Raw genomic sequence first — 57,671 nt, forward strand, 5'->3', positions numbered from 1 at the left:
GAAATGATGAAAAAAGCTATGCTTGTACCACAGAAATCGAATCCTAAAATTTCTTTAGGACACATATGAATTCAAAATAAGAATTTCCGATTCCAATTTAATAAATATAGTTCCAAAATACCAAACGGAGGAAAGTGATCCACCCTAAATTAAAGGGTAAACCACTTTCTTCATCAAACTGGTCTAATTCTGATAGATATTGCCTTCAAAAGAAGCATTGTAAAGATCTTTTAGGTCCTGTAAAGTCGGTTTACGCGGATTGAAACCTGTACATGGATCTTCTAAAGCATTTTTGCTGATGAAATCCAGATTTTTCTCCCAGTCTTCACGGGAAATACCGAATGCTTTAAGTGAACCTATGTTGTTGACGGACGCTCTAAGTTTCTCAATTTCCTGAGCCAGCTCCTCTGCTGATGTCCTGCCAACAATTTTGGCCAGATCAGGGTATCTGTTTGTTGCTGTCTGATTGTAACGGATCACATTTGGAAGGAATATCGCGTTGGCTGCACCATGGGGAATACCATAAAGGGCACCAACTTGATGCGATAATGAGTGTACAATACCCAACCATGCATTATTAAAAGCTAAACCTCCCATAAATGAAGCATCGTGCATGTTTTGACGAGCCTTGATATTGCCCGGATTATTCACCGCTTCTTCCAGATTCTGAAAAACAATTTCCAGACCTCCTTTTGCCAGTACATCTGCATAGTTGTCCTCAATATTCGACACATAGGCTTCCACACAATGTGTCAAAGCATCCAGCCCCGTATTTGATGTGATGTGAGCCGGCATTGAAGCACATATTTCTCCATCTACAATTGCAATATCAGGAGTTAGCTCGTAAGAAACGATCGGATACTTCACCCCTTTTTCTCTATCAGTGATAACCGCCAGACCTGTTGTTTCTGTTCCGGTACCACTTGTAGAAGGGATCGCTACAAATTTAGCCTTCTGGCGTAATGTCGGAACAGTGAAAGGTTTTGTCATTGCCTCAAAATCGGCATCGGGATATTCATAGAAGACCCACATCATTTTTGCCGCATCGATTGCAGAACAGCCCCCAAGACCAACAATCCAGTCCGGTTCAAAATCACGCATCACTGCAGCTCCCTTAAGACTTGTTTCCGAAGACGGATCTTCTTCAACACCGTCAAAAACAGCAGTTTCAAGTCCTGCTTCGTTTAAATAGGAAAGTGCTCTATCTAAGGTGCCACTTCTTTTCATTGATTGTCCACCAGTTACAATGATCGCTTTCTTTCCTGAAAGGTTCTTTAATTCTGATAAACTTCCAGCTCCGTGAAATACTTCGCTGGCAACAAATAACTTGCTCATATTTTATTTTAAATTTCTTATACAAAAGTACTGCAATGACAGACGCTGATGTTATACATTGAATATTATATGATATACATTTGCTCCCTTATGAATAAACAACTGAAATTAAAACAAAAAGGCAGACAACAACCATTATTCTATTCAAAATCAAATACTTTACACTGATCACAACATTCATTTTTATACATTTAATCACTGACATACAGCATATAGCGTACTGTATCAAGTATAAAAAGCAGAAGTTTATTACTTCTGCTTTTTATACTCGGAGTAAAACCTATCCTGAATCAGCGCCAGGACTTATATTGATTGATCAACCCATTGGTAGATGAGTCGTGGCCCTGAACCTGGTGATCCTCCTGAAGTTCAGGTAAGATAGCATTAGCTAATTGTTTACCAAGTTCAACACCCCATTGATCAAAGCTGAAAATGTTCCAGATGACCCCTTGCACAAAAATTTTATGTTCATAAAGAGCGATCAGTTTACCCAATGATTTTGGCGTTATCTTTTTCAGCAAAAATGAATTTGTCGGACGGTTTCCCTGAAATACCTTGTATTTACGCTGCTGCTCGATTTCATCAGCCGATTTTCCTGATCCCTGCAATTCGGTTATCACTTCCTCCGCTGACTTTCCGTTCATCAGTGCTTCGGTCTGTGCAAAAAAATTGGACAATAGTATTTTATGATGTTCTCCCAGCGGATTTAAACTCTGAGCAGGCGCGATGAAATCCGAAGGTATCAGCTTAGTCCCCTGATGAAGTAACTGATAAAACGCATGTTGTCCATTGGTACCGGGTTCGCCCCAGACTATAGGTCCTGTCTGATAATCAACTACATGACCGTTACGGTCGATATATTTACCATTGCTCTCCATATCCCCCTGTTGAAAATAGGCCGCAAAACGGTGCAGGTATTGATCATACGCAAAAATACCCAAGGTCTCAGCACCATAAAAATTGATATACCAGATCCCCAAAAGAGCCATGATTACCGGAATGTTCTTTTCAAAGGGAACATGCTGAAAATGCTCGTCGGCCTCATGGGCACCCTCCAATAACGCCTGGAAATTATCATATCCTATTCCAAGACTGATGGATAGTCCTATTGAGGACCATAATGAATATCTGCCCCCTACCCAGTCCCAGAACACAAACATATTACGCGTATTGATTCCGAACTTTTCCACCTCAGCTTCATTCGTACTCAGCGCAACAAAATGTTTTTCGATATCTTTTATTTTAGCCCCCGCCTCAAGCAGCCAAGAACGCGCACTATGGGCATTGGCCATCGTTTCCTGGGTGGTAAATGTTTTGGAAGCAATAAGAAAAAGTGTAGTTTCAGGATTAACATGCTTAAAGACCTCAGAAATGTGCGTACCATCGACATTCGATACAAAATGCAGATTCAGAGGCGTTTTATATGCTTTTAAAGCCTCCGTTACCATGACGGGGCCGAGATCTGACCCACCGATCCCGATATTGACAACATCAGTTATCGCCTTTCCCGTATATCCGGTCCAGCTTCCCGAAAGTACATCCTGTGTGAAATTTTTCATCTGGTCCAGTACTTCATGAACCTGGGGTATGATATTCACTCCATCAACAGTAACTACCGCATTTTTTGGCTGGCGCAGTGCTGTATGCAGAACAGGCCTACCCTCCGTTGCATTGATCTTGTCTCCAGCGAACATTTTATCAATCGCCTGGTCTAGTTTCACCTCTTTTGCCAGCTCCAGCAAAAGGTTCAGCGTCTCTCCAGTAATTCTGTTTTTTGAATAATCAAACAGTACATCGCCCCATTGCACTGAAAACGTGGAGAAGCGATGGGGATCTTCTATAAACAAATTGCGGATCTGCACATCTTTTATCATCTGGAAATGTGCCGTAAGCTTCTGAAAAGCCGCTGTATCTTTTAAATTAACCGTTGGTAACATATGTTTAAGATTTATGTTACAAACCTCGTTCAATTCTCCGGCGGTCACGCAACCAACTTATACCTATGTCTTATACATTTGCGCCAATTGCTGCTGCAGGTCCGTGGGTGTTTCATCAAGCTTAGCCTTAACAAACTTATTAAGTGCAGCGGGTGAGTTGAAGCCAAGTTCGAAAGCAATTTCTTTATGGGAATAGCTGGAGAGCAGCAACAGCTGCTTGATCTCATTCATGATCCTTGCGTGGATGGTTTCGATCGAGGTCAGCCCCGCGGTTTTCTTGGTGATCTCATTTAATTTTTTGGGTGAAATCAGCAATTTTTCCGCATACCAGCTTACTGTACGTTCTGTCTTGTAATACCGCTCCAGTAATTCTAAAAATTTCCCATAGAGTTTTGTATTTTCATTGGTCAGTTTATTCTTGTCCCACTTCGTGTGGACAAACTCGACCAGCTTAAGTAACGTTATCTTGATGTAGAACCGTGCCTGTTCTTTCTTTACCGATGTTAGGTCGTGGTATAGTTTTTCTATCTGATCCAACAGCAACTCTACTTCCTTGGTCTCCGCTACGGGCAGTTCAATATGATTGAGTTTGACAGAAATGTTGTGATTGTAAATACTCAGCTCATTTTTAAGGATATCCGAACAGAACAGCACTTCATCAAACAGGATCATCTTGCCCTCAAAGTTGCTGCTGATCTGTTCTTTTGATGATAGCTGTCCAGGAAATATAACACAGATGTTATTTTCCGTCACATCGTACCGACGGTCCTCTACCTGCATTTTCATTTTGCCTTTTTTAACAAATAATAGACAAAAATGGTCTTTTGTATGCGGTTCCCTATATTCCTCCAGTGCATTCCTGTCCAATTCAAAAATATGAAAGGGCGTGATTGCCCTTTCAGAATTATGCTGAATATCTTTCAGATGATGTGTGATCATATTTATTTTTTATATTAAATAGTGCCGTGCAAATATTTTGCTGCTTTTTTGTCTACCAAAAATAATAATTCTCCCTGAGATGGCGCAAGCAATTGTGCCGGGTATATTCTGGGGTTATAAGGTCCCTCGATAACCTCTTTGAGAGCTTCCGCCTTCGTTTCTCCAAAAGAGATCACGAGTAGTTTTCGTGCCCTGTTAAGAAAAGGTGCCGTCAGTGTAATCCTGTACATCTGCTGCTGTTCCAGATAATACGCAGTGACCCAATTTTCTGTTTCATCTAGCGCCTCGGTTCCCGGAAACAACGAGGCAGTATGCCCATCTTGTCCCATTCCAAGAAGGATGAGATCCATTCTGCCATCACTTCCCAGCATTTCTTTTAATAATACATTATATACAGCAGCAAAATCCTCTGCTGTTATACCGTCCCGGTACATGGGAAAGACATTGACCGGCCGAACAGGCACTCTGTCCAAGAGCTGCTCATAGGACATCCTGGCATTGCTCAGGTCATTGTCAAGTGGCACCCACCTTTCATCTCCCCAGAAGATCAGTACTTTGGTCCAGTCGATCTGGTTTTTATACTGATCTTCCGATAATAACCTATACAGGCCTTCCGGTGAAGATCCGCCCGTCAGTGCAACAGCAAAATATCCTTTCTGCCTAATCGCTTCATTTGCAGAACTGATAAAAACCGCTGCAGCTTCTTTGAAAATTTCTTCTGTGGTCGCAAATATATTAAGCATCTTGTTCCTTTTTAAATTTTTCGGCAGAAGTAGATAACCAGTGATGCCCCTGTCTCTTCAATAAATCATCCGCAGCTGCAGGCCCCGCACTTCCAGCAGCATACGTGTCCATCTTTGACGAATTTCCGCTTTCCCAGGCGGCCTGAATATTAGAGATAACATCCCAGGCCTCCTCCACCTGATCCGAACGCATAAAAAGAGTAGAATCCCCGTCAAGAGCATCCAAGAGTAAGGTTTCATAAGCTTCAGGAGTTTCCGATGAACATTCAAAATAGTCGAATACCATTTCAGCCGGTTTCAGCTTCATGTCCAGACCTGGTTTTTTGGTCATGAACGACAGCCTGACGTCCATTTCTGGCTGGATATTGATCACCAGTTTATTGGGGAACAGAATATTCAGATCATCTCGAAATGTCGTGCACGGGACGTCTTTGAAACTGATCACGATGGAAGATTTTTTTTCCTGCATGCGCTTGCCCGTCCGCATATAGAACGGTACCCCGCGCCAGCGTTCATTGTCAATGTAAAACTTCATCGCAACATATGTTTCGGTATTTGAGTTTGGATTCACTCCGGGTTCTTCCAAATAGCCAGGTTTCTTTTTACCGTCAATCTCTCCCTCGATATACTGTGCTCTTACCGTATAATGTCCGATATCCTCAAGATTCATCCTTCTGACACTTTTGAGCACATCTACTTTACGGTCCCTGATCTCTGACGATTCAAATGCAGCGGGAGCTTCCATGGCAATCATGCAGAGAATCTGCATCAAATGGTTCTGGATCATATCACGGAGAGCACCCGACCCATCATAGTATCCGCCCCGGTCTTCAACGCCGACAGTCTCCGCAACGGTAATCTGTACAGAATCGATATAATTATTATTCCACAATGGTTCAAAAATGGTATTTCCAAAACGGAAAGCCAGGATATTCTGTACATTCTCCTTTCCAAGGTAATGATCGATTCGGTAGATCTGCACTTCCTTAAAAGTCTGCGAAAGGAGCTTATTGAGTGCTACGGCCGAAGCCTTATCATAGCCAAAAGGTTTTTCAATGATCATCCTGTCCTGATCAACATTCTCGGTCAGACCTGCATTTTTTAAGCTATTCGATACCGTTTCAATAAAACTGGGTGCTACCGAAAGGTAAAACAGACGGTTGGATCTGATCCCCAAGTTTACATCAATGGTATCAAGTTCATTTTTCAACCGGATAAAAGATTCCTCCTGTGTTATATCAAATCTGATAAATTTAATTTTCTCACTGAAATTATTCCATTGTTCCTGGGAGAATTTTTGGATTCTTGAAAATGTCCTGATATTTTCAAGGATATAATTCCTGAATTCTTCCTGTGTCTGTTCCGTTCTTCCCAGTGAAAGAACTTCAAATTCCTCGGGAAACCAACCCTCCAGGAACAGATTGAAAAATGCAGGAAATAATTTTCTTTTCGCCAAATCTCCTGTTGCCCCAAAAACTACGATAGAGGTTGGCTTTTTATCATTATTTTTCATTTTATTTAATTTTAAGATTCCCAATGGGTATGGTATACGCCTTCCTTATCAGTTCTTTCATAAGTATGCGCTCCAAAAAAATCCCGTTGTGCCTGAATAAGGTTCGTAGGCAAATTTTCTGCACGGTAAGCATCGAAATATGACAGTGCATTCATCCATGCCGAAACAGGTGTACCATTCTGAATGGCATCCCGAATGATGGACCGGATACCTGCCTGTGATGCATTTAACTTGGCAGCAATCTCCCTGTCAAGCAGAATATTTGCAAGATCCGGCTGTAAAGCGAACGCCTTTCGGAAGTCTTCCAGAAGTGTCGCACGGATGATACAGCCCCCGCGCCAGATTTTACACACGGTCTCCAGATTCAGTCCATAACCATAGGTATCAGATGCCATCCTAAGCTGGGCAAGCCCCTGTGCGTATGTGCTAATAATGGCGAAATAAAGACCGGCCTTCAGATGTTCTAGATCAACAGGATCAACTTTTGACGCATTTTGCCAGGTCAGCAGTTTCGATGCCTTAATCCTTTCCAATTTATATTTAGACATGTCCCGCATATTGACAGCAGCGTCGATCACAGGCACGGGTACCTGAAGATCCATTGCATTTTGAGATGTCCATTTACCTGTCCCTTTGGATTTAGCCCAGTCTGAAATCAGATCCACCAGGAAAGTATTCTCTTCTTTTCGCTTTAGAATAGCTCCGGTAATTTCAATGAGAAAGGAATTCAGTTCTTCCCTATTCCACTGTTCAAATGATTCCTGTATCACTTCATGCTCCAGATGATAGACATTCTTCATTATATCATAGGTCTCTGCAATAAGCTGCATAATTCCATATTCTATACCGTTATGAACCATCTTCACATAGTTGCCCGCTGAGCCGTTACCCAAAAATTCAACGCATGGTGCATCATCAACTTTTGCAGCAATTGCTTCAAAAATGGGGCGTAATCGCTCATAAGCTACCTTATCACCTCCGGGCATCATACTCGGCCCCCTTCTGGCCCCGCTCTCACCACCTGAGATTCCCATACCAAAAAAGTGGATTCCCTTTGACGAAAGCTCCTGATACCTCCTGTCGGTATCAGAAAAATAGGTATTGCCCCCATCGATTATTATATCGCCCTCATCCAGCAAGGGAAGTAAAGTTCCTATTGCCCCGTCAACAGAAGAACCCGCAGGAACAAGGAGCATTATTGCTCTCGGGCTTTCCAGAGATTTAACAAAGGATTCCGGATCAACGGTTGCAAAAATCTGATGGTCTTTCTGTGCTTCATTCTGCAATGAACCGGCCTTCTCCTGATCCATATCCAGCCCGGCCACAGCAAATCCATGATCCGCCATATTGAGCAATAAATTTCGGCCCATCACACCCAGGCCTACTATACCAAAATTATATGTCTTCATTTTCTAAATCTTTAAATATTCTATTTATATCATTCTTCACTACAGTTAAAAATTGAGCAGATTAGATTTGCAGTATAAAGTCTTCCCTGTTAGTACAGAGAAGACTTCGAAGGATAGTCCGACTTTCTGATTTATGCTGTGATGGCTTCTTTCAGGGCTTTAGCTGCTGCAGCTGGATCCTGGGCACCATAGATGGCTCCTCCGGCAACAGCTACTGCTGCACCAGCAGCCACGACATCTTTAATCGTGTCAAGATTTACACCACCGGCAATCGAAAAAGGAACCTGTGCCTCACGGCCCTCACCGATAAGTTTTTGCACATTATAACCCGGCTGAGCCTGTTCATCAAGGCCGGCATGCAACTCAACAAATGCCACACCAAAGGCTGTAACTTCTTTGGCACGTTGTACACGGTCTTTTACGCCGATCGTATCAACTACTACTTGTTTACCGGCTTTTTTTGCAGCTTCTACTGCACCTTTGATCGTGGAATCATCAACAGCACCCATTACGGTTACCAGATCCGCACCTGCATTGAATGCCATTTCTGCTTCTAATGCACCTGTATCAGCTGTTTTCAGATCCGCAAAGACCAATTTATCAGGATGCGCGGATTTCATTGCGGTGATCACTTTTAGACCTTCAGCTTTGATTAAAGGTGTTCCCAGCTCGATGATATCCACATAAGGTGATACTTTTGCAGCCAAATCAAGGGCTGCTTCTGTAGTCAATAAGTCAATCGCTACTTGTAACTTAGTCATAATATAAAATTTTAATATTTATTTAATTGTATTTCTCGTTATTCAAGATTGGCATGTTTCGGCCAGAGCTCCTCTTTTGTCAGGCCTGAATCTCTCCACAGTGTCATAAATACAGCATCAAGGACCCAAAGGACAGACTGTTCAAAGAGACTTCCAGCATACTGACGGGACGCTGATTCTCCAAAGTCCGTCTTCACCGCCGCATTAACAAGCACCACATGGTCTGAAAGGCTAGCAATTTTGCTATTCGAATCCGCTGTAATGCCTATTACAGTTGCATGTTGTTTTTTTGCCTTTTCAGCGGCGATTACAAGTGTCGGCGTGCTTCCAGAACCGGAGCCTACCAGCAGAAGATCGTTCTCTAAGATTGCGGGCGTAGTTGTTTCACCCACAACATATACATTTAAGCCTAGATGCATAAATCTCATGGCAGCCATCTTCAGTGCTAAGCCTGTACGTCCGGCACCTGCAAAAAATATACGGTCCGCTTTCTTTAAATTGTCCTCCAGTGTCTGTAGCGATACCGGATTCAGCACTGATGAAATCGCTTTAATTTCATCCAGGATTATATTTAAATTATTTATTGAACTATTCTCTTCCATTTTCTGTAGTAAGGATATTTTATCATCAGATCTTCTGATTTGATAATACAAAGGTATGTTGCCTGAGACGCATGATATTATACATATAACATTATATAATATACATTTGCGACCTTCTTGACCACTGTAAAAGAGCGGGTTATATTTTAATAATACTGTATTGTATAGGGAGTGGTGTCGCTGAACTCAGAAAAAAGATAACTGTGCCTGATCAATAACAGTCCGACGCACATTATGGTCTTACCAAACTATTTTATGTCTAGTAGTCAAACATTAAATTCCAGAGCTTTAGTTTACGGATCAATGAAACATTGATTTTCCCGGAACACCGGCAAACCGTGAATCAGTTTTTTAATTATATTTGTGTTACAACCAACTAACAGGAAACTTATGTCAAAAGGCCTTTTTATATTACACTCATAGTATATTCCCGCAGGAGACCAGCCGGATGCTATCGCAAGACTTGTTTCGGGAATTGAATCTGGAGCTACCCACCAGACACTCAAAGGTATCACAGGTTCAAGAAAGACCTTTACAATGGCAAACATTATCCACCAGCTAAAGCGTCCGACCTTGATTCTTGCACCTAACAAGACCTTGACTGCTCAGCTATATGATGAAATGAAGCAATTTTTTCCAGAGAATGCTGTTGAGTTTTTCGTCTCATATTATGATTATTTTCAGCCTGAGATGTATCTGCCCGGCAGTGACCGTTTCGTTGAAAAAGATTCTTCCATTAACGAACATTTGGAAATACTCCGCCTTTCCACCACAAAATCCCTTATTGAACGCAGGGATACTATTGTTGTCGCATCGGTTTCGTCCATTTATGGATTTGGAGCATCATAATCAAGTCCCTTCCCCAGTTCATTGACAAAGGTAATTTCGCCGCCGAGACTTTCAATACGGGAAACCGTATTTGCCAGACCTTTTCGATACGATAAATACCGCTTTAAAACTTAACGTCATCGACATACTGAAAGAGGATTTTTTAAGAAATTTTGATACCTTTTAGAAAAATTACAACCAGCAATTTATTAATCTATATGAGTGCAAATGTTCCTATTGTAAGGTCAGTGTCCTGGCCAGCTGTTTTAATCCTTATTGTGTTCTGGATGGTCCTGATGGTAGCTTCCTTATTCTTATTCCAACTTGAGGGCATGATCGTCGCCTCAGTTCTTTTTTTCATTTTAATAACAGCATTGCAACAGCTCATTCCAAAGAGCCACAAAAAGGGAATGAAAGCAGTCAAACAAAATGAGTTTAACGGTGCGATTGAATATTTTAAACAGAGTGTCGATTTCTTTACAAAAAAGAAATGGTTAGATAAATATCGGGCAGTTACCATGTTTAGCGCTTCAAAAATGAGCTATCGGGAAATGGCGCTCTGTAATATTGCATTCTGTTATTCGCAGACCGGGCAAGCCGAAAAAGCAAAAGCGCTATACGAAGAAATTTTGGAAGAATATCCGGATAATGGAATCGCTTACTATGCGCTAAACACAATCAATACGTTTTCCAATAAGGCTGATTAAATGATCGCGCATTTAGCTGGATCTCTCATAAGTCGGCTGTTACAAATGATCATAAAAACAAATAAGGGCTATCGGTGGATAGCCCTTTCTCATCATCTTATTGGTTAAAATATGGCACTAAATATCTTGAATGCATCAGATATCGTATTTTCGGCAAGTAACCCAACCTCGTTATTTACCTTGCTTTCACAAAAGTAGCACGATACCCCCAAGATTCTTTACGGAAAACCGTAATCCGATATCAAAGATTATTTATATAAAACCTAATTCCTTGCAGTGTGCAACAAGCTGTTCATTTTTGATAAAACCTAGTACATCTTTCATGAGGTTGAGCCTTTTCTCGATACTACTCAGACTCGACGGGCGGATATCACGCTGCTGGAGATATTCGGGCATTTCTTTTTGGGACACGCCTTCATACAGGAGTTTAATGATATGCAGGTCAAACTGCGTAAACTCGTGCGAGTTCTGCTCCTGAATAAATTTTTTACTGTCGGGTGATTGGTACGTGCGGTTCTGATCAACAGCTTGCAATGCCTCGCGCAGATGTTGGCCATCGCGGCGCGCTTTGCGAACAAGGCCATCAATCTCGTTATTCTTGAACATATCATTGATCAGGGACGAACGGTCCTTGGCCGTCAGGACAATAACCTTAATGTCTGGTTGTACAATCTTGACAGCTTTGATCAGTGAAAGCCCATCTTTTATCTCCTGCGGACTATCATCATCTTCAAATTCGATATCCGTAATCAGCAGATCATATGGTTCGCCATCGCGGATCGCATTTTTAATCCAGGTCAGTGCATGGTCGCAATAATAAACGTATTTGGTATTGTGAATACCGAGATCGTGCAGGGTTTTCTGCACAGAAATGTTGGCTATCTCGTGGTCTTCGGCAATGAGTACTTTCTTAAACATACATTATTGTCTTTTTATAATGGGATAGTGGTCGTGATATTGAGCCCTTTTCCCGGTTCATTCACAAAGGTAATTTCACCACCGAAGCTTTCAATACGGGAAACCGTATTTGCTAAACCTTTTCCATTCGATTTTTCTTGTGGGATTCCGACACCATTATCCTTGTAGAATATGTTGAGTTTTTGGTCCGATTTTTCAAAACGAACGACGACCTGTTCGGCCTGACTATGTTTCTTCATGTTGACCATCAGCTCCTGAAGCACATGCTTCACTTCATCCTTAATACGTTTGCTAATATCGTCCCATTGTTCGGCATCATTACCTGCGATTAATACCTTCCGATGGTCAGCGGCAAAGGATTTGAGTAAGCTGGCCAGTTGCTCGTTATAAGGTATCTCTGTGATCGTTTCCTGTTCGACATCGTGCGAGATATCGCGCGACTGGTGGTACATATTTTCCAGTTTATCGAGTACGTCATCGCGATTCACTTCATCGCCATGTTCGATTTCCGACATCACCCGGTAGATGCCATTGGCCACGACATCGTGGATCTTTTTAGAAAGATGCAACTGCGTCTCTTTGACGCGGTTCTGTGCTTCGAGTTCTAGACGTTGCTTGCGTCGTTTGTACCAAAGCGTTCCTCCACCAACAGCTAATAGGAGTAAAAAAATACTTGCACCTGTAATCGCGCGTTGTCGTATAAGACGGTTCTGCTTTTCGGCATTTTCTTTTTCCAGCCGCAGGTTATCGGCTTTATTTTTTTCAACTTCGTAGCGGATTAGGGCGAACTGGTTTTTGGCGGCGGCGCGGGCTTGCTGGATGCTGTCGCTTATTGTCTCAAATTGATTAAAATAAAAGGTAATTGAGTCTGACGAGCCTACCTTTATCATTCGTGAGAGGCCTTTCATCTGATCATCTCCACTCTTAAGTCGTCTCGCCATGGCTAGCTGTTTTCGAGCATAGAATAAGGAAGAGTCTGGATTAATCCTTTCATAATAGTCTGCTAAATGAGCTAGACTTGCATTCAGGCCCCATAAATCTTTTTTTTCCTCTCTAATCTTCAGGGCTGTTAAAAGACCTGAAACTGCTGAATAATTTGAATTTCTACGCCATCGGACGTAGCTTATATTCGACAAAGATCTTGCATACTCAGTTGGCAAAGCATGCACTTCATTTAATACACTATCTAAAATATCAATTGCTTTATCATATTCTTTAACATTCATATAGCTCATTGCTAAATTATTTTTATAAACTGATGTTGTCAATGAGTCGTCTGAAAAGTGAATAGCTTTTTTATAGAATAGAATTGCTTTCCTATAGTCACCAAGTTTATTAGTGCTGGCTCCCAAATTATTATAATCGGAACTTAAATATATACGATGTTTGGGGTTTTCGAAATTCAAAAAATTCAAGGCCTGTAAGGCGGTCTCCTGTGCTCCAAAATAATCTCCTAGATCCTTTTGCAAAATTGCCATGATAATTAAACAATTGCCTGTATTTATACTGTCTTTAGATTCAAGGAAAATATCTTTAGCCCGACTAAAATTTAAAAACGCACTATCGGAAACACCTTGTTCGAGATAATTGTATGCAATATCATAAAATGGATTTTCCGCTGAAGGTTGTTTATCTATTTCTTTCTTATAACAAGAGGAAAAAAATAACAGGGAGAGGAATATATAAAGAGGCTTCAAGATGGTTCATTTTTCTCGAAAATAATTAAAATTAGCCATCAAAGCAATATATAAATTTAAAACGGGAGGTAACTAGATGCTACCTCCCGTTTGTGTATTTGTTATGGTTTTGGTGGCCGAGGTGGAATTGGCGTGCTCGTTTCCCCCCCGTTATCCCCCGGATCCATAGGAGGTGCATCTGCCGTTTGTACTGTTGACGTTCCTGCGCCAGGTTGTGAATTAGACGGTTGACCGATTCCAAATAGAAAATATAATATTAAACTCCACATGATTCAAAAAATTTAAAAAGTTGAAAAAATGAGTAGTCCCCGTGCACCATGCACGGGATTGCTACAAATGTTTTCAGAAGGCCTTCTGAATTTTTTGGGAAGTAAGAGTGTCAATCGCGGGAGGCAGAAGCTGCTTCCCAAACCGGCTAAAGACTACCGCGAGATCTTCTCATTGTGAAATCAGATTAGTATCTTTGTTTATATTTTAATCGATCCATCATCTGACTTCGAGAACAAAGTTATAGCCGTTAAAACCCTTTTTATCAAATGATTCCGATAGGTCCGAAAGGTCCGATAAAATGCTAAAGATTCTATGAATTCCGATGTATAAAGAATGTATTGACTTACGGGATTCCGTAAATTCCGGTGTAGAATTAGCTTAATTTTGATGCCATGCCAACGACATTTGCCAAATTTAAAGAAGAGGTTCTTGCCCTATATGAGGCAAAGAAAAACAACCATGAGCTGGATGATTTATTAGTTAATCCTTCGCTCGCCAAGCTAAGAGATTATTGCTTAGTTAGATTATCCGAAGGTTTGCCTCCCGAGGATATCGAAATTTTACAAAAGTTCTTTGATCCATATAAAAAAGAAAAGAACTTGGAAGAAGCAATAGCGAAATACAATACTGGGTCATTAAAGGCATTGCAGAAATTTGCCCTTAACATTACGCAAGACCCTGAAGACCGAGTTGTGAAACTACTCGCAATACTAGTGGACTACCGGCCGAGGCCATTTCGATACAGTTATGATACCTCAACATCAGATGGGGCGAAGGATCCATCACCAATAGATGAAGGAAAAAGCTCATCGCTGACTGATAAACCAGATGCCCCTTTAATCCCTACCGACGATAAAGAGCCAACATCGGAGGGTTCACCAATGATTTCCACATTGACGGGTGAAAACAAAGAACTTAAGGATAAACCGGAAGAAGAAAAAGCTGAAGAATTAATTGACGATCTGAACATTCAAAATGACTCAAATGAGCGGAGGCAAAACAAGGATGATATTGACAGATTTAAATATCCGCAACCATTTTTCAAAAAAAACAAACTTGTATTGAGGTTTTCAGGTGTAGCACTTTTGGTATTGGCAATATTGACTACCGTACATTTTCTGACGCCTGAAGAGTGCATGTGCTGGAATGGAGAAAAATATATTGAGGTAGATTGTCAGAGTAAGACACAGCCTTATCAAGTGATAGGCTTAGATAAAAACAAACTCGAGGGATTTGTGAAAATAACGAGACCAGATACCCTGGGTCCCAAGGATGTAGGAAGAGTATGGTATTCAAAAATCAATCATGAGGTGGAATTTTTTACTGGACCAGGTTATCATCCCACGGAATTCGGTCGTTCCCTAAAAGCGGCCACCATGCGGATTTTAGATAGCTACGCAGGAACAAACGCCAAAGATGATCAAAACAAGAAATATGGTATTATGCAAAAACAATAATCTTTTGTTGCTCAAATGCAAATTTCCAAACTAAAAAAGCCACATCTTCCGACGTGGCTTATTAAACTAAACTTAAACATATGATTCACTAGTGGTTTGTCATTTATTTGCCGCAAACCACCAGTTGTAAAATTCTATTTATACGAATTGATTGATTTGGATACTTTCCAATTATTGCCCACACGCTCCAAGGTAACTAGGTCAGTCTTGGTGAAGTTCTCAAATTTCAACCTCACTTTGGCTACCATATAGTCAGCTGATTCTTCTAAGATGTCGGTGCTTACTATACAGTTAAGCTTTTCTCCTTTTTGTTTTTTCAAGGAATTAATCACTTCACTACGGCTATTAGATTGCGCATTGGTAGCTTGGATCTTTTGATTGAAATCTTCTGCGAATAACTGCTCTACGCCTGCTGATTCGCCCTCCGTAGTTATCGCAACATAGTGAGCAAGTGCCAAGTCTGCTGTAGAAAGGTTAACGTTTGCTTTTGTTGCTTTTGCTCCAGGTCCTTCAGCTGCCATAGCGAAAGTTGATACTGCGATTAGGGCTGCTGCTGCGAATGTTTTTACTAATGCTTTCATAATGTCTTTACTTTATATTGTTAGTTTTTTGTTCTTATTTGTTGACTCAAAACTACAACACAATAGGCCCCTAGCCTATGGACTTTAGACCAGCGCTCAGGAAAACTCGGTGAATGGCTGGAATGGGGAGGTGAAAGTTATCATTCGAATTAACGATTCAATGAAGCTATAGATTCGGGGAGAGATAATTTATTTCAAAATTTCATTATCTTAGTGCATGTGGCCACCGATATCAATTGACAAAATAGAACTTCTTATTTTGCAAGCAGAACTGACAATGGATTATAAAGCTTTAAACCTTTGGAATCTCATCAAAGTAACTCCTCATAAGTGGCAAGAAAAATCGTTTGGAGATGAGAGTGGGGGCTTTTGGGTGGTTGCCTTATTTGGAAATCAAATAATTTACTATAATGACATTGAAGAAGGCTTTAATATATCATCGTTTGAAATCTACGGCGTTATTGATCAATACGATTGTAACCAATCTGAATTGACCGCCCCCATTAATTATTTAGTTTCACAGTTGAGTCAAATCCCTGACGAGATTATTTAGGATAATAAACCGAACTAAAAAAATAGATAAATCATAAAAAAGCCACATCTCTCGACGTGGCCATAAATAAACATATGATTCACTAGTGGTTTGTCTTTTATTACTGGCAAACCACTAATTATTTAAATTCTATTTATACGAATTGATCGATCTGGATACTTTCCAGTCATTGCCCACACGTTCCAAGGTAACCAGATCAGTCTTGATGAAGTTTTCAAATTTCAAGGTCACTTTAGCCACCATATAGTCTGCCGATTCCTCAATGATGTCTGTGCTTACTGTGCAGTTCAGCTTTTCCCCTTTTTGCTTTTTCAAGGATTTAACCACTTCGCTACGGCTGTTAGACTGCGCATTGGTAGCTTGAATCTTTTGATTGAAATCAGCTGCAAACAACTGCTCTACTCCTGCTGATTCTCCCTCCGTAGTGACCGCAACATAGTGATCAAGTGCCAAGTCTGCTGTAGAAAGGTTAACGTTTGCTTTTGTTGCTTTTGCTCCAGGTCCCTCAGCTGCCATAGCGAAAGTTGATACTGCGATTAGAGCTGCTGCTGCGAATGTTTTTACTAGCGTGTTCATAATGTCTTTATTTATAGTGTTAGTTTTTAGTTCTTATTTGTTGACTCAAAACTACAACACAATAGACCCCTAGCCTATGGCCTTTAGACCAACGATCAGGAAAACTCGGTGAATGGCGGTAATGGGGAGAGGAAAGGGTTTAGAATAAAGCATTGAATTTTCGATAATCAGACTATAACAGCTATCTTTAATAGCAAAAGCTTCCACAAGTTAACCCCAGTCAAACATATTTCGCACAGATTCAGCAGCACGCCCAGGAATTTCTAAATACAAATGGTCAGAATTTAAAAGAATGGCTGGCCTTAAGATTAAATATTCAACTCGAAAATGGACTGTTTTTATTTCCCACAGGAGGTATAATGATAGAAGATAGTGAGGAATTGCCAGAAGAACCTAAAAGAATCCACCTAGCGGGAGTTGACACTAAAATAATTGAGGATTTTATTACCGAAAATCCTACAACAGCCTTTGTAGAATATCCTTGGGAAGCAATATCAATTGAGAAAAAATTAGCTTTCGAAGATATGCTGTATAAAGAAATCGATTCATCAGGATCTATAGTCGATTATTTACGGAGCCATTCTACGAACACTATTTTAAAAGGAGCCACAGTTTCAGCCTTTTGCATAAATGTTAATTCATCTCAGGTTTTATTTGAAATACAAAGTAAAAAGATCGATCAACGCTTTGCATTAATAGCATTCAAGCAATCCGATCGAGATGGAACTCGTTTGTTAAAAGGTATTAAATTATTTAATGATTTTGACGAATTCAAAGATCTCAAGATGTATCCAGACAGAAACGAATGGGAGAAATAAATTGAAATGAAAAAGGAAGGCAAGATCTTCATACAGTATAAATAAGCCAATACAATTTATCAAAAAAATTTACTCCAATAAAACTATTTTCAAATAGCCGTTGTTCTTATAATACAAAACGGCTACAAGCTTCCTTTCGAAAGAAAGGTTCAACATAAAAATTGGCGTCGTACAGTGAAAATCCAATAGTCTTTAAAAACTTTGGATGACGAAACAAAAAAGAGGAAACGATAGGAAACATAAAAATTACTGTACAAATAAACGCTAAGAGAAAGGGTCTGATGAGAATCAGGCCCTTTTGACGTAAAAATCCAGATTTCAGGATCTGGCTTCTAAACTAAAACGTACTACCCCTAGTTTTCGGGATCCTTTATTTGCTCCAATAAGCATATCATCCGCTAATAATCAGCCTTTGTTATAAGCATCCATCTCATTATATTGAAAATGAAAAATAATGCAAGCCAAGCAAAAGAAAACATATCCGGGTATTGTAGGACAGCATGTAGGCTATAAAGACCTGCTATCCCTATAACTATCGAAAATATCCTATCTAATGTAGTTCCCAGTCTTCTTTTTATGATATATAACGAATGCAGTAAAACTGTTGTACAGATTAGAATATAAATAGTCGCCAGTAGAGCTTGAACAACTAAGTCCCACATGTTGATGAAATCAACATAATTCAGGCAAGTAAAAAATTGAAATAGAGCAAGAAATAACACCATAAAAAAAAGGAGCGTAAACTTTTCACCCGGTAGAGGTAAAAGCAACAAAAGCAATATTGTAATGATGTTAATAAACGCTTTATATCTTACTAGTCTTTCCATTAAGAAACTATGCTTTTTCATAATTGATTTATTTAATATCCCAAAGCTACCCTTCTTTTAAGATCAAAAATTTGATAAAAGGCAAAAAAAAGACATATCTCTTTACCATGGATGTTGTCTATACGCCAAAACAAAAAAGCCACATCTTCCGATATGGCTCTACAACATATATATTTATTTGAGATGGCTTCTACTTATACGAATTGATTGATTTGGAAACTTTCCAGTCATTGCCTACACGCTCCAAGGTAACTAGATCTGTTTTAGTGAAATTCTCAAATTTCAACGTCACTTTAGCCACCATATAGTCTGCGGATTCTTCTAAGATGTCTGTGCTTACTGTACAGTTCAGCTTCTCTCCTTTTTGCTTTTTCAAGGATTTAATCACTTCGCTACGGCTGTTAGACTGCGCATTGGTAGCTTGAATCTTTTGATTGAAATCAGCTGCAAACAACTGCTCTACTCCTGCTGATTCTCCCTCTGTCGTTACCGCAACGTAGTGATCTAAAGCCAAGTCCGCTGTGGAAAGGTTAACGTTTGCTTTTGCCGATTTTGTTCCCGGTCCTTCAGCTGCCATAGCGAAAGTTGATACTGTGATTAAGGCTGCCGCTGCGAATGTTTTTACTAATGAGTTCATAATGTCTTTATTTTATATTGTTAGTTTATCTGTTCTTATTTGTTGACTCAAAACTACAACACAATAGGCCCCAAGCTTATGATCTTTAGACCAACGCTCAGAAAAACTCGGTGAATGGCAGGAATGGGGAGGTGAATTTTAATTTTGTGATGTAGGTCACGGTAAATTACCATACAAAATCAAGAAATTTGTTCCAACAAGAAGAAAATCAAAGCAATATGAAAGCAAAACAACTCTTTAGGCAAATAGGAATATTTTCGGCTTTATTAATCTTAATAGTAACGCATTGCTATGCAACAAACCGAAAACCAAAAATTCTATTCGTAGTGACTAGTCACGATACAAAAGGCAATACAGGCGAAAAAACAGGTTATTATCTCGGGGAAGTCTCGCATCCATGGGAGGTTTTAACAGCTGCCGGATATGAGATTGATTTTGTTAGCCCACAGGGCGGAAATCCACCTGTGGATGGATTTGACCTAAATGATCCCGTTAACAAAAAATTCTGGGAGGATAAATACTACCACAATAAAATCACCCATTCACTCAAACCTTCTCAGGTAAAACCTGAAGAATACAAAGCCATCTTTTACGCCGGAGGACATGGTGCGATGTGGGATCTGCCTTTCGACCCATCAATCGCAAAGATTGCCACCAAGATATATGAGGCAAATGGGGTCATTGCAGCTGTATGTCATGGACCTGCAGGCTTAACCAACATCAAACTGAGCACCGGCGAATATTTGATAAAAGGGAAAAAAGTTAATGGCTTTAGCAACGAAGAAGAAGAGCTTGTCAAGCTCAGCAATGTTGTTCCCTTTTTACTAGAAGATAGACTAAAAGCAATAGGTGGGATTTATGAAAAATCCGAACCTTGGCAGTCCCATGTCACTATTGACGGCAGATTGATCACTGGGCAAAACCCGCAATCAGCCAAAGCTGTAGGCATAGCCATCGTCAAAGCATTAGCTGAATAAGGTACACCCCAAAAATAAAAACATTGCCTTTTGAAAATCATAGGGTCTGTCCAATATTTACTGTACAATTAAACGCTAACAGAAAGGGTCTGATGAGAATCAGGCCCTTTTTTTGGCTTCTAAGGGGTTTACAAATACGTCCCTGCTTCTGCAAACTGACACGATTAGATGTCTGCGTATTTCTGAAAGTCAGCGATTACTCCCGGAGTAGTAGTGGAAAGCTGGTGAAGATTTACGGACTATTTTCTAGAATCGCCTCTACTTTACGCCCGATTATTTTAAGCATCCTTTCAAATCCCACATCTGTAGGGTGGGTGCCATCCACTGTTCCTTCCGAATCATCACCTATCAAATGGTCTGTAGGTATGTAATACAAATTTTTGTAACCTGCCTGTAGCAGTCTTTCATACTGTAGCTTAAAATTCTTATTCTGCTCGGTCAATTGCGCGCTCCATTTTAAATTATAATTGCCGACCTGACGGGTAATACTCTCTATCAGCAATATGGGTTCCTGAGGATGGGATTTACGAATCCGTTTCACAAAATTAAACGTTCGTTCTTTGACTTCTTCGGGACTACTATTTGGCACACAATCCATGATGAGTAGACCCATAGAATCAATATCACATAGCATATCAGCCACGGCAGGCTCCATCCGGGCATTGCCACTCACGCCCATGTTGATCACATTGGCGTTCAACCGCCGCCCTAATTGCGCTGGATAAGCTAATCCCGGGCGGCTTGCGGAAGCACCATGGACGATGCTGGAACCATAAATCACGACCTTTTTGTTAAAAGACTGTCTGGTACCAACAAAGGTGGCTTTGTCATCAATAATCAGGTCAAAATCCAATAGCTCTTTATACAAGGGAAAGTAAACAAGAAATTCTTTTTCTGTTTTCGCCATATCTTCAACAAGCGTAGCTTTACTTTCCGCCATGTTCAGATCGGGACGAGCTACCCCTGCAAAGCGCCACCCACTGGGCTCTTTTACATATACATCAAAACCCCGTGACATAATCGGCGTGGAATTATTGCCTAGCGCCGCATCCGCCGTCTTCCATCGTAAAGATAATTTGCTCGTATTGCTCTTAAACGTAATAAACATTCCTGCAGCATGGGTATATAATTTCTTTACCGCAGCAGGAAGTTGCCTGTACTTCGCTGTATCTATCCGATGAAATTTTGGTGCGTTTTCAAAAGCTCTTCCCTGCAGCTCAAATTTGGCCGACGAAATAACCTGCTGGGCGTATAAAGATACTGAGCCACAAACAAGAAGGAGGAAAAATAGGATACTTGTCTTTTTTCTCATGATGTTTCAATTAATAGCAATAGAAATGATTCTAATTGAATAGTGGCCATCTCATATTATCCATAAGATGGCCATCTACTTATAAAGGTATCGAATTTATTTCACTGTAAATACCGTAGCTACAGCGCGTTCACCTTCATGGTCAAACTTTCCATTATCTGAAGGATAGTTAACCACGCCTTCGCCCTTCACCCAAGCTGTGGAGGAACCGCCACCATCATAGTTTAACGCGGAAGTGCAGCCCAAGGCAGCCATTAACTCGCCCAGCTGGGGTATCGTCAGTCCCTGTGATTGTGATGAGCGGCCATCAATAACAGCTACAATAAGTTTATTGTCCTTGGTAAGCCCCACTGCTGTACGGGGATGTCTGCTGGTATTGAAATCTACATTCAACTGCTCCAGCACCTGACCATTCTGCATCAATAACGGGCCGCCAGCCAGTGCAGCGGTGGCGCTCAGCGTCCCCCAGCCTCCTGCGGGTTTCGGCACAATCTGATAGCTTTGCCCCGTAAAGGTAAATGCACCATTTTCACGGTAGCTATTAAATCCATTCACAGTCTGATTGATTACCTGGCCATCGTATTTGAAAAATACGGTTGATCCGCCTGTACTGGTATTAAAGTAACTGCCGTTAAATGCCACCAAAGCGCCCTTAGCCGTCGCGGCAGCACTTGTTTTTAGAAATCCGGTCTTCACATAGGGAATTTCCAGCTGCATGCCTTTCTTCAGATCGATCTCAAATACATTGACATATTGTTTGGTTTCAAATATCCGTGGAAATTGGTAATATTTCCACAGCACACCGTCAGCAACCGTTTTTGTATTCCAAGCTGCCGTATTGATAATCTCCGCCAAGTTTTCTTCCTGGGGAATACTGTAGTCATAGGGCAGCTGCGTTCCGCCCTCATTTTTCTTGCATGAAATAACAAGAAAAAGCAGCAATAAGCTATATATAAAATTTCTTTTCATCTGTTTTACTTTATTTCGCCGATCCACTTTAATTTTAATGGAACCACTTTTTCAATTGTTTTCTGGTTAATAGTGTATACGGCCGATTCCATATTGCGGTAAAAGACGACCTTGTTTTCTGATGGCAGTAATCTTGCCGCACTTACGTTGCCCGTCCCCCAGCTATAGGGCCAGTTGGCAAAATAGTGTTGCGGCACAGTTTCCCGCTCATACTGAAAGGCCTTTCCTTTTCGCTCCGCCAATAGCACCTTGTCCTTTCCGATCAATACCAATGATTTTCCCTGGATATACCCTGTATTGATTTGGCTCCAGTTCAATGTGTCTGGCAGCGTCAGCCATTTCTGAATCGGTTGTTCATCCAGCACCTTAAAATCTTTTTTTGAAACTTTACGGCAATAGCCATCAAAGAGGATGTACCATACGACCACGTCGTCAATATATATCGGTGGATTAAACTCTGAACTCCCTTTCAGAAAAGGAAACAGCTTCTCCACTGGACTGACACTATAGCTTGTGTTAGCTACATCCGTTGTGTAGACCATATCCTGTGTGAGATAATAGGTGCTGTCTTTTTTTGTCCATACCGCTTCCGGTGTCAGCCAGGTGCCTTTTAACGTAAAGAGATGGTTGTCATCGTAAGCGTTAAATATTCCGCCATAATCAAGACGGTCTTCCTTTTTGGGCTGAATAGCACCTTCAATAAAAAATTTCGCTGTCACCCCATCGTATTTTTCCAGGCGTGCAGCAACAGCGATCGCATGCCAGTGGTTGGAAACAACATACACCGTATCTCCAGGCTGGATGATTCGCTCTCCAGCGTTATTTTTGAGGCGTCTGCTGAAAATATAATTCTGCACCGTCGTCTTGGAGTTTTCCTCCTTGAAGATCAATGCCGCAGGTACCCCCTTGCTGACCAATTGCAGCGCCATGGACGAAGCTTCACAAATCTTGGAACCGTGCGCACCACAACCTCCAGACACCACAATAGCATCCATCGGCCGGATATGGTAGAGCTGGGCAGCAACATCTACCCGCTGGGCCAATACCTCAGGATCGGCTGAACCCAATAATAGCAGGATATTCTTGTGCTCAGCAGCTCGGCTGTTGCCTAATAGAAGAAGGGTAAGGATAAATAAACAGCTTAATTGTTTCATCTTATTTCACTTTTGCACCCATCCAAGTAGAAGAGCGCGGGTTATTATTGATATCTTGTTGCATGCGACTATCGTCCAATGCCGGCTTATATTTCTTGGCAAGCTCCAGCAATCCGGATGAGCTTAAACCATAACTCATGGACGGATTTTCGGCACCGATGGGCAGGTAATCCGGATTCAGCATGGTCGCAGGTTCAAAGCTTAGCTTTGGAACAATGCTTCCATCAGCGCCATACACCGCCTTCGTAGCAACAGTGTGCTGGATTAATGGAACAACAGCAATGTTATCCGAATAAGCATCAACATCGCTTGAACTGCCCGCCTGAATATTGCCCGAAACGATTGAATTGATCAAAGTCAAGTTGTTGACATTGCTGCGGCGATAGACACCTCCGCCGGGACCAACAACGGCATTCTTGGTAATGGTTGTACTGATTACGTCTGCCTGACAGTTATCATACAGCATCAGTCCGCCACCGCCGTTGGCTGATGTACTTGAATTTTCAGCCAGCAGGCAATTAACAAATACCCCTTTTGATTTTTCACGCAGATAAACCCCTGCTCCATAGGATGTATTTGAATTGCCAACCACCTCACAATTATAGAGTGTAATAGCTGCATTTGGATAAGCGTGTAAGCCCCCTGCGGTGCCTTTGGCACTATTGTGATTAAACTGGCTATCGTAGGCAATCAGTGACCCATCGGCGATCCATAGTCCGCCACCGTTATTTCCGCTGTTGCTATTATTGTTGATGCGACAATTTTCCAACCTGAGCTGGGCACCTGAAAACGCATAGATGCCGGCAGCAAAACCTGCGGTTCCCTTATCTGCGGTCGCTTTATTATCAATCACCTCCACATTTTTGAGCAGAACCCTGGCCATACCAATTAACATACCGCCACCTTGGCCACGGCTGAATTTTACGTTATCGATCGTTGTACTGGCACTGCGGTCGGTGGCATTTCCCCCTTTGATGCTGATATTTGCCAGCATAACCTGATTTTCAGGATCCGGGGTTGCCGTCACTGTGACTGTGTGAAACACCGATTTTCCACTGGAAAGCTTCCCCTGAAAGATGGTTTTATACAAGGCCGGATTGGGCTGATCTCCAGGTTTGACATTGGCCGCGTATCCGCCTATTAGGCTGACATTTTTTGCGATCTCTATGGTTTTATCGGATTCCTCATTCACATCACCATTGCGAATGGTTCTAGTTGGAATATAGGTTCCCTCGGCCAAGAATAGGGTACTGCCTGTCGTTGCTTTTTCGAGTGCCTGATCGAGATCTGTAGCACTACTCCACGAACTGCCATCTCCCTTACCTGCGGGAGTCACATAAAAAACGGGCACTTTTCCGGATTCCTGCAAAATCAAGATCTCCTGCGATACATTATCGTTCAGCCTGAGCAGCAAAGTCGCCGAACGTTCATCCTCCGAATTTTTCGAAACAGAAAACCGGATCTTATTTTTCCCTTTGGGATACACCGTACTATCCAGTTTGATCCAGTCTTTGTCGCTACTGACGGTAATCGTTGCATTCGCCAAGATGTCCAACTGATAGGTATCGGCCCTACTGCCGACCTCCATATAATCCCGATCGACCAGGAGCCGCTGCTCACTTTCGATTTTATCTTTTTTACAGCTCTGTATGCCTAAGGCAGACAAAAGAACCATAAAAATATATAACGATTTTTTCATTATAATCAATGTTTTTTGAACCTACTTATTGTTTTGTGTTGCTATAAATCTGCTGCAGCTGACGGTAACATTCAATCAGCTGGGCTGTGGTTTCATAATGACACTCAAACATGAATACACCTTTATATTTAATTTTTTCCAGTGCGGCCAATATGGTATTCCAGTCATTCTGCCCTTTACCATTACAAGGTAGGTAGTGACTTTCCTTTGTTCCATCCCCATCCGCGACATGAAGCGTCTTGACGCGCGGTCCAAAAGCCAAAAGCAGCCGCTCGGGATGTGCAATATGGTTCATATCCACTGCAATGCCAACCTGATCAGGAAAGCGGGCAAAAAGTTCCTGACATTCTTCTACGGTCCGCAGTAGGGGTCGTTCCCGCTCCCCTACCGTCAGCGAAGGCCCGAGCATATTTTCGATGACGAGTTGAAGCCCTGCCCCCGATACCGCCGTGTACAACTCATTGACAGAACGTACCAGCTGCTCCTTGCGGGCCTCGCGTCTGTTGGGTTCGAGATAATAGGATGGGTGAAACAGAATCACCTGCGGATGAAGACGGTAAAGACCTTCCAGTAGCTGCAAATGCATTCGCATCACCTGCTGCCGCTGCTGTTCGTCCAGCGTAGAGATATCTATTTTGGCGGAAAAGGGCATATGGATAGACCATACCTTCACCGCAGCTTTTTTCAGTACAATGGCCAACGAATCGCATTTAAGCAACCATTCAGCCTGCGGGATTTTTAAACTGAGGTCTGCATTGACGAAGCTTCCGAGACCTGCAATCTCTATATAATCCATACCAGCTTCTTTGTCTGCTTTTAGCTTTTCAAATGCTATCTTCCGGATATCAAGAGAGTAGCCAACGGCATAATCAGGCCGATCCTGTTTTTGACAGTACGTATATCCAGGGATCAAAAGATAACAGAGGATCGAAATAAAAATAAGTTGTTTCATGTTATCTGTATAATTTCTCCCATTCAGGATTTTGTTTCAAATTTGGGTTTAACTTGATATCTTCGATTGGGATCGGTGCATAGTAATCACGTTTTTCATCAAACTTACCCCGTTGATAAAATGGATCAAGTGACCCCTTATTGGCATTCTGTGTATTCGAAACTGGGTCCCAAAGTGTCCGCTGATTGATATTGATCAAGGTGGTCACCGTACCCGGTGCACCCGATGTATTACCTGTATGGACATACACATCCGCCTTGCCATCTCCTGTAAAATCATAAGCTCCGATACCGGGAAAATAAACCCCGACAATAGGCTGATTCAGTTTGGATCCGGCTTTCCATCGCATTAAGTCATCCCAGCGCTGTCCTTCGTTGAACAATTCGATCCGTCTTTCGCGCCGTATTTCCAAAAGAACTCCCCTGAATGCACCAGCATCAACATTGGGATACATGGCCAGCAGATAGGGGTCAGGGTTAGCATTCGCTTCAGCGAGGGATAGCATCGGCATCCCCGCACGGCTACGCAACTTATTGACCGTCAAGTCAAGGTCGCTTTGACTGATCGTCCCAAGTTCGGCTTTTGCTTCGGCATTGATCAGCAGTGCCTCCGCATAACGGAATAAGATGACATCAAAATAGGAGGCCGATACGCCCCATTGCAATTTATCCGGCAATGCCTTGATCAGACGGTAGCCTGTCGTGGTGATCGTCAAGTTGACAGGCTCATTCGCTGTTTCGCCGTTAGCTCGGAAGTCTGGCCCCGCTGTTGTCTGTGTAAGCCTTGGATCTCTATTCTGCATTTCTTGATAGAATTCCATGGTCTTGTAACCTGATCTATCCGTAAAACGGCTTCCATCCTTCATCAGATAGCTATTGATCATATCTTTGGCGATACCGTACGCCCCCGAAGTTGCTGAGGTAAAGGAATAGCCAAGGCCATGCACACGCATGCCCAGTTCAAAATCAATGGCAAGGATAGTCTCCACCTGATCCTGATTATTTCGGGCGAATAGATTCCGATAGGCTTGATCCGCACCGCCCTGGCTGTACAAGGTATAGGCCCCACTATTCATCAATTCGGTCGATGCACTAACAGCCTCATTCAGGAACTTTTCATGTCCTGCGATCTGATGGTATTTTCTAAATGTTCCTTCAAAGAGTGCCACCCTTGCTTTCAGCAGCAGCGCCGTGTATTTAGTGATCAAGTTAAGCTGTTTTTCAGCTGGTATATTTTCGATCGCATAGTCCAGATCGGCCATAATGGAATCCATCACCAGCTGCCGGGTGTCCCTAGCCTTGAAAAGGTCTTCATCTTTGGCACTCAGCACCTTTCCGTACCAGGGCACGTCACCGAAAGTTTTCACCTTATCGTAATAAAAATTCGCTCTAAAAAAACGGGCTATGCCGCCGTATTTCTTTTGTGCTACAGCGTCGGGAACTTTATGGTAGTTGGCCAGAAAATAATTGATCTTGCGCAACTGGCTCCAGGACCAACCGCCCGAACCGCTTCCCACGGGGACAGTTCGATTGCCCTTGATCCGGTCGGCAACCGTAAGGGGTATCATATTATCCGAATTACCATCGTTTGTATACCAGGATTCATTGGGTAAAAAGGTGTAAAAATCATTGGTGGCCACCTCCAGATCCTTTGCTGTATTGAAAAAATAAGGCGCTTCCACCTGGTCCTCCGAGGGACGGTCCAAATAATCTTTCTGACAAGCTGCCAGCGATAGCAAGATCAACAGACCAAGTAGTTTATAGGTGTTTGTTGTAAGTTTCATTATCATTGCGTTGTCAAGTATTAAAGCGTAAGCATTAAACCAAAAGAATAAGTTTTACCCATGGGATAGTCCCGTAGCAGTCCCCGCTCCGAGGAATCCGCAGGATCATTGGCACTTGCAGGCGAATTATAATTGATCATTGCACCTGCTTGTTCGGGATCTATATACTTCGTCAGATGGCCAAAGTTCCAGGTCAACAGATTCTCGCCGCTGAAGTAAAACCGTAATTTTTCAACTTTATAGCGCCTTGTCCATTTCTGCGGTAAGGTGTATCCCAACGTAAAATTTTTCATCCGTAGGAACCCAACATTGGTTAGGTAATAGTCGTTCAATTCGTACAGCGACCTTCCACTCTGCAGCGACGAGTATCCCCGATAGATCTGTGGATACCTGTTCCCTTTATTGTCCGGCGTCCATGCATTATCTACCAAGTCTTTGCGTACAAAGGAAAGATATGGGCGCTGGTAGGAACCCCAGTATAAATCTCCTGTCGGGTACCAATCCTGTTTGGCAACACCAGCAAAGGCTGCCGAGAGATCAAAATTATTCCAGGAAGCACTCATATTGATTCCAAATGGAAATTTCGGCATGGCATTACCAATGGGTTTAATATCACCGTGGTTGGCAAGCGTATTATCGCCTTTGTCGATGCGTCCATCACCATTGAGATCCACGTATTTCACATCGCCGCCGCGCAACATATTCCATTCACTATTTTGCGACACACTCAGAATATCATTATATACTTTGGAGAGGGACAATTGTGGATCCTGGAAACTATTCTGGTAGCTCAATGCCTCCGCATCGGACTGAAACTGTCCGTCGATATGGTATCCCCAGATCTGCCCTAGCACCTGTCCTTCGTAATAGGAGCTCAACAAGCCTTGTGGATTATTATATTTCGTAATGATCCCTTTAAAATTAGTGGTATTTGCGGCGATGTTGAAACGAAAGGGTGAGCCGGCAAGGTCAAATTTATCCTGGTAGCTTACCCCCACTTCAAAACCTTTATTGCGCAAAGCAGCATAGTTTTCACGCGGTTCATTAGCTCCAAATACCGCTGGAAGTGGCTGCCCCGGAAGATACATGCCTTCAACATCCTTCTGATACCAGTCAAAGTTGATATTTAGCTTGTTCTGGATCAGCCCAAGATCAACGCCAAAGTCAATGCTTTTGGTCCGTTCCCAGGTGACGACATTCGGCAACGGTGCCGGTGTACTCGCCCCGATAAGACGGGAGCCTCCATTTAGCCAAGCCAACTGCTGCACCGTCATCAATTCTTTAAAGGTATTGACACCTACAGTCTGGTTGCCGAGCTTGCCATAAGAAGCTCTGAGTTTTAAGGTAGGTATACTGCCTTTGATCGATTCCCAGAAGTGCTCACGATCTAGCTGCCAGCCTAATGAGACGGAGGGAAAAAATCCCCATCGGCTCCCGCTTGGAAAGCGTGACGAACCATCATACCGTGAATTTATTTCCAGCAGGTATTTATTATCGTAGGCATAATTAAAACGGCCAAATACACCCTGAATAGCCCAATTTTCAGCTGTTCCACTCAGGCTATACATGGAAGTCCCCAGCGCCAGGTTGGATAGATCTTCGATCAGCAGGTCGTCCATGGCCCCGGCGATACGGTCCCGGTCAAAGGATTCCTGATTGTAGCCTACCAATAATTTGAACTGATGTTTTTGCGCCACACTTTTTTCGTAGGTCGCAAACAGGTTCATCGCGTTATATTTGTCTTTCCAGCGGTATTCTGTCAGACGGTTGAGCCCTGCTGTCGTATAATTGAGCTTGTTGCCCGAATAGTAACTAAAGGGGTTGAGGCGTGTGCTCCGTGAAAAGTTTTCGATACGGTTGCTATAATCAAAATTTACCTGTAGGCCTTTCATTGGCTTGAGCAGGACACGGAAGGTATTGGTAAACTCTTCACTATTGCGTACCTCCCAGCTTTTTCCGGATTCCAGCCCTGCATTGGCTCCCTGACCGCCAGTACCCACACCGATATCCGTTGGAATACCATCGACAAAATTGGGGTAAAAAGGCATTAGATTATACCAGGTCGTCGTGCTCCAAAGTCCCCCCAGACCATTACTGTACCCCCCATATTCTTTATCCTTTTCGTTGATGAACTGCGTATTGTTTGAAATTTCCAACCAGCTGTTGGGCGTGAATACCAAATTGGATTTCATATTCTGGCGATCCATATTCGCATCGTCATTGATATTGTTGATCGTTTCCCGTTTGAATACACGTCCAGAGAGATAGGCTTTCAACTTTTCACTGCCACCTGAAATGGCGATATTATGGAAGTTGGAGGGCTGATATTTTTTAAATAGGTAATCCCACCAGTTGGTCTTATAGAAAAATTTATAGGTTCCGTCTGTCTGTTTCTCATGAAAGGGCGCAATCTCACCTGCAGCCACCATTTTAATTGCGTCCCAGTCCATTGCATTGTAACGTGTATAGGAACTGCCGTTATAACCATACAGTGCGGCATCTACTGTTTTACCATAGACATAGGGATCGGAGATATAGTCGGTACGGGAGGCGGGTGTAGTCCAGGCAAAATTATTGACATAATCGACCTTAACTGTTCCTGCCTTTCCTTTTTTGGTGGTGACCAAGATGACTCCAAAAGCACCACGGGCTCCATAAATGGCCGCCGAAGCAGCATCTTTCAGGACAGAAACACTTTCAATATCGTTGGGATTAACCCGTGTGATATTCCCTTCGATCCCGTCGATCAATACCAGCGGGCCGCCCTCATTGATGGAATTGAATCCCCGCACATTGATATCGGGTGTTTTGGATGGATCACCGCTGTTGAGCTGTATATTCAAGCCCGGCATAAGTCCCTGGAGTGTACCTGCAATATTTGCACTTGGACGCAGCGCGATATCATCCGCATTGACCTGCGACACAGCTCCCGTCAGATTGGCTCTTTTCTGTACACCGTAGCCCACGACGACAACTTCTTCCATTGCATTGATAGCCGGCTTCATGGTCACATGCAATGTCGACTGCTTTGCCAGCGCTATTTCCAGCGGCTGATAGCCAACCATCGTAAATACAAGTATGGCATCCGGGCTGCTGACCTGGATCTGAAAGCTGCCATCCTCCCGACTGAGTGTTTTCTCCTTTTTGCCTTTTTCACTGATAGTAACATTGTCCAACGGTCGGCCCTGATCGTCTTTGACAAATCCTTTGACCGGGTACAGCTGCGGAGCCTCCGTAACCGATACCTGGCGAACGGGCTGATCCACTTGTTTATTCAAGACAATATTTTTATCCGCTTTGACATAAGATAACTGCAACTGGGCCAATAGATCTTTCAAGGCTTCTTCAAAAGAAATATTGTGGTAGCTCACGCTGATACGGTCGTCTTTTGCGATCAGCGATTCGTTGTAAAAAATATTGTATCCGCTTTGCTTCTGCAGTTCTTTCAAGACAGCACTCACTTTCACATTATTCCGCTTCAGATTGACGGTCTGGCCAAAAGAAAATGCATGCAGCTGCAAATTGGCTGCGAATAAGAGAGGAATTGCTAATGACAATTTCATAGAAATTGGTATTTTCTGGGATCTTACCTGACATAATTGGGTCGGTCCGATCAATTTTTTTTTATTAAATTGCATTCGGTTGAGATAAAATTTAACGGTTTTACTATTCATCCATGTCGAGAAAAAGACAAAACTTTCAGGGGCGTTGGCGCGCTCCTGATTGTTATATATGCTTCCCTTCTCATCAGCGTTAGTTTAGCACATATATCCTCCTTCCTTTACGTTCGAAATGTACGCCACCGGCGAGAGAAATTGTTTTCAACAATTTATCGATATTTTCATAGCGGGAGATTGTCCCGGAGAAGTGCTGTCCCTGCAGCTGATCTTGGTAACTGATCTCGACATCATACCAGCGTGCTACCTCGTCCATGACCGTTTGAATGGATGCATTATCAAAAGCAAAATTTCCATTTTTCCAGGCAAGACTATAGAACGGATCCACTTGTTCCTTTTTCACGCTCTTGCGGCTTTTATCGAAAACGACCTGGTCATTGGGCGCTAGGACCTGTTCTTTCAAGGCAGCATCGCCAAAAGATAGCTTGACTTTTCCTTCTACCAACGTGGTAACGATTTGATCCCCAAAACTCCTGATGTTAAAATGTGTTCCAAGAACCTCGAGTGTCTGTGCTCCACTTTGCACGATAAAAGGTACCCGTTTGCTTTTATTGTCCATTTTAGCCACTTCAAAATAGGCTTCACCTTCGAGCTGCACCGACCGCAACTTCGCATCAAATTTTACAGGATATTTGATCTTACTGCCTGCATTGAGCTGCACAAGACTTCCGTCGGCCATCTTTAATGTATACTCTCCACCTCTAGGGGTTACGACCGTATTGTAGACGATGTTATTTGTTGGTGACAACATGTCTTTGAGCTTATAACTGATTTGACCTTTATTATCTTTGGTGATCAAATATTCGCCTTGGTCAAGGACTGTATCCGCATGGAGCAAACTGAGGTCGATCTGTTTTCCATCTTCAAGAATGATTATGGCTTTATCAGAACCCGGTACGATCGACACCGTAGACAGCTGCTCTTTTGGCTGCATATCCACGGTATAAAAGTTGTAGTAGCCCCATAGCACGGCTCCGCAGAACGCAAGAAAGATTGCCGCCACCTGCCACCATCTACTCCTGAAATTAAAATGTCCATCTGTAGTTCTTTGGTACGTAGATGCAGGTGTTGCTAATCTCGGATCGGCTAATATATTTTCCATCATCCGATGTGGATCGGGGTATGTTGCGGGCTTTGCAGGGTACGAGTTCTCTCGCCAGACTTTCTCCCAAGCCTGCAGAAATGCAGGATCATCCATTAATCCTACAAGCAGTTCCTGTTCTTCTTTGCTGGCTTGATCAGCAAGATATTTACGTATTAATTGGCTGTATTGTTCAATTTGGTTCATTCCTTTGGATCGATTTCAACTACATAATCGCACGAAGCCGGAAAAAGTACCAATAGAAAAAATTTTTTTTTACGGATTTTAGGCGACCTAACTTTTTAGCCCCCTGAGATGGCTAATTACAACTACAGGAAAAGAGGTGGCAACCCGAGTTGCTTAGAAAAAAAAGATGGACAGGATTTTATCCAGCTTGAACCGGACAAATTTTGAGGCGAGACTGAGGTGATTACGCACGGTATTTTTGGAGAGCCCTTCTTCATCGGCAATTTCCTGATAAGATTGATCTTCAAACTTGCTCCGCCGGTAAACTGCCTGCTGCTGTGGAGGCAATTGTGCAATAATAGATTCTAAGATGACCTGTAGCTCTTTGCCATCCAATTCTTCCTGGAGCGAAAAAGAACTTTCAGGCCAACTGTGCTGAAGCGACTGCAGATAGTTGGATCGGACCAGCGATTTACGGAAATTGGATATGGCCATTCTCTTTGAAATAGCAAATAGAAAGGGAAAAATGGCTTCCGGACCGGAGAGCTGCATTCTTTTTAAATAAAATTCAATAAAAACTTCCTGTGTGACCTCCTCCGCATCACTGTCACTTTTGCAGAGTTGTCTGACTTTAAAATAAATAATCGGCTGATAATAATTGAACACAATACCAAAAATAGACTGATCTCCAGCTTGTAATAAGAGAAAATCGTCCATTGATATGGAAATATGTTTCAGTCCAACGATCATGAATTCGGTATATTTAATTGATGCAAATTAACCTAACAGATGTTAATTTCATATAAAATTAACATTAATATCCATAATTACGAGCTCAGTCGCCTTATAAAAAAACAGAGCTGTCCAAGTAGATTGGATCGCTATTATTACATGAAGTAAGGCTATTGAAGTTACTTGACCAACTAGCTCTCGATTTTACCGGATAAACTAATATCGAATAAGTCAGCGCGAATAATAGATAAACCCTCGCGAATACCAATCGTTTACGTCAGTCAATTTCCATGTCCTTATTTTTATTAATAGATAATTACAACATGCTCAAAAGGCATATATGGTTTAACAAAAAAACTTAAAAACAATGAAAAAGTTATTGATGAGTCTGATAGCCGTAGCTGCGCTATCGACAGCGGCTTTTGCAGGCACGGAGACAAAAGCACCAAAAGAAAATGCAGAAGTAAAAACAAGTACTTCCGCAGCAACTGAAAACACAAACAAAGTTGAAGTTGCCGAATTAACAAAGGAAAACAATGCAAAGTTTTTAACAAAGTGTGTTTATACGCTAACTGTCTACAATAGTAGTGGCCAAGTGATTGACACTTTCACTTCGCAAACCTATGTCGAAAATTCCTGTTCAGGATTCTTCGACAACTGCAGAACAATTTACAGACATATGCTTGCCCATGGTGAATTAGGAATATAGTCTGCAAATTATATTTCATTCGAATTATAATTGCTAAAACATAGCGGGGCTTAGGCCTCGCTATGTAGTCATGCGTTGATGTCGGCCTATTCCAAAAGATTTATCAATGCTTACCTTCTTTGACATGTGTGCAATTTCAGCTGCTTACATGCAATTCAAAAATCCTTAATGGAAAACAGCTACCAATCAATCATTTGATAGCTGTTTCTAACAATCTCTGCTTAATTTTATTGTACCTGCACCTTCAATAGTTTTAACCATCCGGTATTGGTCACATCACCATTTACGGCAAGTTTTATGCCCGGCTGGTTTTCATTTGAGGTATCGACAATAGCAATGGCCCAAGTATAGTTTCCAGCGGGAAGGCCAACCTTGGCTTTTAATTCGTACGCTATTGGATTATTCTTAAGCCAGGTTGAAGGTTCTCCTTTATCATCTACAAAAACTTCTTTCACCTTATTTTCTTCATCCAGCAGTGCAAAAGCTACCTTATATTTATAGTTCCATTGGGGAATATTGTTCGGAAAATACCCCCAGCCCATATTCCGCCAGCGATGGTTAATCGTCGTTTCGGTACCGGTATTGACTTTCTCCGGTAAATAGACGCGATCGGGATATAAACGATACCCCCCTTCAGAAATAAAACGTTGGCATAATGTAAAGGACTTGGTGAACCAGCTTTCAATTTCACCGATACGGAAATCCATCATGTTTACAGCGGCTTCCAAGGAGCTGTCAAATTCGCCCTGCCGAACATCTTCGGGATGGTCTTGCCTATATTTACCACTTGGATCAGTCCAGTAACGATGGGTACCAGTCGTAATCCAACCACCTTCCATAATAATCGGACGTTTAAAATTCCAAACCTTAGCAAAATTTTTCTCCCAGCTTTGATAATAATCGGTCATTCCAAAGGCATCCTGACGCAGGCTGTATCCTTTGCTGATCATCTTATTCAACAACTTCTCCGAATTCGGATTTGGAGCTCCATTGCCCGCTGGGTCGCCAACTACGCGATGATAATTGATTAGCAAGGGGACCTTTGTAAAATTCTTTGAATAAACATCCGAAATCCAATCGACGACTTCTTCTTTGATGGCCTCAATATTTTGACCAGAGGGGTTATTGGGATCTTCATATATTACACTGTGCCCCTCGCCCCACAATCCGAGTCCATAGGCATCTACAAAGGATGTTTTATTTAAATCATTAAAATCCTTAGCTAATTCTTCGATCAGCTTGCTATAATATTTCCTAAAAACAGGGTCTTGCAGCACCGGCGTTTTTCTGTCCGGAAAAGATGCATTGGCCACATAATACTTGGCGCCTGCATCAAAAACAAACTGCGGCGTATTTGCTCCTTGATCGCGACCGTCGACCACGATACGAAAGGCGATTGGCAATCCTTTATCTTGTGCCCCTTTGATCATTTTATAGATTGCGGTGCTGGGATCCCTCCAGGCATATACGCCATCTACAGGATTAAAAGTTCGCCAGCTGGTACGGATATAACAGGCAGATGCATAGTCAATTGCTTTGACCGTTTTACCTAAGTCAGGTACATAGAATTGGGTGTCCCAATAAGAGGGATTGCCCGAAGCTGAGGCATACATGACCCAACCATTTAAAGGGTTACGAAACATGGCACTCCTGTTGTAACTGGGCTTCACCAAGGTGCCCGACAGTGCTCTTTCAGTATCGGCGCCTTCTTTCTTACATGACACTGCTAGAAAGCAAAGCATAACAGTAAATGCTTTGAAACAGGCTTTTTTGTAATTTATATTTTTCACTTTCAAAAATGTTAAAGTTAATTTATGCGTTTGGATACGGTTGCTTACCGTTTTAACGCCAGAATCGTCATATTTCTTAAATCAAAAATCAGCACATTGGTCGTCGCCGGGATAGTGAAATAAGAATTGCGATTTGCACTCGAATTGCCCCCGCCCAGTTCAGTTACTTTTCCCAGAGTGAGCGTCAAGGTCTGGGCCACCCCCGCAGACGTGAGCGGAGCACTAAATGCGTAAGCCAGGTTTTTGTTATTACTGTTATCTCCAGTCACGATAAACTTCGTAGTCCCTACTTTACCACCGGTATAAACCAAAACTTGCGGATCGGCCAAACTTACTTGGCAATCCATTTTAACCGGAGTTCCCCAGCCATTGATACTTCCGTGCATCCATAAATCTGTCACCGTTGTCGTATAAGGTTGATCACCTGTCCAGGTCACGGTCTTTGCTGCAAGCATTTTTGTCGGTGAATAGATTGTTGCTGTGGCCTTTTGCATGTTGACCACGACACGGTATTCTCCAGCAGTTTCTATTTTCCAGGAGAACACACGTTCCCTCATCTTAATACCAACAGCATTCCCATCGCTTAATGAGGTGCTTCCATCGGAAGTAACGACGTAATTGGTCTCACCGTTAAATTCTACCGGAATTTCGAGTTCGCCCGGCTGCAAATTCAAGACATAGGCATACTGATCCAAATTTTCCAGTGTTTTTGGCATCTCCACCTTGTTTCCGCCAACGGCACTTCCGCTCAAGAACACTTTATCGGCATCAAAAACAACCGCCTTGATCGGGTTTACTGTAATTCTTACGGTACGTACTTCGGGTGCCTCAAAAGTAGCACCGCCCTCCCATTGGGCGACCACTCTAAACTCCAGCGTAAAGCTCTTATTTGCGGGTATGCCCCACTTTTCGTTTGCCCAATTTTGCAATTGCTCGGAAGTAAAGCTTCTGCTGAATACATTATCGTCTTCATAATTGAATATGGCTGTACCAGTCCCAAAATTATTTCCCACAACATCCAACATGGTACTGTAGCTGATCAAATGATCATCTGACTGCGCCCTGGCGGGCTTCCAGTTAAATGTGACGATATCTTTGGTCAAATTGACCTCGTCCAACGTAATGTTTTCCGACGAAGGCTGAAGGGCCATCATTTCATTGACTTTGGGTATATCCTGAATTTCCTGTTTGCAGGATAACTGGCAAAGTACCATGCTTAAGAAAAATAAGGTTTTGTATAAATAATTGATGATTTTCATTGATTTATATTTTTGCTAACGTTTGGATAGAATCATGCGCCTGACTGGCGTCGCTGCTGTTTGTTATGGGGTTGGGAAGCTGCCGAAAATTCAAATGCTATTCGTACAGCTTCCCGCTACCATTAATTATAACCTGGGTTCTGCGGGAACGGCGCCCCTGTATTGGCATCCCTGATCACCTGTGGAATAGGCCATAAGATATTGTTGTCCGTAATTTTATCCTTTATCGAATTATTATACTTTTTGACACGCTCTACCAAGGTATTAGTGCGCACCAAGGTAAACCTTCTGCTTTCTTCGCCAACTAATTCGCGGATACGCTCATCGAGCAGGAAATCCATATTCATCTTTGCGCCCGTGATTTCGGATGCTCCGGCTCTTTTCCGCACCTCGTTGACGGCTTGCGCGGCTTTATCTGGCATATTTTGTCCCAAATAGGCTTCAGCAAGCAACAGATAGGTTTCAGCCAAACGGAATTTCATACGATCTTTATAACTACCGGTCAAACTTAAATTTTCAGTACGTCCGTAAAAGAATTTTGTAATCGCTGGAAATAAGCTTTTTGTCGTAAACCAGGTCTGCTCGGTAATATTGGCTTTTTTACCATATAGTGAGGTCTCATTCGCGTTGTTGTAATACCAGTTGCGTTTAATGTTATAACCTGAATTACGGATATCATTTGCTTCGAAAATACCAGCGACATTGCCTGTAGCATTGGTACCTGTGGTACCGACCCACCACTTCATTGGCACTAATTGTGCAATACCACGGCCGCCCAAGGTGTCAGCCAAAACAAATCCTGTAATCGTCGAGTAATTGGGTATCCAAGCCCGGCGGGTCCAGTCATCTGAATTGGTACCACCACCGATCGTGTTAAACTGGAACTGCAATACCCAGATACTTTCTTTATTGCCGCTTTTCCTATTTTGATTATTTTCCAGAAATAAATCGCTGAATACATCGCCTGGTTTGCTGCTATTCACGCCGTATCTGTTTTTCATCAGGTTATAATAACCGCTATTGATGACCGCCAATGCGGCTTTTTCGGCTTCGGCATGATTGCCCTGCAGCAGATAGATCTCGCTCAGTAAGTGGCTCGCTGCCCATTTGGTCAGCTTTCCTTCTTTGACGCCGTCTGGATTGGTAGGCAGGTTATCCACGGCAAACTTCAGGTCGTCTACCATATGTCCAATAACTTCGGCTTTTGGTGTGCGTGTAAAATTAAGCTGAAAATCATACAAAATGGTTTCTACATAAGGTACATCGCCGTAGAGATAAACCAAGGTGCGGTAAGCATAAGCCCGAAAGAAGCGGGCTTCAGCCTGGAAGCGTGCTTTATCTTCCGGCGTATCCCAATTGGTGTTTTTTTCGGAATAAACCAACATCAGGTTTGCCGATGAAATAAGATTATAAGCCCAGTTCCAGTAAGTACCCACAAACCGTTCTGAGGCAGTAAGTGTAAGGTTTGCAAAAGCCGTCAAAGAGCCATCGCTATTAATGGCATCAGCGATATCTGTAGAGACCTGTAAAGCTTCATATGGGCAGGCACCATTATGGATGAAGGCGCCACCTTCGCCATAGGTATTGTATTCTGAACGTGTGAGTGTATACAAACCAGCACTCCCCACTTCGAAACCGTAGGTGCTGGTATAGGTATTGGATGGCGCCAGTTCAGTTTTCAGTTCTTCCTCCAGAAACTTCTTACAGCCTCCTAAGGTGAACAATAAGATAAGTCCCAAACTTGTTGTGATAATATTTTTCATTTTCATGTCCTATTCGATTAGAAGTTTACATTTAAGCCAAACATGTACGATCGTGCTGTTGGATAAGAGGCCATCCAGCTGTTGTCGTAATTGAGTACCTCCCTGATATTAGAAATCGTATTGAGATTGTTGACGCTGACATTTACATCAATACCATTTACACCTACCTTTTTAGCAATTTTGTGTGGCAACTTATAGCCAAAGGTGATGTTCTTCACCTGTACGTAGCTCACCTTTTTATAATAGCCGTGTCCCAATGGATTGAGATAGCCCGGCGAAACGATCGTCGCATTAGGATTCTCGGGCGTCCAATAATTGGCATCGTGTACATAGTTGGTAATTCCAAAAGTCCAAGCACCTAGATTGGCCATGTGATCATCGCGCCATACATCAAAAACACCGGTCAATAAAGCTGATGCATAAAAATTTTTGTAAGCAAACCGGTTGGCTAAAGAAGCAGTGTAGCGTGGGTTTTTAGACCCGATGACTACCCGATCACTGGCTTCTATTTTTCCATTGCCATCGCGATCGTACAATTTAGCGGCTCCGGGAGCTGCCCCATCAACAGTAATGGCTTCACCATTCTGCCATACACCGATCATTTTATAATCGTAGAACACTCTCAATGGCTGACCAATAAACCAGTTATTGGCAATATCATCGATACCATCCCCTCTTAACTCGACAATTTTATCGCGGTTTAAGGAAAACACGGCGGTCGTATTCCATTGAAAATTTTCTCCTTTAACGTTCGTCGAGTTTAAGGTGACCTCAATACCTTTATTTTGGGTAGCGCCGATATTGTCCCAAATTCGGTTATACCCATTCATGATAGGTACAGTACGGGTCATCAGCAAATCTTTCGTTTTAGAGATATAAGCATCAATAGTACCGCCCAATCTATTATTAAACAACTGAAAGTCAAGCCCCAGGTTGGTCGAATAGGTGGTTTCCCATTTCAGATTAGGGTTCCCCACACCATCACCGGCCAAATAGGCTGTCGTAACGGCAGTACCATCATCGCCCCAGATATATTTTACATTGGAATATAGGCGGTCTAAGGTGCGGTAGGGTGTAATCGCCTGGTTACCGTTGGCACCGTAAGAAAGACGGATTTTCAGCATGTCCAGCCATTTGACATTATCTTTCAGAAAACGCTCTTCTCCAATTTGCCATGCTGCCGCTGCCACAGGGAAGAATGCGTATTTATTGTTGATACCAAATACCGAGGCTCCGTCTGTACGTCCTGTCAAGGTTAATAGATATTTACCTTTGTAGGCATAATTTATCCTGCCCATATACGACAGCATAGCTGATTCTGACAACGAAGCACTATTGGAAACTAGACGGCTGGCCGAACCGATCATAAAGTATTCGGTGTCATCGGTTACAAAACCAGCTCCGCTCTGGGCTGTTGACCAGCTTTTCGTTTTTTGCATACTGAATAAACCCGTCACATCAAAACGATGATCGCCAATCTGCCGCTCGTATTTGAGCAGATTTTCCCAGGTATAATCGTTATAGTTGGAATTGTTAATGGAAGCACTACCTCCGGCTTGCGTACCTTGATCCCGGCCCTCAAAGGTGTTGCGCCCGTAATAGGTTCCTGTAAATCCGTTCCGATAATTATAACCAAAATTTGATCGTAAGGAAAGGCCCTCCACCGGCAGCAAAATATTGGCATAGCCAGAAAGAAAGAAGTTGTTATTATACCTATCCTGAATCGCATTGACGTTGCGCATCGGATTGACGATCAATGAATACTCCATGGGCTCGGGCACATACTTCCCCGATTCGTCTTTATAGCTTCCATAAGGACTTTGTTTTATGGCATGTTCCAAATTTGGCGTAATACCACCGTCGCTTTTTCGGGTATATTGCAGGCCAACGCCAGTGGTTAACCATTTATTAAAAGTCTGGTCCACATTGGTGGTTATATTTAAACGGGACAACTTAGAATTGTATACCACACCCTCTTGATCCAAAGCTGCAAGGGCAGCCATATATTTTGTATTCTCTGTACCACCTGAAATGCTCAGCTGATGATCCATGGTCATGGCTTTTCGAAAGACGTAATCCTGCCAATTGTTCGTAATGCCTTTCGCATAATTACCGCGTTCTGTTACGCTAATAATATCCCCGGCGATAGGATCCAATAGCGCTCCAGTATAGCCTTGCCTAATTCGGGCAATATCTTGTTGAAAGCGGATATATTCATTTGGCCCCATGACATTGATGCGTTGCATAGGCTCGGCCATGCCGATCAAACCTTTATAGTTTACCTGAGCTCTACCCAACGCCCCCCGTTTTGTTTGTATCAGAATAACCCCATTGGCCGCACGCGAACCGTAGATAGCCGAAGCGGAGGCATCTTTTAAGATCGAAAGGTTTTCGACGTTGTTAGGATCGATATCTGCCAGGGATCCGCTGTAGGGAATACCATCTAAAATAATCAATGGACTATTGTTGGCCGATATCGAATTTTCACCCCGTATCAACAGGGTCTGTGACGCTCCGGGTGCAGCTTCTCCGGTCGTAATGGAGAAACCGGCCACCTGCCCCACCAAGCGATCCATCAGATTTGAGGTAGATACCATGCTTAACTGCTCTTTTCCGACCACGGCCAAACCTCCCGTTAAATCTTTCTTCTTGGCTGTACCGTACCCTACGACCACAACCTGATCCAGGACATTATTTCCTGACATCTTCACATTGATGATTCCTGATGGATTGACCTCTAATTCCTGGCTATTGAAACCGATGTAGGTAAAAAGTAGCGTAGCCCTGCGTGGCGCCAGAATGGTATAACGGCCATTTGCATCTGTCTGAACACCGGTTTTCGCCCCTTTAATCATGACCGAAACACCTTTAAGGCCTTCTCCTGCATCATTGGTGACCTGACCTTTGACATTTATTTGATCTGTTGCTTGCGAATAAGCATAATTAGTCGCCACCACCGATAGGGTAGCACTCATTATCCAGCTCCTGAGCCAGATATGTATCTTTTGTATCATTGATTTATAATGGTTAGTTTAAAATTTACTTGCGTTCTTTACTTTCCCTTTCTCGTAAAGAATATGAGTTTAAAATAGGTCAGTTCGGATTACCCTGCGTGAGCCTAATCACGTGGTCGGGAGGAATTTTCATACACATATTTTGCTTTTTTAAAATTGGTTAAGACAAAACTATTATCATCACCAATTCGTAGGGTTCGTTTTTGTACGAAAATGGTTTGATTTTGTACAAAAGGCAAAAACATGTGTTTTTCGCTGTAAAATGGAGGTTAGAAGCGCTTTATTATTCGTTTTTTATACACATTAGATGATCTAGGATAACGGTATCGCTTGGTTGCACATCGATAGCTTCACCCTGACCTTTATATATGATATCGCGGAAACTGGCCTGCGAGATACCTTTGGCTTTTATCGGTTGATGACTGATTAAATTTCGTACAAATAAGCCCTGCACATGCTCGCCATACTCGACCACCAAACCTTGTTGTGCTAGCGGACTGATGACCATATTCTCGATAAAAACATGACTTATACGGAGCTTACCCACAGGCATAATCCGTATGGATCGGTGTGAAATTGAATAGAAGTCCTGCCAGTTCTGGAGATAAATAGTTGAAATGTTGTCGATTTCGCCCCGATATATCGAACCACTGACTACATTGACATTTTCTTCGCCTGCTCCCACCCCGGTGTCTGTTAATCCTATATTAATAAAGTCGTCACCACTTTTACCTTTGCAATTTGCAATAAGAATATTTTTACAGCCAAAACGTACGCCCATGCCGTCTTGATTCAAAATCTGTTTGTCTACTCCATCAACAGTGACGGCCTGCCTTACGTTAAAAGTAATATCGCTTACCTTACCGTTTGTACAGCGTTCCAATACCAGTCCATGCCCATGATAATCCTTTAATGTAATGCCGCTAACCTCAAATACATCAGTGTGAGCCAATATAATGGCGTGGTTCCGCCATCCACCTTTTTGGTTCTCTTGGGGCTTACCTGCATCTGTACCATAAGATTGTCCAAATCCGCTGGGATTTAAGGACAAGATTTTATTATGGTCACCGGTAGCTCTGGGATGATCAGCTCCTTCTAAAAGAACATTTCCTTTTCCGATAATCTTGATATTCTTTGTGGGTGCTATATCTTTAATTGCCAACCCTGCATTTGCCGAACGAATAAAATTATCCCGGCATTTATCCGATAGCTTAATGGTACAGTTATTCAATTCAAGTTCAAAATCGCCCGGAAGCAAAATGGCCTGATCGATGAGCCAGACACTTTTTTTCGTTACCGCATCGTATTTAGGGATCACTACTTTCCTAGTCGACTTTTTTGCTTCATTTATGGCTTTTTGTATACGTTCTGACTGGGAACCACTTTTGTATTTATTGGGGCTGATCGAAGTCTCATCTACCTTTTGGGCGACAGCCGCTGTCAGATACATTACGTTAAACAAGCAAAAGCAATATGTAAGCAGAAGCGTTTTTCTAAAAATTGTCATTTTCATGATCGTTAGGATTTCAAAAATATAGAATTGCCTTCCTCCTATCTGAAAGGGTAAATCGGTAAACTATTGGCTGTATTTTTATTTCTTTCCACTGGAAACCTTTTTCTTAAACTCTGAAGGGCTCAGTTCAAACTGTTTTTTGAAACAGACGCTAAAGTATTTGGCATTGTTAAACCCGGTTTGGTAAGCAACTTCAGCTATCGTCAAATCCGATTTTTCTAACAGATAAGCACTTCTTTTCAGTCGCATATTCAAAATAAATTCTTTGATAGACATTCCCACAATATCATGTATTTTTTGATAGAGAATGGTTCTGCCTACGTTCATATCAGCCACAAAATCTTCTACGGAATAACTGGCATTGTCAATATTTTCTTCAATGACCTGAATGGCCTTAATCAGCAGTTCCTCGTCCATGGAGGTAACGGTTACATTGGAGGGATCTACCTGAACGTGTTTGCTGTATTTTTCTTTTAGTTCCCGCTGATTTCTTAGAATGGTTTCCGTCTGTTGCAACAGATAGTCGACATGAAACGGTTTATCAATAAACACATTGGCGCCATATTCCAATGCTTTTATTTTATGCTGGTTGTCATCTCCCGTACCCGAAATCATAATAATAGGAATATGGCTAGTCTTAAAATTTTGTCTAAGGCTACGGCATACTTCCAAGCCATTGCGATTTGGCATGATCAAATCGGTAATAATAAGTTGCGGATAAATTTTTTCGGCTTTAATTAAGCCTTCTTCCCCATCACTCGCCGTGTACACATTATATTTTTCGGCCAGACGCTGCTCCAGGTAAACACGCAGCTGTTGGTCATCTTCAATGAGCAGGATATTATCTGTCTTTTTTATAGGGATCGATCTTGTTTCTGGGGCTGCAGTATCCTGCATGATAATATCGTCGATTTCAGAAACGGTATAATCATAAACGTTAGGCTGCATATCGCCTGCCCCGGCCTGTTTTCTTAACGGTAGTGAAATGGTAAATGAAATTTTATCGGTCTTATTGACCATCCATATTTTACCCTCCAGCACATCTACCAGTTCTTTCACAATGGCAAGTCCAAGTCCTGAACTTTCTTCAAAAGTTGGCCGATGAGAAGATAAGCGGTTGAAAGAAGTGTAAAGCATCGCGATCTGTTCTTCAGAAAAACAATCACCGGTATTTATAACTTCAATGGAGATGTATTCGATTTCCGTCGGATTTAACGAAGGAAACCGTTCTTTTTCTTCTGCTGTTGCACTATAGATACGTACGCCCACATACCCATTATCTGGTGTATATTTTAGGGCATTGGAAAACAGATTAGTCAATATTTTTTCGATAACATCGTAATCAAAGGCAACATATAAATTGTCCTTGTACGCGGAAATATTGGTTTCAACACCTTTTTTATTGGCATAGAGCTCAAATAAGCTAAATAGATCCCTTACAAAATTGATAAAATCACCAACCTGCGGATTGAGTGTAATTTTTTGGCTTTCTATTTCGCGAAAGCGCAGCAATTGGCTAATCATCCGCTGTATTCTGGATACATTTTTCTCTATTAAATCCATGTATACCAAAGCGGTATCATTGGCCACAATAGTGTCTTTGAGTTGTTTAAGCGGCTGTAAAACCAAGGTTAGCGGTGTTTTTAAATCGTGTGAGATATTGGTAAAGAAGTCGGTACGCGCCTGGTTCAGCTCTTGCATATTCTGTTCTTTTAAACGCTCGAGTGCTAATCGCTCTTTAAACACTCTTTTATTGCTGTAATATCTCATTATGAAAAAGAGCAGAGCAGAAACAAGTGCTGCATAGCAGCAATAAGCCCACCACGACAAGAAAAATGGTGGATCGACATGAATATATAATCGTGAAATTTGATCGCCCCATAGCCCATCATTGTTGGAAGCCTTGATTTCAAAGGTATAATCTCCGCCTGGAAGATTGAGAAACTGTACAGATTTCTGATTGGCATGACTGATTTGCCAGTCTTCACCAAGCCCCAACATCCGGTAAGCGAACTGGTTTTTCTCTGCGGATAGATAACTATTTGCCGAAAACTTAATTTCTACATTAGACTGGCTACTGGAGAGTCTTATCTTGTCTTCTTTTCGATTGGAAAGACTACCAATGTCTTTCGTTAAAACTGATGAGCCATCCGCTGGTTTCACGAGTTTATTGTTGACCAGAAATCCTGTAAAAAACACTTTCGGTTTTTGAAGATTTTTATTGAGGTACGCCGGATCGAAAAGTAGAAATCCATTGGTACCACCAAACAGCATTTCACCCCTGGAAGTTTTGTAAGCGGCATGAATATAAAATGAACCAATGTTATTTTCCTGATAAAATCTCGCTTTCTCAAATTTACTGGACTTCCAGTTGAAACAAAAAAGACCATCACTGGTACTTAACCAGATATTTTTCGTGGCAACATCTTCTAATATGCCAAATACCATTTTCGCCGGAAATCCGTTATTTACACTATAGTTGACATATGTCCCATCTCTTCTGAGTACATTTACGCCTTTACCCAATGTTCCCAACCACACTTCGCCATTTGAAGTCGCTGTATAACTACACAGGTAATTTGCTGAATAGGAAGCATCTTTGAGCACGTAGTGCTTCAATACCTTTAAGGTATGGGGATTTACAACAAAAAATCCTTGATGGCTAATTAAACAGAGCTGATCTTGGTTATTCACATATAATGCTTCGACTTCGAGTTCCATTTTTTTGCCCTGCGCATTAAGGACGCTCACCATCTCTATAGAACCCTGAGGCTTTCTTCGATATAAAAATGATTTATCGGGATCTGTCATCCACCAGGTGCCTTCCTTATCGTTTACAAAATCATAAACGGTGAGTGGTTGCTGGCTCTCCGGAGAGCGGAAATTGAAACTGCTGAAATGCTGATTGTCTACATCATAACTGCCAATACCGCCGTTATAGGCTGAAATCAACAGTTTTTTGCTCATTCGGTCAAATTTCAGGCGTTTAATCATATGGGGACTTAACGAACTACCCTGCGATTTTTCTAGGGGGGTAAACTGATCCTTTTTTCTATTCCAGTAATTCAAGCTTCCCCCCTCGGTACCGATCCATATGTTTCCCAGATGATCTTCCTGAAAACTACTGACTATGGGGTGATTGAGTCCCCCTGGGCTGGGCTTGAAGTAACGAACTCGGGAATCGTAAAGCGAGCAATAAGCTATTTTACCACCGTAAGTACCTATCCAGGCCCCTTGGTCCGGGTCTGGATAAATCGTCCATATCGAGTTATTAGGTAATGAATAGGCATCGTTCAGGTTCATCCGTAAGGCACTGCTACTTTCAGTCGCGGGATCATAAAAAAATAATCCGGCCTGTGTAGCCACCCAGATTATGCCGGTTTGGTCCAGATAAAGTTTTTTGGTTAAAACAGATGAATTTCCCGCTACGCTTACCGGGATCTTCTGTTTTAAGGTACCTGTCAAATCCGTTACATGGATTCCCCCTCGCTGTGTTAAAAAGTAATATAAGCCCCGATACGCAACCGCATCGTTCACCTGATTTGTCGTACTACCAAAATCCGCAAACTGGATTAAGCGTTTTTTCGTCATTTCAACTTGATACACAACAGCGCCTTGGCTTAGAAACACGTGATCTTTAGCACTCAATATATTTTGGAAAGACTTGTTTTTGGGCAATAAAAAGCTTTCTGTCAGTTTATTTTGCGGATTATAGCGTAGTATGCTATTGTCTGACAGCATGTAAACCTGACCATCGCTATGTACACAAAGCGAACGGATCATTCCGGGAACCACGACATGAAAAGAAAACCGTTCGTAATCGAATTTTAATAAGCCTTGCCCAGAAGCTAGAAACAGATTTCCCTTTTTATCCCGAATTAAAGAACCATAACCCCATTTTTGTGCTGGTTTGATCGCAGAGACGATATCATTTAACTGATAAAAACTGTTGCCATCGTACATGAAGAGCGCATCGGGTCCCGTGTACCAAATACGCCCTAAACTATCTTTTGCGATGCTCTGTATACCGCCATAATAAGAAGTTTCGGGCATCAAATGAAATCTATACCTCGAAAGATCGATACCGAGAACACATTGCCCCCAAAAAATGAGGAAACAAATTATCAGACTGTATTTATTCATTTACCGATGCTATTAAAGCTGTTTAAATTTCAATCCAAGATTTACGCGTGCCAGTTACAAACAAAATACCTGAAGCTAATTGTTGATCAGTGGTTCTATAAACTTCGATTATCATACTATTAGGCAAAGAGCTTCGTCGAAATTCTGGCCTTAGCTCTTTTTCAGCTGTTCAGCTCCATGCGAAGCCAACAGTACCAATTTACTTAAAAACAGGCGTTGGGGACAAACTTATCTTCTTTTGCTGATTATTTTTGAGTTCGAAGATTACAAGTTCATTTTTTCCGGGTATTAAATCCGCCGAAGGAATTAATATCGACTGCTGTTTTTCTTCCTCCCAGTAAGATCCCAAATATTTTTTATTTAACCAGACCTCGCCCATTCCCCATCCTGTCATATTAAGATACTTGTTTCCGGACAGATTGTGTTCGAACTGACCTTTGTAAAAACCGGGGCTGTCATTAGCTGGTCTTTGTTCAAAAACCAAATCCTTGAGTGGATAATTACGCACCGTTAAGGGAATCATTTTCCAGTCTTGAAGGTCGTTTCCATCTAAAGTAATGGTGCCAAATAGCCCTTTTGAATTATCTGTAATTTCTGGTCCGTAAGTGATCCGACCAATATTCTCGACATAAAGTTGAAGCAAGTGTTTGCCTGGATTTGCTTTGATGGCTAGTTTTTTACTCTTATCTGTCAGGCTACCCTGCACCTTACCGTCGACATAGACCACGGCATAATCGCGTACGTTTTCCAATTCCAGCTCTTCGCTTTCGGCATCAGTGTTTATCTCGGTCTGATAAAGTACATAGCCCGATTCGATGTCCAAATCATTAAAAGATAATGCATTTCCTGCCTCGACAGTCTTATTATAGACCTGGTTTACGGATGCTTTCTCTTCTAACATAATTTCCTGTGCTATGAGGATCTGACCCCAAAGAAAAGTCATCATAGACAATATCATTGTTCTTATCATCGTTTAATCCTTTTTATTTCTCTAAAAATGACTGAATAAAGGTCTCTTCTACGGCCACTTGCGGCGAGAATTTCTCACTTTTTACATAATTATCGATACTGTACAACAATTGTTGGGTAGCGGGACGGTTATCCATATCATTTTTGGTATCCAATGCCAATACTAGCAGTTTCCCGCCGTTCATTTTGGCTTCGAAACCAATACCCAATTTCTGGTTGTTGTCGTAACTGTCGATGACCTGTATAAAGGGACGCAGTTGTTGTGGTGCATGTTGCATTTCGATTACTTTTGCATGGTTTAGGATATCCCACCATTGCCAATCGGTATGGTATGAAGTAAGAAAATCCTTAAACATGGCCTGTTTATGATGGACCAGGTTGCCGATGGTCATCGGTGCCCATGCAAACATAATGGGATTCCAAAAATGATTGTGAAACATTGATTTTCGACCCTTTACCTGGTCTGGCGAAGGATAAAAAACCACGGTTTTGCCCTGGGCCAACTGCCTTTTTGCAACATCATCGTAGACATCGGTGTACAACACATTTGCTGTAGATTGCATCAGATGTTGATGCTTTGGATATACCCAAATGTCCCAGCTATTCTTAATGCTATCGTTCACCGCAAGATGAACCGTAAATTTTTGGGTGCCGATGTTTTTCAGGGAAATCTCAAATTCGCCTACCGGCGATACATTTTCGTTGGCAATGGTTTGCTTTTTCAGCGTTCCCTTTTTCAATACGTTACCAGCGGTATCAGTCAACCACCATTTAATTTTCGCATTTTCAAGTGCAGAATTGCTAAAGTTATATACCTCGGCTTTACCCTTAAATGTTTCTGTGTTGAAAAAACTGCTTTTGTTATAGCGTAGTAGAGCGACTGTTGGCGCGCAAAACTCCCTGAATTTTTCTGCCGTAACCAATCCTTTCGAATCCCAAAAAGGATCGAATATCCCCACGGGTGCGTAACCTTGTCCCGGAAAGTCGTTCATCGACAAAAGCTGAAATCCGGCAGATTTACCCGATCGTAACAGGGCTTCAATCACGGCTTTGTACTCCAGCACGGTCAGCGCACCAGATGCTCTGAAGAAATCCTTTGCCTGGTCCAGCATGCCATTTTTTTGCAATAAATCGCTAAATACTTCAAAATTACGGGCCTCTACGGGGCTGTTGGCATATTTCTTTATTTCATCAAAATTTGGATAGATACAACGTTGTCCCGACTCATGTGAAATGACGGGCACATCTACATCAGACTCCGCATTCTTGTCCCAATCAGCACCCGGTTGACCTTCGTAAACCTTTACAGCCCCTTTGTTGGTTTGCTGGGACACGTAATATTGATCTGATTTAACTCTTGTCCGTGCAGTAGAACCGCTATAAAGATGACGAGGATCAGCTTTTCTGCCTTCGGCGGTAAGTTCCTCAATAAAGTCGAAGTTCCCTGTAATTTCATTGCCGTTGCAGTACAGAACAAACGAAGGATGGTTGCCGTATTCTTTCAAAATAGCTTTAATTTCACGGCGGAAGAAGTTATATCTGGCCTCATCGGGTTCGGCGTCTTTCCCCCACATAGGCATTTCCACTTCAAAATATATCCCATGTTTGTCTGCCATGCGAAAGGCCGCCGCCGGGGGGCACCAAGAATGGAAACGTAAATGGTTCATGCCGTAGTCCTTCATCAGTATCATAATGCGTTCCCAAGAGGCATCATCGAGCGGAGCATGCCCTGTTTTTGGGAACACTGCATTTTCAACATTGCCTCTTAAATGGATCGGATGATTATTGAGCAGGACATGGTTTTTTCCTTGTTTTACTTCACGCATACCAAAGGTGGTCGCTTTTTCATGCTGGTAACTATTTTTACCGTCGGAAGTATTCAGCTGGCAGTTAATCCGATAAATATTTGGGTTAAACTCATCCCACAGTTTAATCTGTTTACCTAAGGGAATTTTTGTCTCTATATACGTGACCGAATCGGTACTTAACAAAGCAATTTCATTTTTAAGACTGTAGTTTGTTCCGTCGATAGCAAAGGAAACCTTTCCCTTTACCTTTTTTTTTGTTACATTATTGATCCGTAATTTTACTTTTATGGACTGATCGTTGATATTTGGGTATACCTGAAGGTCTTCCACATAAACCGGATCTATGGCCAGCAGTTTCATTTCTCCCAAGATACCGTTCCAGTTAATCTGCGTAAATTCAGTATGTGCATGGTTCCATTTATGTGTATTGTACTGAAATCGGTTATCGATACAAATGGTAATACGATGCTTTTTTCCGGGTTTTAAGGAAGTACTCAGATCGTGATTGTGAGGCACACTCACATAATCGATGCTGCTAACTTCCTTGGTATCTACGAAAATTGAACTTAACCAGTGGGTGCGCTCAAAATATAGGAATATTTTTTTTCCCTTCCAGTCAGCAGGAATATCGATATCGCGTTGGTACCATGCCGGCCCCATGTATTCGTATTTTCGGGTCAGACGGTCAATATATTTATAAGGATTTTGATATCCTATCTGATAATCGTCGGTAATACCCGGAAGTTTAATTGTTCCTTGTAAACCGTGATTATAGCGGGGAGACAGGGAGCCCCTTCGAAAATCCATCACGTCAGTTTGGAAGCCCCAAGTACCCGATAAATCGATGACATCTTGCGCCTTTAAAAAGGTTGCTTGCACTAGAAACCCCAGTAGGCATATTATTTTAACGTATTTGTATATACTTATCTTGTATTCGTCCATTTTATATTTCGATTATTTATGTACTTTCATTCTCTTCACCAACCTATTCTGTGCGCGCCAGGCCGAATAGCCTTTGTCAGTGTGAAATTGTCTTTAAGGGCTGTTTTCGAAGCGCTAAGATTGAAGTTCTATTTATTCTCATAATAATTCTTCATTAGATACCAGACTTTTTTGCGATAGCCTTGATCCGACACCAGTCCTTTTCGGTTCCAGCCATCTTGATTGGTCGGATGAAAACGGAAAGGCGAACGGAAATCAAATAGCACCCAGGGTGAAGTTCCGCGCAGGTTTGGGATATGCTTAAACATTTCGAGGTTGTTTTTGTATAAAGTCTCTTGGTAATCTTCACTCCATGAACTGACGACATCCTTTTCGCCCGTTTTGCCATACAACGCCTCGCCTCCAAATTCAGAAATAATTAAAGGCTGGCCTTTTGCCACATCCCATACTGCTTTATTAGGAGAAACTGGCCAGGAATGGTACCAGCCTAAATATTTGTTGACAGCTACGACGTCCAATTCTTTCGTAAAAGGATCATCCATAACAAAGGTTTCCTTCTCCTTATTGAAACGAACAAGATCAAAAGCAGCGGTTATAAGCCTGGTCGTGTCAACGGCTCTGCATGTAGCAATCAAATGCCTGATAAAAGCATTTCTAGGCTCGGACGGTTGGGTTTCATTGGCTACCCCCCAAAAAGCGAGTGCGCAACGATTTTTGTCTCGAGCAACCATTTCCCGCATCATTTTACCGGCTTTATCTTTGGTCGATTCATTTTCAAAATCGATGCCCTGCCATATGGGAATTTCTTCCCACAACAAGAAACCCATTTTTTCGGCCGTTCTCACGATGTATTCATTTTGTGGATAATGCGCCAAACGAATCATATTACAGCCCAAAGCTTTCGCTTCTGAAAGCAGCATCACTGCATCTGCCTGTGAAAAAGCACGACCTTTGCGCTGAGGTATTTCCTCATGAAATGAAATGGACTTGAGAAAAATAGCTTCGTCATTCAGGAAGATATCTTCCCCTTTTACCCAAATATTGCGAAAACCTATTTCCTCTTCTATTTGATCATCGCGCGTTGAAATCTTCACGTTATACAGTTTAGGTGCAGTAGGCGACCAACGTTTGATTTCTCTCGATAGGAATGAAGTTTTCACTTCTCCCTGAGCATCTGTTTTAAGCGTTTGTTTTAGTTGTAGTTCCGGTATTTCGATAGTTACCGAGGAATTGGCTATCTTTTCCGAAAGTTTGACCTTCGCAGTGATTTTATCGGCTTTGGTTTTGTCCAATTGAACAAAATAATCATCGATAAAAACTTTTGGCGTGCTTACCAAAAAGACATCTCGGGTGATACCGCCATAGTTCCACCAATCAAAGGCCATTGCCGGAATGGCATCAACCTGCCGGCTATTATTTACCTCAACTGCCAAAAAATTATCGTTTTCTTTAGCTGCATCCGTTATTTCAATCTGAAAGGGAGTAAAACCACCTTCATGTTGTGCAATCTCTTGTCCATTGAGATAGATGCGACAACGGTAATTTACAGCAGCAAAATATAAGAACAGCCTTTCGTTACTTTCTTTCAATACATCGAACTTGCGGCCATACCAGATGGTACCTTCGTAATATTTAAGTTCAGGCATTTGACTGTTCCAATCCGAAGGTACATTTAAACGGAGACCATTCTCGAAAGCGTATTCATAAAAATCAGTCTTATTTTCGGCCTTTTTATTCAGATAGATTTGGTTTTTTCTTCCCTGGTCGTATAAGTCTACAATAGCGTCCCACTTTCCATTTAATGATTGAGTTCGCCTACCATACACATTGGCCATATTCTGCTGAGCAACAAGGTTGGAGGTTATCAGGCTAAAAAAAAGGGACAATATCAAAGATAGATTGATCAGCTTTATCATAATAGGTGTTAATTGTTTATAAAATTTTCTATTTTACCTGCAATGCCGAAAGCTTTGTCCAACCCTGAGCCGTCAAATCTCCATCAAGGGCAAGTTGAATTGCCGGCTTATTTTCCTTGGTTGTATCAACAATGGCGACTGCCCAGCTATATATTCCTGCAGGTAGATCTACTTTTGCATTTATTTTATAACTTGCAGCAGCACCTTTCAACCAAGCAGACGGTTCACTCTGAAGATCTACAAAAATCTTTCTAACATTCCCTTTGGCATCTAACAGTGCAAAAGCAACTTTATATTTGTAGTTCCATTGTGGAATATTATTAGGAAAATAGCCCCAGCCCATATTCTGCCAACGATGGGAGATTTGCGCTATCTTTCCCGACTTGATATCTTGAGGGAGATTGATTTGGTCTGGATATACACGGTACCCCCCTTCTGTAATAAACCGTTGAACCAGATCAAAGGACTTAAACCAGGATTCAGTTTCTCCCCCCGCTCTAAAGTCCATCATATTGACATGGGCTTCGGCCGACAGGTCGAACTCTCCTTTTCTAACATCCTCATCATGACCTTCTCTATATTTTCCACTCGGGTCTATCCAATAACGGTGCTTACCTGGAGCAATAATCCAGCCCCCTTCCATAATGATAGGACGCTTAAAATTCCATTTCCTGGCAAAATCCTTTTCCCAATTCTGGTAATAGCCAGTCATGCCAAAAGCATCTTGGCGCAAGCTATAACCTTTATCAATAGCTTTATCCAACAAGCGTTCACTGTTCGGGTTGACTGCTCCCCAACTTTCGGGATGACCTACAAGACGATGGTAGTTGATAACCAAAGGAACTTTTGTGAATGTGTTGGCATATAAACTGGTCACCCAGTCCAAGGTTTCTTCCTTTATTTTTTCAGTACTTTCGGGCGTTGCCATTTTGGGATCTTCATAGACAACATAATGTGCTTCACCCCATTTTCCTAAGCCATAGGCATCAATAAAAGAGGTCTTTTCAGGATCATTAAATTCCTTGGCCAAAGCTGTGATAAATTTGGTGTAGTATTTTCTAAATACCGTATCCTGAGGATAAGGGGTTTGTCTATCGGGATGATTTTTATTTTCCAAATAATATTTGGCTCCAAGGTCGAACACAAATTTGGGTGTATTTTGCCCCTGGTCGCGGCCATCTACCACTATACGGAGCGCTATGGGCAACCCTCTCTTTTGCGCGCCTTTTAAGAGCTTTCCTATTCTGGAATTTGGATCATCCCAGGCATAAACGCCTTCACTGGGATTCAGAGAAGACCAGCTCGTGCGTACATAGCATGCCGAAGCATAATCGATGACCTTTACCTTTTTACCCAATGCTGGCACAAAATATTCGATATCCCAATACGAATCGTCGGCATTACGGGGAGCATACATTACCCAACCATTTAAAGGGTTGCGCAAGACTGAATGTCCATCGTATTTTGGCTTTAATAAGATATACCCCGAGTTGCCGGCACCGCCTTGGGCTTTATTTTTTTGAGAGAAGCCAAGCGACGCGCAAGTACAAAATAAGAGGATAAAAACACTTTTGATTATCCTATTTGATATTATCTGTCTGTTTATTATTTCGTATCTGAACATATTTTTTAAGTCTATTGCTTGTTAGTTTTTGGATTTCCGTTTTATCAGCCCCCTTCTTATAGTTTATAATTTATTGGTGTGTTCAAATCAAATTGATTTATTGGGATGCATTACAAAAATAGCTATGTCAGGCTACCGCTATGGTATTGGTTTGTTCAGAAATGGTTCGTTTTTGTACAAAAATTGGATGTCGATGTCTTTCTTCATTTGTGATAGAGCTTTCCTGAGCGCTTCAATTTTTGCACAGGATAATATCTACTTTCTGCTTAATTTCAAACTATAGCACAATCTGCCTTACCGCTGAAGCTTTTCCAAAAAAAATCCAATCCAAAAAATAAAACTATTTTCAAATAGCCGTTGTTCTTACTGTACAAAACGTCTACAAGCTGCCTTTCGAAAGAAAGGTTCAACATAAAAATTGGCGTCGTACAGTGAAAATCCAATAGTCTTTAAAAACATTGGATGACGAAACAAAAAAGAGGAAACGATAGGAAACATAAAAAATTACTGTACAACTAAACGCTAAGAGAAAGGGTCTGATAAGAATCAGACCCTTTTGACGTAAAAAAGCCAAATCTTGCGACGTGGCTTCGAACTAAATTTAAACATATGATTCACTAGTGCTTTACTTGTAACTTAGTTTCGCAACGCACTAGTTGTTAGATATTATTTGTACGAATTGATCGATTTGGATACTTTCCAGTCATTGCCTACACGTTCCAAGGCAACTAAATCTGTCTTGGTGAAATCCTCAAATTTCAAGGTTAATTTAGCGACCATATAGTCTGCCGATTCTTCTAAGATGTCTGTGCTTACTGTACAGTTTAGTTTCTCGCCTTTTTGCTTTTTCAAGGATTTAACGACTTCGCTACGGCTGTTAGACTGCGCATTGGAAGCTTGGATCTTTTGATTGAAATCAGCTGCGAACAACTGCTCTACTCCTGCTGATTCGCCCTCCGTAGTGACCGCAACATAGTTATCAAGTGCCAAGTCTGCTGCGGAAAGGTTAACGTTTGCTTTTGTTGCTTTTGCTCCAGGTCCATCAGCTGCTATAGCGAAAGTTGATACTGCGATTAAAGCTGCTGCTGCGAATGTTTTTACTAGCGTTCTCATAATGTCTTTATTTTATTATGTTAGTTTTTTGTTCTTATTTGTTGACTCAAAATTACAACACAATAGGCCCCTAGCCTACCGGCTTTAGACCAACGATCAGGAAAACTCGGTGAATGGGGGAAATGGGGAGAGGAAAGGGTTTAGAATAAAGCACTGAATTTTCGATAATCAGACTATAACAGCTATCTTTAATAGCAAAAGCTTCCACAAGTCCAAATGATTGAAATTTACCATCAACACTATAAAGTATTCATCTATACGGATCACCAATATACAGTTGAGTCTACCGATAATTTCAGACTCTACAAACAGGTATATGTTGATGATTCTTGTGATCGATATAGCAACGTATCTAACATTGCCATTTTAGTAAATCATGGTCAAGATGAAGTGGCTAGTGCCATTCTTTGTGATACAGGGGTTTTCACAGGATTGAGCGAATCCTCCTTTATAATCGAGGAGAGTGTGCTTTATATTTGCGCAGGGAATAAACTATATTATTTAAATATACCAGACTTAACGCTCAAATGGACAGGACAAGTAGATCATATAACGAATTTCAGTGTTCAGAAATTAGAAGATGATCTGCTCGTTCATGGTGAACTCGAAATCACAAGAATAACAAAACTCGGAGAAATAAAATGGCGATTTGGAGGACACGATATCTGGGTAAATAATAATGGTCATCAAGAAGTGACAGTATTACCGAAAAGTATACAACTGGTCGACTTCAGATCGCATTGTTACCAACTAGATTTTGATGGTAATATAATTACTCAGAATTAAATCGGAATTTATATTCTACAATAGTGGGAAACAATACTCATAAATATTTTTAGGATTTTTTCTAGAAATCCCCATAGCAGTACATTCGATGTTAATATGGTCGATTATTGCTCACAGTACCTATAGGTTTTTTGATCAGAAAGCCTATTTAGATATAATCTTCTTTCGCCATAATAGCTATCAATCCGGTTAATCACAGCGATTGGGGAGTCAATTCCCAGTCTGCTATAGAGCGTATCATTCCGAACGAAATTATACGTATCATTAAACACAAGGATATCCTGCATGTCACTATTATCGCCACAATTTTTCCACACGGAATTCGTTAAACTCTTGTTTTTACAAGAAAAAAACAAAAAGCTCGGTCCCAAAATAACAAGGAGAAATTTTAGTCTCATCGTAAAACTACATTGCATAATATGTACGCTAACAATAATACATAATTTTCGCCGGATCAAGCAATCTAAAGAGTGTAATTCCTTTACTAATGACCATTATAGAACAATTATATCCACTTCCGTACAGTTACTATAATAACCCATTAGCTTTTCACTCTTAAAATCAACATAAAGGAACCTGAATCAGTACAAATCGTTGAAGCAGATGAAAATAGAATCAAAAAACATGAAAGATTAACCTTAAAGGAAAACAAGCTCATCGTCTGATTGATAAACAAGCCGAACCATCACTTA

Annotated in this window: 42 protein-coding genes and 1 pseudogene; 9 read left to right on the top strand and 34 right to left on the bottom strand. The window is 41.8% G+C overall.

Annotated features, from left to right (window positions below; genetic code table 11):
- Positions 1-183 precede the first annotated feature (183 nt).
- From B3297_RS19775 to hxlB, 8 genes are all read right to left on the bottom strand, one after another.
- Complete coding sequence (locus B3297_RS19775; protein ID WP_070564616.1) at positions 184-1,335, bottom strand: iron-containing alcohol dehydrogenase; 1,152 nt, start codon at positions 1,333-1,335, stop codon at positions 184-186.
- Positions 1,336-1,625: 290 nt separating this feature from the next.
- Complete coding sequence (pgi, locus tag B3297_RS19780; RefSeq protein WP_286779340.1) at positions 1,626-3,272, bottom strand: glucose-6-phosphate isomerase; 1,647 nt, start codon at positions 3,270-3,272, stop codon at positions 1,626-1,628.
- A gap of 63 nt (positions 3,273-3,335) precedes the next feature.
- Entirely contained in the window at positions 3,336-4,211 is an 876-nt protein-coding gene (locus tag B3297_RS19785) for an AraC family transcriptional regulator (RefSeq protein WP_034722848.1), read from the bottom strand.
- Between the two features lie 14 nt (positions 4,212-4,225).
- Positions 4,226-4,954 carry a 6-phosphogluconolactonase gene (pgl, locus tag B3297_RS19790; protein WP_286709538.1) on the bottom strand — a complete coding sequence of 243 codons (729 nt, stop codon included), beginning with the start codon at positions 4,952-4,954 and terminating at the stop codon, positions 4,226-4,228.
- On the bottom strand, positions 4,947-6,467 hold the full coding sequence (zwf, locus tag B3297_RS19795; protein WP_286766912.1) for a glucose-6-phosphate dehydrogenase: 1,521 nt from the start codon (positions 6,465-6,467) through the stop codon (positions 4,947-4,949). Before zwf ends, pgl begins: the two co-directional genes overlap by 8 nt.
- 11 nt (positions 6,468-6,478) lie before the next feature.
- Entirely contained in the window at positions 6,479-7,876 is a 1,398-nt protein-coding gene (gene gndA / locus B3297_RS19800; RefSeq protein WP_286766913.1) for an NADP-dependent phosphogluconate dehydrogenase, read from the bottom strand.
- 131 nt (positions 7,877-8,007) lie between these two features.
- On the bottom strand, positions 8,008-8,637 hold the full coding sequence (gene hxlA / locus B3297_RS19805; protein WP_027374807.1) for a 3-hexulose-6-phosphate synthase: 630 nt from the start codon (positions 8,635-8,637) through the stop codon (positions 8,008-8,010).
- A gap of 38 nt (positions 8,638-8,675) precedes the next feature.
- Complete coding sequence (gene hxlB, locus B3297_RS19810; RefSeq protein WP_070564632.1) at positions 8,676-9,239, bottom strand: 6-phospho-3-hexuloisomerase; 564 nt, start codon at positions 9,237-9,239, stop codon at positions 8,676-8,678.
- A gap of 426 nt (positions 9,240-9,665) precedes the next feature.
- Here hxlB and B3297_RS19815 point away from each other — a divergent pair.
- Positions 9,666-10,079, top strand: a pseudogene (locus B3297_RS19815) (DEAD/DEAH box helicase family protein); the annotation flags it as partial.
- Positions 10,080-10,285: 206 nt separating this feature from the next.
- Positions 10,286-10,774, top strand: a complete 489-nt coding sequence (locus B3297_RS19820; protein WP_286779341.1) for a tetratricopeptide repeat protein — start codon at positions 10,286-10,288, stop codon at positions 10,772-10,774.
- A 252-nt stretch (positions 10,775-11,026) separates the two neighbouring features.
- Here B3297_RS19820 and B3297_RS19825 read toward each other — a convergent pair whose 3' ends face one another.
- The 3 genes from B3297_RS19825 to B3297_RS19835 form a co-directional block, all read right to left on the bottom strand.
- Entirely contained in the window at positions 11,027-11,692 is a 666-nt protein-coding gene (locus B3297_RS19825; protein WP_070564641.1) for a response regulator, read from the bottom strand.
- 14 nt (positions 11,693-11,706) lie between these two features.
- Positions 11,707-13,389 (bottom strand): tetratricopeptide repeat-containing sensor histidine kinase, encoded by a 1,683-nt coding sequence (locus tag B3297_RS19830; protein WP_286779342.1) that lies wholly within the window; start codon positions 13,387-13,389, stop codon positions 11,707-11,709.
- A gap of 101 nt (positions 13,390-13,490) precedes the next feature.
- Positions 13,491-13,658 carry a hypothetical protein gene (locus tag B3297_RS19835; protein ID WP_286779343.1) on the bottom strand — a complete coding sequence of 56 codons (168 nt, stop codon included), beginning with the start codon at positions 13,656-13,658 and terminating at the stop codon, positions 13,491-13,493.
- Between the two features lie 28 nt (positions 13,659-13,686).
- Between B3297_RS19835 and B3297_RS19840 the strand changes: the two genes are divergently transcribed.
- Positions 13,687-13,836: a hypothetical protein gene (locus B3297_RS19840; protein ID WP_159332799.1), complete on the top strand. Its 150-nt coding sequence runs from the start codon at positions 13,687-13,689 to the stop codon at positions 13,834-13,836.
- 215 nt (positions 13,837-14,051) lie between these two features.
- On the top strand, positions 14,052-15,116 hold the full coding sequence (locus B3297_RS19845) for a hypothetical protein (protein WP_286779344.1): 1,065 nt from the start codon (positions 14,052-14,054) through the stop codon (positions 15,114-15,116).
- Positions 15,117-15,250: 134 nt separating this feature from the next.
- Here the strand turns inward: B3297_RS19845 and B3297_RS19850 are convergent, their stop codons facing one another.
- Positions 15,251-15,697 (bottom strand): nuclear transport factor 2 family protein, encoded by a 447-nt coding sequence (locus tag B3297_RS19850; protein ID WP_201639618.1) that lies wholly within the window; start codon positions 15,695-15,697, stop codon positions 15,251-15,253.
- Between the two features lie 217 nt (positions 15,698-15,914).
- On the opposite strand from B3297_RS19850, the gene B3297_RS19855 reads away from it, so the two are divergent.
- Positions 15,915-16,250, top strand: a complete 336-nt coding sequence (locus B3297_RS19855; protein ID WP_236586112.1) for a hypothetical protein — start codon at positions 15,915-15,917, stop codon at positions 16,248-16,250.
- 129 nt (positions 16,251-16,379) lie between these two features.
- Here B3297_RS19855 and B3297_RS19860 read toward each other — a convergent pair whose 3' ends face one another.
- Entirely contained in the window at positions 16,380-16,826 is a 447-nt protein-coding gene (locus B3297_RS19860) for a nuclear transport factor 2 family protein (protein WP_201639619.1), read from the bottom strand.
- Positions 16,827-17,185: 359 nt separating this feature from the next.
- Here B3297_RS19860 and B3297_RS19865 point away from each other — a divergent pair, with 359 nt between their 5' ends.
- The gene (locus B3297_RS19865; RefSeq protein WP_201639620.1) at positions 17,186-17,644 is read left to right on the top strand and encodes a hypothetical protein; all 459 of its coding nucleotides are present in this window, start codon (positions 17,186-17,188) and stop codon (positions 17,642-17,644) included.
- A gap of 1,017 nt (positions 17,645-18,661) precedes the next feature.
- Here B3297_RS19865 and B3297_RS19870 read toward each other — a convergent pair.
- Positions 18,662-19,108, bottom strand: coding sequence for a nuclear transport factor 2 family protein (locus B3297_RS19870; RefSeq protein WP_201639621.1), 447 nt, complete (start codon positions 19,106-19,108; stop codon positions 18,662-18,664).
- A gap of 218 nt (positions 19,109-19,326) precedes the next feature.
- Here B3297_RS19870 and B3297_RS19875 point away from each other — a divergent pair, with 218 nt between their 5' ends.
- The gene (locus B3297_RS19875; protein WP_201639622.1) at positions 19,327-20,085 is read left to right on the top strand and encodes a type 1 glutamine amidotransferase domain-containing protein; all 759 of its coding nucleotides are present in this window, start codon (positions 19,327-19,329) and stop codon (positions 20,083-20,085) included.
- Between the two features lie 232 nt (positions 20,086-20,317).
- Here B3297_RS19875 and B3297_RS19880 read toward each other — a convergent pair whose 3' ends face one another.
- From B3297_RS19880 to B3297_RS19920, 9 genes are all read right to left on the bottom strand, one after another.
- On the bottom strand, positions 20,318-21,397 hold the full coding sequence (locus B3297_RS19880; protein WP_286779345.1) for an SGNH/GDSL hydrolase family protein: 1,080 nt from the start codon (positions 21,395-21,397) through the stop codon (positions 20,318-20,320).
- Between the two features lie 96 nt (positions 21,398-21,493).
- Entirely contained in the window at positions 21,494-22,366 is an 873-nt protein-coding gene (locus tag B3297_RS19885) for a phosphodiester glycosidase family protein (protein WP_286767687.1), read from the bottom strand.
- A 5-nt stretch (positions 22,367-22,371) separates the two neighbouring features.
- Positions 22,372-23,520, bottom strand: a complete 1,149-nt coding sequence (locus B3297_RS19890; RefSeq protein WP_070566352.1) for a YdcF family protein — start codon at positions 23,518-23,520, stop codon at positions 22,372-22,374.
- 1 nt (position 23,521) lies between these two features.
- The gene (locus tag B3297_RS19895; protein WP_115049874.1) at positions 23,522-25,219 is read right to left on the bottom strand and encodes a right-handed parallel beta-helix repeat-containing protein; all 1,698 of its coding nucleotides are present in this window, start codon (positions 25,217-25,219) and stop codon (positions 23,522-23,524) included.
- A 25-nt stretch (positions 25,220-25,244) separates the two neighbouring features.
- Complete coding sequence (locus tag B3297_RS19900; RefSeq protein WP_115049872.1) at positions 25,245-26,171, bottom strand: sugar phosphate isomerase/epimerase family protein; 927 nt, start codon at positions 26,169-26,171, stop codon at positions 25,245-25,247.
- Position 26,172: 1 nt separating this feature from the next.
- Positions 26,173-27,954 (bottom strand): RagB/SusD family nutrient uptake outer membrane protein, encoded by a 1,782-nt coding sequence (locus tag B3297_RS19905; RefSeq protein WP_115049870.1) that lies wholly within the window; start codon positions 27,952-27,954, stop codon positions 26,173-26,175.
- 20 nt (positions 27,955-27,974) lie between these two features.
- Positions 27,975-31,517 (bottom strand): TonB-dependent receptor, encoded by a 3,543-nt coding sequence (locus B3297_RS19910; RefSeq protein WP_115050765.1) that lies wholly within the window; start codon positions 31,515-31,517, stop codon positions 27,975-27,977.
- 190 nt (positions 31,518-31,707) lie between these two features.
- The gene (locus B3297_RS19915; RefSeq protein WP_115049828.1) at positions 31,708-32,919 is read right to left on the bottom strand and encodes a FecR family protein; all 1,212 of its coding nucleotides are present in this window, start codon (positions 32,917-32,919) and stop codon (positions 31,708-31,710) included.
- 153 nt (positions 32,920-33,072) lie between these two features.
- Positions 33,073-33,615, bottom strand: a complete 543-nt coding sequence (locus B3297_RS19920) for an RNA polymerase sigma factor (protein ID WP_159332797.1) — start codon at positions 33,613-33,615, stop codon at positions 33,073-33,075.
- A gap of 382 nt (positions 33,616-33,997) precedes the next feature.
- Between B3297_RS19920 and B3297_RS19925 the strand changes: the two genes are divergently transcribed.
- Entirely contained in the window at positions 33,998-34,339 is a 342-nt protein-coding gene (locus B3297_RS19925; RefSeq protein WP_070566365.1) for a hypothetical protein, read from the top strand.
- Between the two features lie 227 nt (positions 34,340-34,566).
- Here B3297_RS19925 and B3297_RS19930 read toward each other — a convergent pair whose 3' ends face one another.
- The 11 genes from B3297_RS19930 to B3297_RS19980 form a co-directional block, all read right to left on the bottom strand.
- Positions 34,567-36,129 carry a DUF4832 domain-containing protein gene (locus B3297_RS19930; RefSeq protein ID WP_236560128.1) on the bottom strand — a complete coding sequence of 521 codons (1,563 nt, stop codon included), beginning with the start codon at positions 36,127-36,129 and terminating at the stop codon, positions 34,567-34,569.
- 44 nt (positions 36,130-36,173) lie between these two features.
- Entirely contained in the window at positions 36,174-37,388 is a 1,215-nt protein-coding gene (locus B3297_RS19935; protein ID WP_115049824.1) for a SusE domain-containing protein, read from the bottom strand.
- A gap of 122 nt (positions 37,389-37,510) precedes the next feature.
- Entirely contained in the window at positions 37,511-39,151 is a 1,641-nt protein-coding gene (locus tag B3297_RS19940) for a RagB/SusD family nutrient uptake outer membrane protein (RefSeq protein ID WP_286779346.1), read from the bottom strand.
- Positions 39,152-39,168: 17 nt separating this feature from the next.
- The gene (locus B3297_RS19945; RefSeq protein WP_286779347.1) at positions 39,169-42,165 is read right to left on the bottom strand and encodes a SusC/RagA family TonB-linked outer membrane protein; all 2,997 of its coding nucleotides are present in this window, start codon (positions 42,163-42,165) and stop codon (positions 39,169-39,171) included.
- 283 nt (positions 42,166-42,448) lie between these two features.
- Positions 42,449-43,615 carry a glycosyl hydrolase family 28 protein gene (locus tag B3297_RS19950; RefSeq protein ID WP_286779348.1) on the bottom strand — a complete coding sequence of 389 codons (1,167 nt, stop codon included), beginning with the start codon at positions 43,613-43,615 and terminating at the stop codon, positions 42,449-42,451.
- A 141-nt stretch (positions 43,616-43,756) separates the two neighbouring features.
- On the bottom strand, positions 43,757-47,821 hold the full coding sequence (locus B3297_RS19955) for a hybrid sensor histidine kinase/response regulator transcription factor (RefSeq protein WP_201303480.1): 4,065 nt from the start codon (positions 47,819-47,821) through the stop codon (positions 43,757-43,759).
- Between the two features lie 199 nt (positions 47,822-48,020).
- The gene (locus B3297_RS19960; RefSeq protein ID WP_115049816.1) at positions 48,021-48,791 is read right to left on the bottom strand and encodes a hypothetical protein; all 771 of its coding nucleotides are present in this window, start codon (positions 48,789-48,791) and stop codon (positions 48,021-48,023) included.
- 13 nt (positions 48,792-48,804) lie between these two features.
- Entirely contained in the window at positions 48,805-51,540 is a 2,736-nt protein-coding gene (locus B3297_RS19965; RefSeq protein ID WP_159332794.1) for a sugar-binding domain-containing protein, read from the bottom strand.
- Between the two features lie 128 nt (positions 51,541-51,668).
- Positions 51,669-53,456 carry a glycoside hydrolase family 2 protein gene (locus B3297_RS19970; RefSeq protein WP_286779349.1) on the bottom strand — a complete coding sequence of 596 codons (1,788 nt, stop codon included), beginning with the start codon at positions 53,454-53,456 and terminating at the stop codon, positions 51,669-51,671.
- Positions 53,457-53,484: 28 nt separating this feature from the next.
- Positions 53,485-54,873 carry a DUF4832 domain-containing protein gene (locus B3297_RS19975; RefSeq protein WP_201639625.1) on the bottom strand — a complete coding sequence of 463 codons (1,389 nt, stop codon included), beginning with the start codon at positions 54,871-54,873 and terminating at the stop codon, positions 53,485-53,487.
- Between the two features lie 873 nt (positions 54,874-55,746).
- On the bottom strand, positions 55,747-56,193 hold the full coding sequence (locus tag B3297_RS19980; RefSeq protein ID WP_286779350.1) for a hypothetical protein: 447 nt from the start codon (positions 56,191-56,193) through the stop codon (positions 55,747-55,749).
- Between the two features lie 216 nt (positions 56,194-56,409).
- On the opposite strand from B3297_RS19980, the gene B3297_RS19985 reads away from it, so the two are divergent.
- Positions 56,410-56,979: a hypothetical protein gene (locus B3297_RS19985; RefSeq protein ID WP_201639627.1), complete on the top strand. Its 570-nt coding sequence runs from the start codon at positions 56,410-56,412 to the stop codon at positions 56,977-56,979.
- Positions 56,980-57,671 lie beyond the last annotated feature (692 nt).

This window comes from Sphingobacterium sp. UBA3519 (assembly GCF_002377215.1).
In the GTDB taxonomy this organism is placed as follows: domain Bacteria; phylum Bacteroidota; class Bacteroidia; order Sphingobacteriales; family Sphingobacteriaceae; genus Sphingobacterium; species Sphingobacterium multivorum.

What these genes read in the sequence shown, in the direction of transcription:
- B3297_RS19775 (WP_070564616.1), bottom strand. Translation starts at nt 1,335, where the DNA reads ATGAGCAAGTTATTTGTTGCCAGCGAAGTATTTCACGGAGCTGGAAGT.
- pgi (WP_286779340.1), bottom strand. Translation starts at nt 3,272, where the DNA reads ATGTTACCAACGGTTAATTTAAAAGATACAGCGGCTTTTCAGAAGCTT.
- B3297_RS19785 (WP_034722848.1), bottom strand. Translation starts at nt 4,211, where the DNA reads ATGATCACACATCATCTGAAAGATATTCAGCATAATTCTGAAAGGGCA.
- pgl (WP_286709538.1), bottom strand. Translation starts at nt 4,954, where the DNA reads ATGCTTAATATATTTGCGACCACAGAAGAAATTTTCAAAGAAGCTGCA.
- zwf (WP_286766912.1), bottom strand. Translation starts at nt 6,467, where the DNA reads ATGAAAAATAATGATAAAAAGCCAACCTCTATCGTAGTTTTTGGGGCA.
- gndA (WP_286766913.1), bottom strand. Translation starts at nt 7,876, where the DNA reads ATGAAGACATATAATTTTGGTATAGTAGGCCTGGGTGTGATGGGCCGA.
- hxlA (WP_027374807.1), bottom strand. Translation starts at nt 8,637, where the DNA reads ATGACTAAGTTACAAGTAGCGATTGACTTATTGACTACAGAAGCAGCC.
- hxlB (WP_070564632.1), bottom strand. Translation starts at nt 9,239, where the DNA reads ATGGAAGAGAATAGTTCAATAAATAATTTAAATATAATCCTGGATGAA.
- B3297_RS19820 (WP_286779341.1), top strand. Translation starts at nt 10,286, where the DNA reads ATGAGTGCAAATGTTCCTATTGTAAGGTCAGTGTCCTGGCCAGCTGTT.
- B3297_RS19825 (WP_070564641.1), bottom strand. Translation starts at nt 11,692, where the DNA reads ATGTTTAAGAAAGTACTCATTGCCGAAGACCACGAGATAGCCAACATT.
- B3297_RS19835 (WP_286779343.1), bottom strand. Translation starts at nt 13,658, where the DNA reads ATGTGGAGTTTAATATTATATTTTCTATTTGGAATCGGTCAACCGTCT.
- B3297_RS19840 (WP_159332799.1), top strand. Translation starts at nt 13,687, where the DNA reads ATGAGTAGTCCCCGTGCACCATGCACGGGATTGCTACAAATGTTTTCA.
- B3297_RS19845 (WP_286779344.1), top strand. Translation starts at nt 14,052, where the DNA reads ATGCCAACGACATTTGCCAAATTTAAAGAAGAGGTTCTTGCCCTATAT.
- B3297_RS19850 (WP_201639618.1), bottom strand. Translation starts at nt 15,697, where the DNA reads ATGAAAGCATTAGTAAAAACATTCGCAGCAGCAGCCCTAATCGCAGTA.
- B3297_RS19855 (WP_236586112.1), top strand. Translation starts at nt 15,915, where the DNA reads ATGTGGCCACCGATATCAATTGACAAAATAGAACTTCTTATTTTGCAA.
- B3297_RS19860 (WP_201639619.1), bottom strand. Translation starts at nt 16,826, where the DNA reads ATGAACACGCTAGTAAAAACATTCGCAGCAGCAGCTCTAATCGCAGTA.
- B3297_RS19865 (WP_201639620.1), top strand. Translation starts at nt 17,186, where the DNA reads ATGATAGAAGATAGTGAGGAATTGCCAGAAGAACCTAAAAGAATCCAC.
- B3297_RS19870 (WP_201639621.1), bottom strand. Translation starts at nt 19,108, where the DNA reads ATGAACTCATTAGTAAAAACATTCGCAGCGGCAGCCTTAATCACAGTA.
- B3297_RS19875 (WP_201639622.1), top strand. Translation starts at nt 19,327, where the DNA reads ATGAAAGCAAAACAACTCTTTAGGCAAATAGGAATATTTTCGGCTTTA.
- B3297_RS19880 (WP_286779345.1), bottom strand. Translation starts at nt 21,397, where the DNA reads ATGAGAAAAAAGACAAGTATCCTATTTTTCCTCCTTCTTGTTTGTGGC.
- B3297_RS19885 (WP_286767687.1), bottom strand. Translation starts at nt 22,366, where the DNA reads ATGAAAAGAAATTTTATATATAGCTTATTGCTGCTTTTTCTTGTTATT.
- B3297_RS19890 (WP_070566352.1), bottom strand. Translation starts at nt 23,520, where the DNA reads ATGAAACAATTAAGCTGTTTATTTATCCTTACCCTTCTTCTATTAGGC.
- B3297_RS19895 (WP_115049874.1), bottom strand. Translation starts at nt 25,219, where the DNA reads ATGAAAAAATCGTTATATATTTTTATGGTTCTTTTGTCTGCCTTAGGC.
- B3297_RS19900 (WP_115049872.1), bottom strand. Translation starts at nt 26,171, where the DNA reads ATGAAACAACTTATTTTTATTTCGATCCTCTGTTATCTTTTGATCCCT.
- B3297_RS19905 (WP_115049870.1), bottom strand. Translation starts at nt 27,954, where the DNA reads ATGAAACTTACAACAAACACCTATAAACTACTTGGTCTGTTGATCTTG.
- B3297_RS19910 (WP_115050765.1), bottom strand. Translation starts at nt 31,517, where the DNA reads ATGAAATTGTCATTAGCAATTCCTCTCTTATTCGCAGCCAATTTGCAG.
- B3297_RS19915 (WP_115049828.1), bottom strand. Translation starts at nt 32,919, where the DNA reads ATGAACCAAATTGAACAATACAGCCAATTAATACGTAAATATCTTGCT.
- B3297_RS19920 (WP_159332797.1), bottom strand. Translation starts at nt 33,615, where the DNA reads ATGGACGATTTTCTCTTATTACAAGCTGGAGATCAGTCTATTTTTGGT.
- B3297_RS19925 (WP_070566365.1), top strand. Translation starts at nt 33,998, where the DNA reads ATGAAAAAGTTATTGATGAGTCTGATAGCCGTAGCTGCGCTATCGACA.
- B3297_RS19935 (WP_115049824.1), bottom strand. Translation starts at nt 37,388, where the DNA reads ATGAAAATCATCAATTATTTATACAAAACCTTATTTTTCTTAAGCATG.
- B3297_RS19940 (WP_286779346.1), bottom strand. Translation starts at nt 39,151, where the DNA reads ATGAAAAATATTATCACAACAAGTTTGGGACTTATCTTATTGTTCACC.
- B3297_RS19945 (WP_286779347.1), bottom strand. Translation starts at nt 42,165, where the DNA reads ATGATACAAAAGATACATATCTGGCTCAGGAGCTGGATAATGAGTGCT.
- B3297_RS19950 (WP_286779348.1), bottom strand. Translation starts at nt 43,615, where the DNA reads ATGTATCTGACAGCGGCTGTCGCCCAAAAGGTAGATGAGACTTCGATC.
- B3297_RS19955 (WP_201303480.1), bottom strand. Translation starts at nt 47,821, where the DNA reads ATGAATAAATACAGTCTGATAATTTGTTTCCTCATTTTTTGGGGGCAA.
- B3297_RS19960 (WP_115049816.1), bottom strand. Translation starts at nt 48,791, where the DNA reads ATGATAAGAACAATGATATTGTCTATGATGACTTTTCTTTGGGGTCAG.
- B3297_RS19965 (WP_159332794.1), bottom strand. Translation starts at nt 51,540, where the DNA reads ATGGACGAATACAAGATAAGTATATACAAATACGTTAAAATAATATGC.
- B3297_RS19970 (WP_286779349.1), bottom strand. Translation starts at nt 53,456, where the DNA reads ATGATAAAGCTGATCAATCTATCTTTGATATTGTCCCTTTTTTTTAGC.
- B3297_RS19975 (WP_201639625.1), bottom strand. Translation starts at nt 54,873, where the DNA reads ATGTATGCTCCCCGTAATGCCGACGATTCGTATTGGGATATCGAATAT.
- B3297_RS19980 (WP_286779350.1), bottom strand. Translation starts at nt 56,193, where the DNA reads ATGAGAACGCTAGTAAAAACATTCGCAGCAGCAGCTTTAATCGCAGTA.
- B3297_RS19985 (WP_201639627.1), top strand. Translation starts at nt 56,410, where the DNA reads ATGATTGAAATTTACCATCAACACTATAAAGTATTCATCTATACGGAT.